The 57,671-nt window shown below is 29.3% G+C and carries 57 protein-coding genes and 1 pseudogene (1 of these 58 running past the window's edge); 35 read left to right on the forward strand and 23 right to left on the reverse strand.

What is annotated here, in order from left to right; all coding sequences use genetic code 11:
- The 5 genes and pseudogenes from L8U04_RS02635 to L8U04_RS02655 all read left to right on the forward strand — a co-directional run.
- Positions 1-486 (forward strand): annotated as a pseudogene (locus L8U04_RS02635) (ketol-acid reductoisomerase); the annotation flags it as partial.
- Between the two features lie 28 nt (positions 487-514).
- Positions 515-1,552, forward strand: a complete 1,038-nt coding sequence (locus L8U04_RS02640) for a divergent polysaccharide deacetylase family protein (RefSeq protein WP_412175291.1) — start codon at positions 515-517, stop codon at positions 1,550-1,552.
- Entirely contained in the window at positions 1,539-2,306 is a 768-nt protein-coding gene (locus L8U04_RS02645) for a DNA-protecting protein DprA (RefSeq protein WP_263709343.1), read from the forward strand. Before L8U04_RS02640 ends, L8U04_RS02645 begins: the two co-directional genes overlap by 14 nt.
- On the forward strand, positions 2,303-2,689 hold the full coding sequence (ruvX, locus tag L8U04_RS02650) for a Holliday junction resolvase RuvX (RefSeq protein WP_220567240.1): 387 nt from the start codon (positions 2,303-2,305) through the stop codon (positions 2,687-2,689). Before L8U04_RS02645 ends, ruvX begins: the two co-directional genes overlap by 4 nt.
- Positions 2,676-3,569 carry an RsmB/NOP family class I SAM-dependent RNA methyltransferase gene (locus tag L8U04_RS02655; protein WP_263709344.1) on the forward strand — a complete coding sequence of 298 codons (894 nt, stop codon included), beginning with the start codon at positions 2,676-2,678 and terminating at the stop codon, positions 3,567-3,569. Before ruvX ends, L8U04_RS02655 begins: the two co-directional genes overlap by 14 nt.
- 187 nt (positions 3,570-3,756) lie before the next feature.
- On the opposite strand, the gene rpsO is transcribed toward L8U04_RS02655, so the two are convergent.
- The gene (rpsO, locus tag L8U04_RS02660; protein ID WP_012661650.1) at positions 3,757-4,029 is read right to left on the reverse strand and encodes a 30S ribosomal protein S15; all 273 of its coding nucleotides are present in this window, start codon (positions 4,027-4,029) and stop codon (positions 3,757-3,759) included.
- 184 nt (positions 4,030-4,213) lie between these two features.
- Here rpsO and L8U04_RS02665 point away from each other — a divergent pair, with 184 nt between their 5' ends.
- The 5 genes from L8U04_RS02665 to L8U04_RS02685 are packed head-to-tail and all read left to right on the forward strand — an operon-like array spanning position 4,214 to position 8,678.
- Positions 4,214-4,618: an Rrf2 family transcriptional regulator gene (locus L8U04_RS02665; protein ID WP_220567238.1), complete on the forward strand. Its 405-nt coding sequence runs from the start codon at positions 4,214-4,216 to the stop codon at positions 4,616-4,618.
- On the forward strand, positions 4,611-6,770 hold the full coding sequence (flhA, locus tag L8U04_RS02670; RefSeq protein ID WP_258107537.1) for a flagellar biosynthesis protein FlhA: 2,160 nt from the start codon (positions 4,611-4,613) through the stop codon (positions 6,768-6,770). The genes L8U04_RS02665 and flhA overlap by 8 nt, the downstream gene beginning before the upstream one ends.
- A gap of 9 nt (positions 6,771-6,779) precedes the next feature.
- Positions 6,780-7,832, forward strand: a complete 1,053-nt coding sequence (locus L8U04_RS02675) for a DHH family phosphoesterase (protein WP_263709345.1) — start codon at positions 6,780-6,782, stop codon at positions 7,830-7,832.
- Positions 7,816-8,052: a hypothetical protein gene (locus L8U04_RS02680; protein ID WP_220567236.1), complete on the forward strand. Its 237-nt coding sequence runs from the start codon at positions 7,816-7,818 to the stop codon at positions 8,050-8,052. The genes L8U04_RS02675 and L8U04_RS02680 overlap by 17 nt, the downstream gene beginning before the upstream one ends.
- Positions 8,049-8,678 carry a hypothetical protein gene (locus L8U04_RS02685; protein WP_263659095.1) on the forward strand — a complete coding sequence of 210 codons (630 nt, stop codon included), beginning with the start codon at positions 8,049-8,051 and terminating at the stop codon, positions 8,676-8,678. The genes L8U04_RS02680 and L8U04_RS02685 overlap by 4 nt, the downstream gene beginning before the upstream one ends.
- Here the strand turns inward: L8U04_RS02685 and L8U04_RS02690 are convergent.
- Positions 8,667-8,798 carry a hypothetical protein gene (locus L8U04_RS02690; RefSeq protein ID WP_256374638.1) on the reverse strand — a complete coding sequence of 44 codons (132 nt, stop codon included), beginning with the start codon at positions 8,796-8,798 and terminating at the stop codon, positions 8,667-8,669. The genes L8U04_RS02685 and L8U04_RS02690 overlap by 12 nt on opposite strands.
- A 240-nt stretch (positions 8,799-9,038) precedes the next feature.
- Here L8U04_RS02690 and L8U04_RS02695 point away from each other — a divergent pair, with 240 nt between their 5' ends.
- From L8U04_RS02695 to dnaK, 3 genes are read left to right on the forward strand one after another with little or no spacing between them, the layout of a single operon-like run.
- The gene (locus L8U04_RS02695; RefSeq protein ID WP_258107533.1) at positions 9,039-9,821 is read left to right on the forward strand and encodes an HrcA family transcriptional regulator; all 783 of its coding nucleotides are present in this window, start codon (positions 9,039-9,041) and stop codon (positions 9,819-9,821) included.
- Positions 9,818-10,327, forward strand: coding sequence for a nucleotide exchange factor GrpE (gene grpE, locus L8U04_RS02700; protein ID WP_263659096.1), 510 nt, complete (start codon positions 9,818-9,820; stop codon positions 10,325-10,327). The genes L8U04_RS02695 and grpE overlap by 4 nt, the downstream gene beginning before the upstream one ends.
- 22 nt (positions 10,328-10,349) lie before the next feature.
- Positions 10,350-12,212 carry a molecular chaperone DnaK gene (gene dnaK, locus L8U04_RS02705; RefSeq protein WP_263659097.1) on the forward strand — a complete coding sequence of 621 codons (1,863 nt, stop codon included), beginning with the start codon at positions 10,350-10,352 and terminating at the stop codon, positions 12,210-12,212.
- Between the two features lie 31 nt (positions 12,213-12,243).
- Here the strand turns inward: dnaK and L8U04_RS02710 are convergent, their stop codons facing one another.
- Genes L8U04_RS02710 through L8U04_RS02720 form a run of 3 tightly spaced genes read right to left on the reverse strand, consistent with a single transcriptional unit; the run spans position 12,244 to position 14,307 of the window.
- On the reverse strand, positions 12,244-12,897 hold the full coding sequence (locus L8U04_RS02710) for a DNA/RNA non-specific endonuclease (RefSeq protein ID WP_263659098.1): 654 nt from the start codon (positions 12,895-12,897) through the stop codon (positions 12,244-12,246).
- Complete coding sequence (locus L8U04_RS02715; RefSeq protein ID WP_263659099.1) at positions 12,894-13,337, reverse strand: GatB/YqeY domain-containing protein; 444 nt, start codon at positions 13,335-13,337, stop codon at positions 12,894-12,896. The genes L8U04_RS02710 and L8U04_RS02715 overlap by 4 nt, the downstream gene beginning before the upstream one ends.
- Positions 13,338-13,347: 10 nt before the next feature.
- Positions 13,348-14,307, reverse strand: a complete 960-nt coding sequence (locus tag L8U04_RS02720) for a Ppx/GppA family phosphatase (RefSeq protein WP_263659100.1) — start codon at positions 14,305-14,307, stop codon at positions 13,348-13,350.
- 55 nt (positions 14,308-14,362) lie between these two features.
- On the opposite strand from L8U04_RS02720, the gene L8U04_RS02725 reads away from it, so the two are divergent.
- Genes L8U04_RS02725 through L8U04_RS02735 form a run of 3 tightly spaced genes read left to right on the forward strand, consistent with a single transcriptional unit; the run spans position 14,363 to position 17,791 of the window.
- Positions 14,363-15,130: a pyridoxine 5'-phosphate synthase gene (locus tag L8U04_RS02725; protein WP_263709347.1), complete on the forward strand. Its 768-nt coding sequence runs from the start codon at positions 14,363-14,365 to the stop codon at positions 15,128-15,130.
- Positions 15,127-16,227: a 4-hydroxythreonine-4-phosphate dehydrogenase gene (gene pdxA / locus L8U04_RS02730; protein ID WP_263709348.1), complete on the forward strand. Its 1,101-nt coding sequence runs from the start codon at positions 15,127-15,129 to the stop codon at positions 16,225-16,227. Before L8U04_RS02725 ends, pdxA begins: the two co-directional genes overlap by 4 nt.
- Before the next feature lie 43 nt (positions 16,228-16,270).
- Positions 16,271-17,791, forward strand: a complete 1,521-nt coding sequence (locus L8U04_RS02735) for an inorganic phosphate transporter (RefSeq protein WP_133318806.1) — start codon at positions 16,271-16,273, stop codon at positions 17,789-17,791.
- Here L8U04_RS02735 and mnmH read toward each other — a convergent pair.
- From mnmH to L8U04_RS02770, 7 genes are read right to left on the reverse strand one after another with little or no spacing between them, the layout of a single operon-like run.
- Complete coding sequence (gene mnmH / locus L8U04_RS02740; RefSeq protein WP_263709412.1) at positions 17,786-18,769, reverse strand: tRNA 2-selenouridine(34) synthase MnmH; 984 nt, start codon at positions 18,767-18,769, stop codon at positions 17,786-17,788. The genes L8U04_RS02735 and mnmH overlap by 6 nt on opposite strands.
- Complete coding sequence (locus tag L8U04_RS02745) at positions 18,762-19,250, reverse strand: HIT family protein (RefSeq protein WP_220567120.1); 489 nt, start codon at positions 19,248-19,250, stop codon at positions 18,762-18,764. Before L8U04_RS02745 ends, mnmH begins: the two co-directional genes overlap by 8 nt.
- Complete coding sequence (locus L8U04_RS02750) at positions 19,250-19,852, reverse strand: indole-3-glycerol-phosphate synthase TrpC (RefSeq protein WP_133318809.1); 603 nt, start codon at positions 19,850-19,852, stop codon at positions 19,250-19,252. Before L8U04_RS02750 ends, L8U04_RS02745 begins: the two co-directional genes overlap by 1 nt.
- Positions 19,837-21,072: a tetratricopeptide repeat protein gene (locus L8U04_RS02755; protein WP_263709349.1), complete on the reverse strand. Its 1,236-nt coding sequence runs from the start codon at positions 21,070-21,072 to the stop codon at positions 19,837-19,839. Before L8U04_RS02755 ends, L8U04_RS02750 begins: the two co-directional genes overlap by 16 nt.
- Positions 21,048-21,419: a YkgJ family cysteine cluster protein gene (locus L8U04_RS02760; protein WP_263659104.1), complete on the reverse strand. Its 372-nt coding sequence runs from the start codon at positions 21,417-21,419 to the stop codon at positions 21,048-21,050. The genes L8U04_RS02755 and L8U04_RS02760 overlap by 25 nt, the downstream gene beginning before the upstream one ends.
- Complete coding sequence (locus L8U04_RS02765) at positions 21,409-22,101, reverse strand: tRNA1(Val) (adenine(37)-N6)-methyltransferase (RefSeq protein ID WP_263659105.1); 693 nt, start codon at positions 22,099-22,101, stop codon at positions 21,409-21,411. The genes L8U04_RS02760 and L8U04_RS02765 overlap by 11 nt, the downstream gene beginning before the upstream one ends.
- On the reverse strand, positions 22,095-23,039 hold the full coding sequence (locus L8U04_RS02770) for an NAD(P)-binding domain-containing protein (protein ID WP_263673113.1): 945 nt from the start codon (positions 23,037-23,039) through the stop codon (positions 22,095-22,097). The genes L8U04_RS02765 and L8U04_RS02770 overlap by 7 nt, the downstream gene beginning before the upstream one ends.
- Before the next feature lie 251 nt (positions 23,040-23,290).
- Between L8U04_RS02770 and L8U04_RS02775 the strand changes: the two genes are divergently transcribed.
- A complete protein-coding gene (locus L8U04_RS02775; protein WP_263709350.1) occupies positions 23,291-24,541 on the forward strand; it encodes an MFS transporter in 1,251 nt (416 codons plus the stop codon).
- Complete coding sequence (locus L8U04_RS02780) at positions 24,538-26,547, forward strand: CocE/NonD family hydrolase (RefSeq protein ID WP_263664429.1); 2,010 nt, start codon at positions 24,538-24,540, stop codon at positions 26,545-26,547. Before L8U04_RS02775 ends, L8U04_RS02780 begins: the two co-directional genes overlap by 4 nt.
- Before the next feature lie 30 nt (positions 26,548-26,577).
- Here L8U04_RS02780 and L8U04_RS02785 read toward each other — a convergent pair whose 3' ends face one another.
- Together L8U04_RS02785 and L8U04_RS02790 are read right to left on the reverse strand one after the other, a co-directional pair.
- Positions 26,578-30,090 carry an acyl-[ACP]--phospholipid O-acyltransferase gene (locus L8U04_RS02785; protein ID WP_263660938.1) on the reverse strand — a complete coding sequence of 1,171 codons (3,513 nt, stop codon included), beginning with the start codon at positions 30,088-30,090 and terminating at the stop codon, positions 26,578-26,580.
- Positions 30,091-30,159: 69 nt separating this feature from the next.
- Entirely contained in the window at positions 30,160-30,768 is a 609-nt protein-coding gene (locus L8U04_RS02790) for an NAD(P)H-dependent oxidoreductase (RefSeq protein ID WP_263664430.1), read from the reverse strand.
- A 133-nt stretch (positions 30,769-30,901) separates the two neighbouring features.
- Between L8U04_RS02790 and L8U04_RS02795 the strand changes: the two genes are divergently transcribed.
- From L8U04_RS02795 to gltS, 4 genes are all read left to right on the forward strand, one after another.
- Entirely contained in the window at positions 30,902-32,035 is a 1,134-nt protein-coding gene (locus L8U04_RS02795; protein WP_263709352.1) for an efflux RND transporter periplasmic adaptor subunit, read from the forward strand.
- Positions 32,032-33,963, forward strand: coding sequence for an ABC transporter permease (locus L8U04_RS02800; protein ID WP_263709353.1), 1,932 nt, complete (start codon positions 32,032-32,034; stop codon positions 33,961-33,963). Before L8U04_RS02795 ends, L8U04_RS02800 begins: the two co-directional genes overlap by 4 nt.
- A 1-nt stretch (position 33,964) precedes the next feature.
- Positions 33,965-35,305, forward strand: coding sequence for a TolC family protein (locus L8U04_RS02805; RefSeq protein WP_263709354.1), 1,341 nt, complete (start codon positions 33,965-33,967; stop codon positions 35,303-35,305).
- A gap of 114 nt (positions 35,306-35,419) precedes the next feature.
- Positions 35,420-36,628, forward strand: a complete 1,209-nt coding sequence (gene gltS / locus L8U04_RS02810; RefSeq protein ID WP_133318821.1) for a sodium/glutamate symporter — start codon at positions 35,420-35,422, stop codon at positions 36,626-36,628.
- Between the two features lie 28 nt (positions 36,629-36,656).
- Here gltS and nth read toward each other — a convergent pair whose 3' ends face one another.
- Positions 36,657-37,280 (reverse strand): endonuclease III, encoded by a 624-nt coding sequence (gene nth, locus L8U04_RS02815; protein WP_133318822.1) that lies wholly within the window; start codon positions 37,278-37,280, stop codon positions 36,657-36,659.
- Positions 37,281-37,358: 78 nt separating this feature from the next.
- Here nth and L8U04_RS02820 point away from each other — a divergent pair, with 78 nt between their 5' ends.
- The 5 genes from L8U04_RS02820 to L8U04_RS02840 all read left to right on the forward strand — a co-directional run bounded on the left by L8U04_RS02820 (position 37,359) and on the right by L8U04_RS02840 (position 42,453).
- Positions 37,359-38,174 (forward strand): peptidylprolyl isomerase, encoded by an 816-nt coding sequence (locus L8U04_RS02820; protein ID WP_133318823.1) that lies wholly within the window; start codon positions 37,359-37,361, stop codon positions 38,172-38,174.
- On the forward strand, positions 38,174-39,238 hold the full coding sequence (gene fbaA / locus L8U04_RS02825) for a class II fructose-bisphosphate aldolase (RefSeq protein WP_263664432.1): 1,065 nt from the start codon (positions 38,174-38,176) through the stop codon (positions 39,236-39,238). The genes L8U04_RS02820 and fbaA overlap by 1 nt, the downstream gene beginning before the upstream one ends.
- 75 nt (positions 39,239-39,313) lie before the next feature.
- Positions 39,314-40,645, forward strand: coding sequence for a MotA/TolQ/ExbB proton channel family protein (locus tag L8U04_RS02830; protein WP_039626332.1), 1,332 nt, complete (start codon positions 39,314-39,316; stop codon positions 40,643-40,645).
- Entirely contained in the window at positions 40,632-41,582 is a 951-nt protein-coding gene (locus L8U04_RS02835) for an OmpA family protein (protein WP_261544824.1), read from the forward strand. Before L8U04_RS02830 ends, L8U04_RS02835 begins: the two co-directional genes overlap by 14 nt.
- Positions 41,569-42,453, forward strand: a complete 885-nt coding sequence (locus L8U04_RS02840) for a 1-aminocyclopropane-1-carboxylate deaminase/D-cysteine desulfhydrase (protein ID WP_263661790.1) — start codon at positions 41,569-41,571, stop codon at positions 42,451-42,453. The genes L8U04_RS02835 and L8U04_RS02840 overlap by 14 nt, the downstream gene beginning before the upstream one ends.
- Here the strand turns inward: L8U04_RS02840 and L8U04_RS02845 are convergent.
- Positions 42,424-43,788: a sodium-dependent transporter gene (locus L8U04_RS02845; protein WP_263709355.1), complete on the reverse strand. Its 1,365-nt coding sequence runs from the start codon at positions 43,786-43,788 to the stop codon at positions 42,424-42,426. The two genes, L8U04_RS02840 and L8U04_RS02845, sit on opposite strands and share 30 nt — an antisense overlap.
- A gap of 102 nt (positions 43,789-43,890) precedes the next feature.
- Between L8U04_RS02845 and L8U04_RS02850 the strand changes: the two genes are divergently transcribed.
- Positions 43,891-45,066, forward strand: a complete 1,176-nt coding sequence (locus tag L8U04_RS02850; RefSeq protein WP_263709356.1) for an NAD(P)/FAD-dependent oxidoreductase — start codon at positions 43,891-43,893, stop codon at positions 45,064-45,066.
- Positions 45,067-45,087: 21 nt separating this feature from the next.
- Here L8U04_RS02850 and dsbD read toward each other — a convergent pair whose 3' ends face one another.
- Positions 45,088-46,779, reverse strand: a complete 1,692-nt coding sequence (gene dsbD / locus L8U04_RS02855) for a protein-disulfide reductase DsbD (RefSeq protein ID WP_263709357.1) — start codon at positions 46,777-46,779, stop codon at positions 45,088-45,090.
- A gap of 77 nt (positions 46,780-46,856) precedes the next feature.
- Here dsbD and ppk2 point away from each other — a divergent pair, with 77 nt between their 5' ends.
- Together ppk2 and L8U04_RS02865 are read left to right on the forward strand one after the other, a co-directional pair.
- Positions 46,857-47,699, forward strand: coding sequence for a polyphosphate kinase 2 (gene ppk2, locus L8U04_RS02860; RefSeq protein WP_220567128.1), 843 nt, complete (start codon positions 46,857-46,859; stop codon positions 47,697-47,699).
- Between the two features lie 9 nt (positions 47,700-47,708).
- On the forward strand, positions 47,709-48,491 hold the full coding sequence (locus L8U04_RS02865) for an amino acid ABC transporter permease (RefSeq protein WP_263709358.1): 783 nt from the start codon (positions 47,709-47,711) through the stop codon (positions 48,489-48,491).
- Here L8U04_RS02865 and L8U04_RS02870 read toward each other — a convergent pair.
- The 5 genes from L8U04_RS02870 to L8U04_RS02890 are packed head-to-tail and all read right to left on the reverse strand — an operon-like array spanning position 48,488 to position 53,020.
- The gene (locus L8U04_RS02870) at positions 48,488-49,252 is read right to left on the reverse strand and encodes a transporter substrate-binding domain-containing protein (protein ID WP_220567099.1); all 765 of its coding nucleotides are present in this window, start codon (positions 49,250-49,252) and stop codon (positions 48,488-48,490) included. The genes L8U04_RS02865 and L8U04_RS02870 overlap by 4 nt on opposite strands.
- Positions 49,249-49,974 carry a 3-deoxy-manno-octulosonate cytidylyltransferase gene (gene kdsB, locus L8U04_RS02875; RefSeq protein WP_263709359.1) on the reverse strand — a complete coding sequence of 242 codons (726 nt, stop codon included), beginning with the start codon at positions 49,972-49,974 and terminating at the stop codon, positions 49,249-49,251. The genes L8U04_RS02870 and kdsB overlap by 4 nt, the downstream gene beginning before the upstream one ends.
- Entirely contained in the window at positions 49,971-51,380 is a 1,410-nt protein-coding gene (gene thrC / locus L8U04_RS02880; protein ID WP_263676049.1) for a threonine synthase, read from the reverse strand. Before thrC ends, kdsB begins: the two co-directional genes overlap by 4 nt.
- A complete protein-coding gene (locus L8U04_RS02885; protein WP_263676048.1) occupies positions 51,355-52,293 on the reverse strand; it encodes a tetraacyldisaccharide 4'-kinase in 939 nt (312 codons plus the stop codon). The genes thrC and L8U04_RS02885 overlap by 26 nt, the downstream gene beginning before the upstream one ends.
- A complete protein-coding gene (locus L8U04_RS02890; RefSeq protein ID WP_263673088.1) occupies positions 52,280-53,020 on the reverse strand; it encodes an NAD+ synthase in 741 nt (246 codons plus the stop codon). The genes L8U04_RS02885 and L8U04_RS02890 overlap by 14 nt, the downstream gene beginning before the upstream one ends.
- A gap of 61 nt (positions 53,021-53,081) precedes the next feature.
- Between L8U04_RS02890 and L8U04_RS02895 the strand changes: the two genes are divergently transcribed.
- Together L8U04_RS02895 and L8U04_RS02900 are read left to right on the forward strand one after the other, a co-directional pair.
- Positions 53,082-53,681: an MBL fold metallo-hydrolase gene (locus L8U04_RS02895; protein ID WP_263676046.1), complete on the forward strand. Its 600-nt coding sequence runs from the start codon at positions 53,082-53,084 to the stop codon at positions 53,679-53,681.
- Positions 53,681-53,962, forward strand: a complete 282-nt coding sequence (locus L8U04_RS02900) for a hypothetical protein (protein WP_133318838.1) — start codon at positions 53,681-53,683, stop codon at positions 53,960-53,962. The genes L8U04_RS02895 and L8U04_RS02900 overlap by 1 nt, the downstream gene beginning before the upstream one ends.
- A gap of 23 nt (positions 53,963-53,985) precedes the next feature.
- Here L8U04_RS02900 and L8U04_RS02905 read toward each other — a convergent pair whose 3' ends face one another.
- Complete coding sequence (locus tag L8U04_RS02905; protein ID WP_263676044.1) at positions 53,986-54,981, reverse strand: c-type cytochrome; 996 nt, start codon at positions 54,979-54,981, stop codon at positions 53,986-53,988.
- Between the two features lie 190 nt (positions 54,982-55,171).
- Between L8U04_RS02905 and L8U04_RS02910 the strand changes: the two genes are divergently transcribed.
- The 3 genes in view from L8U04_RS02910 to L8U04_RS02920 are tightly spaced (each overlapping or abutting the next) and all read left to right on the forward strand, a layout consistent with a single transcriptional unit that may run on beyond the window.
- Positions 55,172-56,149, forward strand: coding sequence for an agmatine deiminase family protein (locus tag L8U04_RS02910; RefSeq protein ID WP_263676042.1), 978 nt, complete (start codon positions 55,172-55,174; stop codon positions 56,147-56,149).
- Positions 56,146-57,060: a cation diffusion facilitator family transporter gene (locus L8U04_RS02915; RefSeq protein ID WP_012661604.1), complete on the forward strand. Its 915-nt coding sequence runs from the start codon at positions 56,146-56,148 to the stop codon at positions 57,058-57,060. Before L8U04_RS02910 ends, L8U04_RS02915 begins: the two co-directional genes overlap by 4 nt.
- On the forward strand, positions 57,029-57,671 hold the 5' portion of the coding sequence (locus L8U04_RS02920; protein WP_263709360.1) for an N-carbamoylputrescine amidohydrolase. The gene runs 230 nt beyond the window's last position; the window shows 643 of its 873 coding nt (coding positions 1-643); its start codon is at positions 57,029-57,031; the stop codon falls past the right edge of the window. The genes L8U04_RS02915 and L8U04_RS02920 overlap by 32 nt, the downstream gene beginning before the upstream one ends.

Here is a 57,671-nt window from a genome sequence, read left to right on the forward strand (position 1 = left end):
ATTATAGAAACGACTTTTAAAGCTGAAACTGAAACAGATTTATTTGGCGAACAAGCGGTGCTTTGTGGAGGACTTAGTGCTTTAATCCAAGCTGGTTTTGAAACCTTAGTTGAAGCAGGGTATGAACCTGAAATGGCGTATTTTGAGTGTTTGCATGAAATGAAATTAATTGTAGATTTGATTTATCAAGGTGGTATTGCTGATATGAGATATTCTGTTTCTAATACTGCTGAATATGGAGATTATATCACAGGACCTAAGATTATTACCAAAGAAACTAAAGAAGCTATGAAAGGTGTTTTAAAAGATATACAAAATGGAAGTTTTGCCAAAGATTTTATCTTAGAAAGAAGAGCGAATTTTGCAAGAATGCATGTAGAGCGTAAATTAATGAATGATTCTTTGATAGAAAAAACAGGACGCGAACTTCGCGCTATGATGCCTTGGATTAGTGCTAAAAAATTAGTTGATAAAGATAAAAACTAATTTGAAAACTATAAATAAAAAATACAAAGTGCTTTTAGCGCTTTGTCTTGTTGTAATTGGAATTTTTCTTTTTGCATTTGGAGCTTTGTTTTTAAAAAAAGAAGAAAATAAAGGTTTAGATTACAATCAAACAATAAACAAAAAAGAACCATTACCTATAATAGAACAAGAAAATAATTTTAGTTTTAATGATATAAATTTGACTTTAGAAAATGAAAATTTAGAATTTTTAGATAAAAATATTAGTGAAATTTTAAATTTAAACCCTGTAAATACAGAGTTAAATCAAACTAAAGAAGATAATCAAACTTCAATTTTAGAAGTAATAGATCAAAATACAAGCAAAGAATCAAAAAATGTAGAGCAAAATATATCAGATAAAAGCGAGGATAATAAAACTCAAATTCTAGTACAAAAAAATACCAAGCCTCGTCTAGCAATTATCATAGATGATATGGCAAGTCACACTCATGTAGATATGCTTAAAAAAACAAATTTAAAATTAATCCCATCTTTTTTTCCACCTGATAAACGCCATCCTTATACAGCTGAGTTTGCAAAGGATTTTGACTTTTTTATGGTGCATTTGCCTCTTGCTGCTATAAAATATGACAAGGCAGAATTAAACACTTTACACCCTAGTGATGATATGGAAAAAATAAGCAAGCGCATTGCTTTTGTAAAAGAACAATTTCCAAAAGTAAAATTTATTAACAACCATACAGGAAGTTTATTTACTGCAAATAAGCAGGCTATGGAAAAATTATTTAATGCTTTTAAACAAAATGATTTTATTTTTGTAGATTCAAGAACCATAGGAAATTCTAAAGCTAAAAAATTAGTAAGTCAATTTAATCAGCCTTATATAGCTAGAGATGTTTTTTTGGATAATGAAGATGATATAGCATATATTAAAAATCAACTCAAACAAGCAGTAGAAGAGGCAAGAAAGAAAGGTTTTGCTATAGCTATTGGTCATCCAAGAGAAAAGACTTTTAAAGCTTTGGTGCAAAGTAAAGATTTGTTAAATTCAGTTGAACTTGTATATTTAAATGAAATTTATTGAGAATATTGAAGATTTTAAAAATCTTTTAAATCCACCTTCAAAGATTTATTATAAAGGCAATTTAGAACTTTTAAATGCTAGAAAAGCAGCTATTATAGGTTCTAGAAAAATGAGCGTTTATACTAAAAATTGTCTCATTGAGTTAGTATCTTTGTTAAAAAAGACTAAGGTTTGTGTAGTAAGTGGTGGGGCTTTGGGTGTGGATATCCAAGCAGCTAAAATAGCTTATCCTCAAACTATAGCCATATTTGCTAATGGACTTGATGAGATTTATCCAAAAGCTAATACAAATGAAATTTTAAATATTTATGAAAATGCATTAGCTTTAAGTGAAAATGAAGCAAAATATAAAGCAAAGCCATATGATTTTTTATTAAGAAACAGGCTTATTATTGCTTTAAGTGAGGTTGTTATAATAGCTCAAGCTGATTTAAAAAGTGGTTCTATGCAAAGTGCAAGGCTTGCTTTGAGTATGAATAAACCTATATATGTATTACCTCATAGGAAAGATGAAAGTGAAGGAACAAATTTACTTTTAGCCACAAAAAAAGCAAATTTAATTCATAATTTTGAGGAATTTGCAAAAATGTTTGGAGAGCTTTATCAAGAGCAAAGCGAGGATGATTTGTTAAGCTTTTTAAAGCATGAAAATGATTTAGAAAAAGTTTTGAAAAAATTTGGTGATAGAGTTTATGAATATGAGCTTGAGGGTCTGGTGGAAATTTCTGGAGTGAAAATAAGAGCTTACATATGAATACTTTAGCGTTAGATATAGGTTTAAAGCGTATTGGTGTTGCTTTGTGTATTAATAAAAGCATGGCCATGCCGCTTGAAGCTATCATTAGAAAAAACCGCAATCAAGCAGCAAATGAGGTAAAAAAATACATTAAAGACTATGATGTAAATACTTTGGTGGTAGGAATTCCTTTGGGCGGATCTAGTGAAGATGAAATGCGAAAAAGAATAGAGCATTTCATATCTTTACTTGATTTTGATAAAGAAGTTTTTTTTGTTGATGAGAGTTTTAGCTCTAAAAACGCACAAGAGCTTGGTGTAGTGAATTTAAAGAAAAAAGATGGCAAACTTGATTCTTTAGCTGCATATTTATTTTTAAAGGATTTTTATGGCCTTGCTTGATTTAAATACAGCTTTAGATGAAATTTATACAAAAGAGCAAAAAGAACAAATCCTTCAAAGTTTTAATCAAGAAAAATATGTCAATATTTTTAGAAATTCTTTGCTTATTGACAATGAAAAACTAGAAGAAATTCTAAATGAAAAAAATATAAAATTTGAAAAAATTGATTTGTATTGTTATAAAATACCTAGTATTTTTAAAAGCAAATTAAGCTCAATGAATGCTTTTAATGAGGGTAAGTTTTATATACAAAATTATTCTTCGTATTTATGTGCTAAAACTTTGGGCGTTAAAGCTGGTGAGAGTGTATTAGATATGTGTGCAGCTCCTGGTGGAAAAAGTTTAAATTTGGCCAATTTTATGCAAAATGAAGGTTATTTAGCAAGTTGTGAATTATCTAAAACACGCTTTTTTACCTTAAAAACAACTATGGAAAATTATCAAGTTAAAATTGCAAAATGCTTCTTAAAAGACGCACGCACTATAGGTAAAGCTTGTCCTTTGAAATTTGATAAAATTTTGCTTGATGCGCCTTGTTCAACTTTTGCAAAAATGGGTTTTGAAATACAAAAAAACACAAAAGAAATTAAGAAAATAGCAAATTTACAAAAAAAACTTTTACATTCAGCATTACTAGCCTTAAAACATGGTGGGGAATTGGTGTATAGTACTTGTACATTTTTAAGAGAAGAAAATGAAGCTGTTTTAGAAAATGCGTTAAGAAATGAAAATTTTAAATTAGAATTACTAGATTTTGATTTATTAAATGTTAATTTCATTAATGCGAAAAGTGATGATTTTGACTTGTCATTTGCCAAAAGAGTTTTACCAGATAATTATGCAGATGGGTTTTTTATAGCAAAAGTGAAAAAACATTAAAAATCAATAAAATTAAATGTGAAAAATATTTTTACTCATAAAACTTAAAGTGCTATTTTTAGATACTTAGAAGCTAAAATCACATCGTGAAACTCTTGTGAATAAAATATTGAAATTTTGAAAACTTAAATTAAAGAAGTGGTAAATAACTAAAATAAAATATATTAAAGATAAATAAGCACTAGGCTTATTTATCTCTTAAATTTAATTCGCTGATTAATTTAGAATAAGCTTGATAATCTTTTCTTTTTAGATAAGATAAAAGTCTTTTTCTTTGACCAACAAGCTTTAAAAGACCTAAACGAGAAGAAAAATCTTTTTTGTAGATTTTTAAATGTTCTGTTAAATCTGAAATTCTTGCACTTAAAAGTGCGATTTGAACTTCTGGAGAACCCGTATCTCCTTCTTTTCTAGCAAATTTTGCAACTATTTCTGCTTTTTTAGCCGAATCTAAAGCCATAATAGACCTCCTGAGCGGTATTTAAAATAAAAAGTGCAATTATAACTAAAAAAACAAAAAAAATGCTGAAATTTGAAAAATAAGAAATTTAATATTTAACAACACATATTTTTGATATAATTAAAATTTTTATTTAAAGTTAAAAATAGATATTGTTTATTAATATTTCAATGAAAGGAAAAAAGTGTTATTTACCAAAGCTAGCGAATATGCTTTATTGTCTTTAATTCATATAGCAAAATCCCAAGAACCACAAGATGTAGATACCATGTCAAGTGTTTTAGATATACCAAAAAGTTTTTTGGCGAAAATTTTACAAGCACTTGCTAAAGACGCACTTTTGAAATCTTATAAGGGTGCTAAAGGTGGATTTATGCTTGTTAAAAAGCCAAGTGAATACACTTTAAAAGAAATTATTAATAGTGTAGAGAAAAAATCTATCAATGTATTTGAGTGTAGTAATGGAATTTGTCCTTCGCAAAAAGAAGAAAATTGTAAAATTATGCCTGTGTTGGTGAAGCTTCAAAATAAGATAGATGATTTTTTAGTTTCTATTACTCTAGAGGATATTATTCAAAATAATGGCTAAAAGGGATATTTTTAGCTTAGTATTGCCTTGGATTGCTCCACTTGTTGCACCTATTTTAAAGGCAAAGAGTCTAACTATAGTAGCTGTAATTATTGCAATTTTAGCTATTATTATAGTACCTTTACCAAGTATAGTTTTAGATTTTTTTCTTGCTTTAAGTATAGCAATTTCAGTTTTAATTATTTTAATTTCTTTATATATACCAAAACCTACAGATTTAACAACTTTTCCAACTATGATTTTAATTATTACGCTTTTTAGACTTTCACTTAACATAGCTACAACGCGTATGATTTTAAGCGAGGGTCATCAAGGTCCAGCTGCTGTTAGTGATATAGTGGCAAGTTTTGGTGAATTTGTTGTTGGTGGAAATTATGTTATAGGTATGGTTGTTTTTTGTATTTTAGTTTTAATTAATTTTATGGTTGTAACCAAAGGTAGCACAAGGGTTTCTGAAGTTCAAGCAAGATTTACTCTTGATGCAATGCCAGGTAAGCAAATGGCTATTGATGCGGATTTAAATGCAGGTTTGATTGATGAAAAAACTGCACGTGCAAGACGTCAAGAAATCATAGCTGAGGCAAATTTTTATGGAGCGATGGATGGTTCTTCTAAATTTATAAAAGGGGACGCTGTTGCTGGGATTATCATTACTATTGTAAATTTAATTGGTGGTTTTATGATAGGTTATTTTCAGCATGATATGGAGCTTGGAGAATGTGCCTCAACTTATACTATATTAACAATAGGTGATGGACTTGTTTCTCAAATTCCTGGACTTATAACTTCAACAGCAACTGCTATCATTATCACGCGTGCTAGTAAAGATGAGGATAATTTTGCTGAAGGTTCTATTAATCAGCTTTTGGGAGAATATAAAACACTACTAATTGTAGGTTTTGTTTTATTTATTTTTGCTTTAGTACCTGGTTTACCGCATTTTTCTTTGGGCTTTATGGCTTTGGTATTTTTGGGTCTTGGTTATATGATAAAGCAAGTGCAAGAGGGTAAAATTCAAATTAACGCAATTTCAGCTAAAAAATCTCAAGAAGCTGATGAGCAAGAGCAAGCTAAACCTCAAAAACGCAGCGAAGAAGAAATTTTAAGAGAAGAAGAAAATAAAATCACAGATATTTTAAAATTAGAAATTTTAGAATTAGAATTAGGCTATGGACTTATTAAGTTAGCAGAAAGTGAATTAACAGAGCGTATTAGATCAACAAGACGCAATATAGCTCAAAGTTTAGGCTTTTTAATGCCAAAAATTAGAATTAGAGATAATTTGCAATTAAAACCAAATGAATATACTTTTAAACTCAAAGGTGTAGGTATAGCTAGTGCTGAAATTTATCCTGATAAATATCTAGCTATGGATAGTGGTTTTATCACTGAACCTATCGAAGGTATAGCTACTAAAGAACCTGCTTTTAATTCTGATGCTTTGTGGATAGAATCATCCTTAAAAGATGAGGCAACGCTAAATGGTTATATTGTAATTGATCCAGCAAGTGTGATTTCAACCCATATGAGTGAGCTTATAAAAGCTAATGCTTCAGAGCTTTTAACTAAACAAGAAGTGCAAAATTTATTAGATAAAATCAAAAATGATTATCCTATCGTGGTAGATGATTGTTTAAGGGTTGCTAGCATAGGTTTAATTCAAAAAGTTTTAAAAGCTTTACTTAAAGAGCATATTCCTATTAAAGATATGCTTACAATTTTAGAATCAATTAGTGATATAGCTGAAGTAAGCAAGAGTTTGGATATGATTATTGAGCATGTAAGGGCTTCTTTAGCAAGAGCGATTACAAATTTATATGTGGATGAAAAAGGGCAAATTAGCTTTTATATTTTTGATGCAGCTGCAGCTGCAAAATTAATGGAGCATGTGCAGTTTAAAGATGGTTCGTATCATTTAATGATAAATGTAGCTCAAACTGGTGCTTTGGTAGAAGCTTTAAAAGCTGAACTTGCAAGTGTGGCAAATACAAGAATTAAACCTTTCTTGCTTTGTGTTGAGCCGCAACTTAGAAAATTTATCGCTGATATTTGTTCTAATTTTGGTATTAATATTACGGTCTTAAGTTTTGCTGAGATTGCAGAAAATACTAAATTTGAAACAGAAGGTATTATAAAAGTTGATAATTTATAAAGGAAAAATATGAAAATTTATCATCTTTCACATACGGATTTAGATGGTTATGCTTGTCAGTATGTGCTAGATTTTTATTTTAAGAATTGTTATTTTTATAATTCTAATTATGGTAAAGAGATTAATGAAAATTTTAATGTGATTTTTAAAAATATAGAAGAAGATTTAAAGCAAAATCCTAATGAAGAATTTGTGATTTTAATCACGGATTTAAATTTAACATTAAGTCAATGTGAAGATTTTCAAAAAGCCATAGAAGGCAAAAAAATCAAACTTTTACTTTTAGATCATCATCAAAGTGGCTTAGAATGTATGCAAAAATATCCTTGGTATTTTTTAGATGATAAAAGATGTGCTACTAAGATTGTTTATGATTTTTTTAGTAAATGTTATGGTGAAAATAAGGCTTTGTCAGAATTTGTAGATGTGGTAAATGCAGTAGATATTTGGTTGAGTGAAGATGAGAATTTTGAACTTGGAAAAGTACTACTTGGTATGGTTTCTGGAGCAAAAGAAATCAATAGAGTAATGTTTGCACAAGAAAATATCAAATATCTTTTTTATCTTTTTGATGTTTGTAGAAAATACATTCATCAAAAAAATGCTCATATTAATTTAGATGATGATTTACATGGCTTAAAAAAATCTTTTTTTAAAAAAGAAAATGATGATACTTTAAGCAATTTAATTTCTAAATTTATAGTAGAAAGACTAAGTGTAAATAAAGAAAAATTTAGTATATTTTATAAAGGAAGTAAAGGTTTATTAACTTCAAATATAGGCAATACTTCCGTAATTGGAAATGATTTTTTAATGCAAAATCCTGATTTTGATTTTTTTGTTGATCTTAGTTCGAGAAAAACCTTAAGTTTTAGAGCAAATAATAAAATCGATGTGAGTTTGATGGCTAAAAGTTTGGTCAATGGGGGAGGGCATAAAAATGCTAGCGGTGGATTGTTTGCTGCGTATAAAGATAGCTCTAATTATGATTTTATAAAAGCACAATTTGTAGATTTGATTAAAAGCAAAGAATTAAAGGAAAATAATGAAAACAAATCATGATCTCAAAGAAGAAATAGAAAATTTACAATATGAATTAAGCATAGTTTTAGAGGCAATGCTTTTGTTTGCCGGGGTAAAAAGAGCAAAATTAGAAAAAGCAATTGGACTTTATATTGATTGTATTGATGAGGTTTGTCAAAATACTCAAAAAGAAGGAGTTGATGAGATCTTAGAAGTAGTAGAGTACTTAAAAATTCATCATAAAGATTTATTTGAATGAAAAATTTATTATTGCTTTTTATAGGAATTTTTTCTTATGCAAATATCTATGAAGATTTAAGTGATTTTGCTTATAATAAACAAAACACGCTAAATTTAAGCTCTAGTCAAGCTTTATTTTTAGAATACAAACAAAACAAACAAGCTTGTGTAGATATAGTACTTGCTAAAGATAAGGCTTTTGTGGTTAAAATTTATCCATTGTGTGAAAATTTAAACGAAAAAAGTCTAAATGAATACTTAAATACGCAATTTATAAGTTTATACACTAAAGATTTATCAAAACTAAAAAAAGAAATTGCTGATATTAAAAATATTATGCGCGATTTTATGATTTATTATACCTTGCATCAATCTTTTGCAAATGAAATTAAGAGAATGAATAAAAATGATAAATTACAAGCGTATGAACTAGATGAGAAAAAAGGTGGAAAAATTCTCTACAAGGTCAATAATCAAGCTTGTGTAATTTTTGATTTATATTTAGATGAAAATTTGCAAGCTAGTATGCAAGTAAGTGGAATGGAAAATTTGGATAAAACTTGTATGGAGTTAATCTCATCCCCTGATTTTAAAGACTTATCTTTCACAAAAGAGGGTATGAGAAAATATAAATTAAAAAACTAGTCTAAAAAATCTTAAATAATATAACTTTAAAATTCTACTTAAAGCCATTTTTTTTCTTTCTATATTGGAAAACACATAAGCTTCAAGATCTTGCTTTTCTCTTAAAGTAAGATTTTTCATTATTATAAACCTTTTAAAAAATATTGCTAGACGCAATTATATTATCTTTTCTTTTAAAAAAACTGAAAAATAAGTTTTTATATATTATATATAAATGGCTAAATAAACTTTAGTTATATAGACTAAATAATTTTAAATATTTTTATTTAAAAATAACTTGACATTATTATACTAAAGTTGTATAATTATTTTGTCACTTAAAAACATTGAGTGCTAAAATAAAAAATTTAAGGTTTTATAGTGAAGTCTTATAGTAAAAAAGATTTAATTTTAAAAACTATCATTGAAACCTATCTAGAGGGTAATAACCCTGTGGGTTCTAATGAGTTAAATCATAAAGTTAGCATACCTGCTTCTACTATAAGAGTTTATTTTAAAAAATTAAGCGATGAGGGTGTATTAACGCAACTTCATATTAGCAGTGGTCGCATACCAACTTTTAGTGCTATGAAGGCTTATTGGTATGAGCAACTTTGCGAAGATGAGATTGTGATTAACGATCTTGCATTATTAGAGTTTTTGCTTGATAAGTTTGAAATTTATACCTTAGTTTATGGTGGCGATGAGCTTATTTTACAAGATATTACCAAGGTTAATGATAAATTTATCATACTTGATTTTGGACAAAATGAGTTGGTTTTAAGATTTAGCCAAGATAGTCTGGTTTTCTTACAAAGACTTATAGGACTTGATTTAAAAAGTATTGAAAATTTAGCTTTTAGAGTTGAGTTTAAAGAGTTATTGGAAAAAATAACTATGCTAAAAGAAGCTATGGTTTATTATAGATATAATGAGAGTAAAGCTTATCAAATTTATCAAAATGATGAATTTGCTAAGCTTTTATCTCCTCAAATTGGATTTTATTTTAACGATAAATTGCAATTTGATCCTTTATTTGAAGAGGGTTTTATGGGATTAAAGCTTAAGAGTACATTTTTAGGCAAAGAATCTAATGTGGTTTTTGCTGGTAGTGTGTATTCTGATTTTAAAACAATGTTAAATATTATAAAGGAGGCTGCGTGAGCGAAGAAAAGCAAAATGAGCAAATGCAAGAAGAAGTAGTGGAAAATTCAGAAAATCAAAACAATGAATTAGAAAAACTTCAAGCAGAGTATAATGAGTTAAAAGATACTTATTTAAGAGCAAATGCTGAATTTGAAAATATCAAAAAAAGAATGGAAAAAGAAAAAATTTCAGCAACAATTTATGCAAATGAAAGTTTTGCTAAAGATTTGCTTGATGTAGTTGATGCATTAGAGGCGGCTATTAATGTAGAAGCTAATGATGAATTAAGTTTGAAAATAAAAGAAGGGGTTCAAAACACTTTAGACTTGCTTTTGAAAAAACTTGAAAAACATATGGTTAAAGCAATAGAAGCAAATGGTGAGTTTGATCCAAATTTACATGAAGCGATGTTTCATGTTGAAAGCGCCGATCATGAAAGTAATCATATTGTCCAACTTTTACAAAAGGGCTATATGATGAATGATAGAGTAATTAGATCAGCAAAAGTTAGTGTTGCAAAATAAAATTTAATAAAAAGGATAAAAAATGGCAAAAGTTATAGGTATAGATTTAGGTACAACAAATTCTTGTGTGAGTGTATATGAAAGAGGCGAGAGTAAAGTTATCCCAAATAAAGAAGGTAAAAACACTACTCCTTCAGTAGTTGCTTTTACAGATAAGGGAGAAGTTTTAGTTGGAGATAGCGCTAAGCGTCAAGCTGTGACTAATCCTGAAAAAACTATTTATTCTATAAAAAGAATTATGGGTTTGATGATCAACGAAGAAGCAGCAAAAGAAGCTAAAAATCGCTTACCTTATCATATCACAGAGAGAAATGGGGCTTGTGCGATTGAAATAGCAGGTAAAATTTATACTCCACAAGAAATTTCAGCAAAAGTTTTAATGAAATTAAAAGAAGATGCAGAAGCTTTCTTGGGCGAGAAAGTAGAAGATGCGGTTATTACTGTTCCAGCGTATTTTAATGATGCACAAAGAAAAGCTACAAAAGAAGCAGGACAAATTGCAGGATTGAATGTATTAAGAATTATCAACGAACCAACTGCAGCAGCTTTGGCTTACGGACTTGATAAAAAAGAAAGTGAAAAAATTGTAGTTTATGATTTAGGCGGTGGTACATTTGATGTTACTGTGCTTGAAACAGGTGATAATGTTGTAGAAGTTTTAGCAACAGGCGGTAATGCATTTTTAGGCGGTGATGATTTTGATAATAAATTAATCGATTTTTTAGCAAATGAGTTTAAAGATGAAACAGGTATTGATCTTAAAAACGATGTAATGGCTTTACAAAGATTAAAAGAAGCAGCTGAAAATGCTAAAAAAGAATTGAGTTCAGCTAATGAAACTAATATTAATTTACCATTTATCACAGCTGATGCAAGTGGTCCAAAACACTTAACTAAAACTCTAACAAGAGCTAAATTTGAAAGTATGATTGATGGTTTAGTTGCTGAAACTATTAGTAAAATTAATGAAGTAGTAAAAGATGCAGGGCTTGATAAAAGTGAAGTAAAAGAAATCGTTATGGTGGGTGGTTCTACCCGTGTTCCACTAGTGCAAGAAGAAGTTAAAAAAGCCTTTGGAAAAGAGCTTAATAAATCAGTAAATCCTGATGAAGTTGTTGCAATTGGAGCGGCGATTCAAGGTGCGGTTATTAAAGGTGATGTTAAAGATGTATTATTGCTTGATGTTACTCCGCTTTCTTTAGGTATTGAAACTTTAGGTGGTGTGATGACTAAAATCATCGAAAAAGGTACAACTATACCAACTAAAAAAGAGCAAGTTTTCTCAACTGCTGAAGATAATCAAAGCGCAGTTACTATCAATGTTTTACAAGGTGAGAGAGAATTTAGCCGTGATAATAAATCTTTAGGAAATTTCAATCTTGAAGGAATTCCACCAGCACCTCGCGGTATGCCACAAATTGAAGTAACTTTTGATATTGATGCAAATGGTATTTTAACAGTTAGTGCAAAAGATAAAGCTACAGGTAAGGCTCAAGAGATTAAAATCACAGGTTCAAGCGGACTAAGTGAAGAAGAAATCAACAACATGGTAAAAGATGCAGAGCTTCACAAAGAAGAAGATAGAAAACGCAAGGAGGCAGTAGAAGCTAGAAATGCTGCTGATAGCTTAGTACATCAAGTAGAAAAATCTTTAAGTGAGCTTGGAGATAAAGTAAGCGATGATGATAAAGCAAATATTCAAAAAGCCTTAGATGAGTTAAAAGAGACATTGAAAAATGCTAATGCTTCTAAAGAAGAAATCGAAGGTAAAATGAAAGCTTTAAGTGAAGTTTCTCATAAATTAGCAGAAAATATGTATAAAAAAGAAGAACCAAACGCTCAAAAGAAAAAAGACGATGATGTAATCGATGCTGAAGTTGAGTAAAAACTAAACTAGAAGCCTTGTTGCTTCTAGTTTAATCAATATATTTTTTACAATCTTCCTTAAAATAATTTCTATCAAATCTTGCAAAATTATCATTATTTGGCACTTTATAACATTCAGTGAAATTTTTAGCCTTAAGAATTTTGATATAAAAACTAGGAATGGCTATGTTGTTTTTAATGCGTTTTGGCTTATCATCATAAAGTACTAAATTTAAGACTTCCAATTCTTTATTTTTCTTTGCTAAATATCTTTCTCTTTGTTCGATTTCATTCCAAATTTCTGCATTAATATCTTTTTTTTGCGGAGTGATATTGCTCATTAAAAAAGTGCTAAGTTGGGCTTGTGAGGTTGCATTCATGGATTGATTTGGCACGACATGCCCTCTTGTATAACCACTTCTTAGATAATCCTCCCAATAAGTTCTATACTTTTTAGGAATATTAGTATCATCTTTAAATTTTGGGCGTTTTTTGATGTGTCCTTGATTTAAAATTTTAGCTTCTAGTTTATAAGCAATTGCCTTAGTACCTTTATAATTATAATCATAACAATTAATATAATAATATTTATCCATCAATAAAGAGCAGTCTTTAAAATAAGCTTTAAAGCTAGGATGTAATTCATATTGAGTATAAGCAAAAGAGCTTAAAGCTAAGGCGCAAAGTGTTAAAACTTTTTTCATGCTAAAAGCTTTCTTACCGTTTCATTAAGTCTTTTACCATCAACGCTTGCACCAAAAGCTGTTTTAGCTTCTTTCATCAAAATACCTTGTTCTTTTAAAGAGCTAATTTGTAGTTTTTCTATAAGTTTTTTTAGCTCACTTTCTAATTCCTCATCGCTAAGTTGTTTTGGTAAATAAGCACTTAAAATAGCTACTTCTTGGAGTTCCTTTTGTGCTAAATCTTCTCTAGAACCTTTGCTAAAAGCAAGTGCGGCTTCATTTCGTTTTTTAATCTCACTCGCAATGATTTTATATATTCTTTCATCATTAAGTGTGATTCTCTCATCAACTTCTATTTGTTTAAAGCTAGCATTAAGCGTTCTTAAAGTGTTTCTTTTAAAATCATCTTTATTACGCATAGCTTCTTTGATATCTTCTAAAATTTGATCTTTTAAACTCATTTTTTCTCCTTTAAAATTTGATATTTTTAAAATGTGCTATACACACACCTTCTCTAACACCATCATCAATCACAATGAGCTTTTGCTTATTAAATAAAGCAAAAAGTATCATTGAGCCTGCTATGAGGTATTTTTTTCTATTTTCTCCAAGATAAATTTTAGCTTTTTCTTGTTCTAAATTCCAAATTTTTAATGCAAAATCAAAAAAATCTTTGCGTTTGAGTATTTTACCATTTACACTTTCTTCTAGGTAGTCTTTGTATTTTATGTTTTGTTTATAAGCACAAAGTGTGGTAGGTACTCCTGAATTTAGTATGAAAAAATTTCCTTTTAATTTTATATCTTTACTAAGATTAAAAGCTTTTAAGGCAAGTTGCTTTAAATGCGCAGGGTAGGGGCTTAGATGAATTTTTAATTTTTCATCTTTAATACGCACAAGATTTTGTGGATATTTTTTAAAAAATCTTACATAAACACTTGGTTTTATGGCTTTAAAATGCATTCTTTCATAAAAACTAATGATTCCAAAATCATAACTTTTGCTAAATTTATCATTTGAAATTTCACAAGAAGCACCGCCCAAATCACAATAACTTAAGTCTTTTCTAAAAAGTTTAAGAGCTTTAAGACGCTCTTGCATACCTAAAACGCTTAGTTTTGCTTCTGTTTTTGCATCGATTAATTTTATATCAAGTTTAAATTCTTTTTGAATTTTTTCAAAAATAAGCTTAGTATTTTTTGCTTTTCTAAAAGCAGCTGTGGCGACTGCTTTAGCTTGACTTAAGTTATAATTTTTTTCTTTTAAGATTTTCAAAGCGCTAAAAATTTTTTCTATAGCTTCATCACTAATGGTGTCATTTTGCATATTTTTAGCTGCTCCTATGATAAATTCTTCGCTTTTTAATTTATTAAAATTCTCATCCATCAAAACAGCTCTTAATGTATTTGAACCCATATCAATACCTAGCACTAGCTCTCCTTAAAAAATTTAAAGTATAATAGCAAAAAACTTATAAGGAAAACTTATGCTTTTAGGGGTTAATATCGATCATATAGCAGTTTTAAGAGAAGCTAGAAAAGTAAATGATCCTGATTTACTTGAAGCTGCTATTTTGAGTGCAAATTTAGCTGATCAAATCACTATCCATGTAAGAGAAGATCGTCGTCATGCTAATGAGTTTGATTTAGAAAATATCTTAAAATATTGCAAGTGTGTAGTGAATTTAGAATGCTCTATTGATATGATAGAATATGCTTTAAAATACAAACCCTCGCGCGTTACTTTAGTACCTGAAAAAAGACAAGAGCTTACAACAGAAGGTGGTTTAAATTTAGACAATAAAAAACTACAAGAAGCCATTAATGCTTTAAAACAAGAGCAAATTGAAGTTTCTTTATTTATTGATCCAAATTTAGAAGATATTAATAAATCATCTTCTTTAAATGCTGATTTTATAGAGCTTCATACAGGATTGTATGCTAATATTTATAATGCATTATATACCAATATCAATCAAACTTCCTATGCATTGCCTGAATTAATTTTAAGTAAAAATGAACTCAAAAAGCTTTTAGAAAATGAACTCCAAAGATTAAAACAAAGTGCGAGTTTGGCTAAGGGTTTAAATTTAAGAGTGGCAGCTGGTCATGGGCTTAATTATAAAAATGTAAAAAATATTGTGGATATTTTAGAAATAGAAGAGTTAAATATAGGTCAAAGCATAGTAGCAAGATCGGTTTTTGTAGGCTTAGAAAAAGCTATATTGCAAATGAAAGCTTTGATTAAAAGATGAAAAAAATTGCTATTAGTATAGGAGATTTAAATGGTATAGGTATGCAAATTTTATTAGCTTGTCATGATGAGCTAGTAAAAATTTGTGAGCCATATTATTTTGTGCATTATGAATTATTTCAAAAAGCAAATAAACTTTTAAAAATAAATCCTAAATCTAAAATCAATTTAGTTGAAATTTCTAATGCTTTAAAACCACATTTTGCCTTTAAAGAAGAAAAAGAAAATTTTTTAATTTATGAGTTTTCATATCAAGCTAGTAAAATTATTGATTTTGATTTTGAGTTAAATCCTGCAAATTTAGACGCTAAAAGTGGAGCTTATTCTTTTTTAAGTTTTGAAGGAGCTAGTTATTGCACACATTTATTTTTAGATGCTTTAGTAACTTTACCGATTAATAAAAAAACTTGGCAAATGGCAGGAGTGAGCTATAAAGGTCATACTGAAGCACTAAGAGATTTTTTCAAACAAGATGCTATTATGATGTTAGGGTGTGATGAGCTTTTTGTGGCTTTATATACTGAACATATGCCTTTAAGAGATGTTTATAAAGAAATTAAGGCTTTTGAGCTTGCGCAATTTTTAATTAATTTTTATCAATGCACTTTATTTGAAAAAATTGGAGTTTTGGGTTTTAATCCTCATGCAAGCGATAATGGCGTAATAGGTGGAGAGGAAGAGCAAGAAATAAAAAAGGCCATAAGAATGGCAAATGTATTTTTAAAAGATCATGCATTAAATTTACAAAATTTAGAAAATGAATATTTTTTAAGTCAAAAAGAAAAAGAGTTTTCTTATAAGGAAAATATTTTTTTAAGTGAGCCTTTAGTGGCCGATAGTGCTTTTACTCCTTTTGCATTAAGTAAATGCAAGTATTTAGTCAGTATGTATCATGATTTAGCTTTAGCACCTTTAAAAGCTTTGTATTTTGATAAAAGTATTAATGCGAGTTTAAATTTACCCATAATTCGAACTAGTGTTGATCATGGAACAGCTTATGATAGGGCTTATAAAAATGAAAAAATAAACTTACAAAGTTATATGCAAGCAGTAAAATCTGCTTTACAATTTTTACAAATCAAAGAAAAAAATAAGTAAAAGTTACTAAAATATTCTTAAAATAATTTCTTAAGGAGAATGCTTGAGTAAAGACAATACCATTGCATTTTTTATTTTTATTGTAAGCGTTTTGTGTTTTTTTGTTTGGGGTTATAATTACATTCCTAATAATTCCATGATATTATTTATTCTTGCTAGTGTATTTGGAATTTTTATGGCCTTTAATGTTGGCGGTAATGATGTTGCAAATTCATTTGGCACTAGCGTGGGAGCTAAGACAGTTACTATCAAGCAAGCTTTAATTATTGCAGCAGTATTTGAATTAAGTGGGGCTGTGTTTGCAGGTGGGGAAGTAACTAATACTATAAGAAGTGGTATAGTGGTTTTACCAGATAGTGTTGATCCTATGGTGTTTGTATGTGTTATGCTTTCAGCTTTGCTAAGTTCAGGTATTTGGTTATTTATAGCAACAAAAAAAGGACTTCCAGTTTCTACTACTCATAGCATTATAGGTGGTATTGTAGGTTCAAGTATAGCTATGGGGTTTGTATTTTTTGATCAAGACCAAGCTTTTTCTATGGTAAATTGGAATGGTATTTATAAAATAGCTATGAGTTGGGTTATTTCTCCTTTACTTGGTGGACTTGTGGCGTATTTAATTTATGCTTATATTTATAAAAAAATACTTCAACCTTCGGCTTTGATTAATATGCAAATAAAAGAAATTAAAAAAGAAAAAAAAGAGTTTAAAGAAAATTTTTTTATCAATTTAAAAAACAAAAGTCAAGAAGAGCAAATTAAAGAATTAAGTGCCATTGTTTTAGATGATGATGAAAAAAGAAGTGAATATAAGTTAAAAATTAAAGAATTAAAAGAAAAAGAAAAAAATATAGATGTTTTTTCTAAAATGAAATTCCATGTTCCTTTGGTTGCAGGGATAGCTGCTTTAATAATAGCGTCAATGTTTTTATTTAAAGGTTTAAATAAAGTTTCTACTTTAGATATGGTGCAGAATTTATGGATAGTTTCTATTATTTCTATTTTTGCTTATATAGTTACTTTGGCTGTTGTAAGATTGATGAAAAAAACTGAAGTAAATAAAACTATAGAAAAGATTTTTTCGTGGTTTCAAATTTTTACTGCTTCTAGTTTTGCTTTTTCGCATGGAGCTAATGATATAGCTAATGCTCTTGGGCCATTTGCTGCGATTTTAGATGTGCTTAAAAACAACACCATTAATCCAAGTTCGCCAGTGCCATTTGCTGTAATGCTTATGTTTGGTATAGCTTTGGTTATTGGACTTTGGTTTTTAGGTAAAGAAGTTATTCAAACTGTTGGTTCAAAACTAGCAGAAATTAAGCCAACAACAGGCTTTAGTGCTGAACTTGGTGCAAGTATTGTTATACTTTTAGCAACTCAACTTGGAATTCCAGTTAGCTCAACCCATATTTTAATTGGTGCTATTTTAGGTATAGGGGTGTTTAATAAAGATGCTAAATGGGGTATGATGAAACCTATTGGCTTAGCTTGGGTTATTACTTTACCAGTTGCTGGAATTCTTTCAAGTATTATTTTTGTAATTTTTGTAAATATAATCTTATGAGTTTAAACTCATAAGATATTTTTTAGCTTCATTTAAATTAGAGCTATTTATAAAATAATCAATTTTTGCAGGTTTTTTATATACTTTATCATAATATTCAAAAAGCATTTTTACACAAAGTTCTAAATTATCCTCTTCATAATTTTTACAAAGTTTTATCTTGAAGTCTTTACTGATATAGGGTGAGATTTTCTCAACACATTGATAAAACACTTTTTTATCCATTGGAGTATAGTTTTTTAAAGCTCTTTGAATGCGTAAATTTATATCACACTCGCACCAAATTTTCTTAGCTTTTTGCATACTATTATATAAATTTAGCGGGATAGTTAAATTTCCAATTTGTCTGCTTTCAGCTTCTATAAAACAAGTTTTGTGAGTATAATCTTTTAAAAAATAAAACAACTTATCTTCAAAGGCTTTTTGGCTTGGTTGTTCTCCATAAATTTTACCAAAACTTGATCCTTGATGGTTGGCTAGTTTTTCTAAATCTAAAGCATTATCTAAAATTTGGATTAAATCACTTTTGCCACTTGCTGTATTACCACAAAGACATAAAAACTCAATATTTAAATCTTTAGTAAAAAACTCACTCACATAACTTCTATAAGCTTTATATCCACCTTCTAATCTTACAACCCTATAACCAAGTTCAGCTAAGATTAAAGCAATAGCTTTTGATCTTTTACCGCCTCTTGCGCAATAAATTCCCACCAAAGAACCTATTTTATAATTTTGATAAAGTTTATTAATATGTTCACTCATATTTTTACAAATATAACTTGCGCCTTTTGCTTTAGCTAAGCCTTTATTTTTCTTATAAAGTGTGCCTATTTCTTCAAATTCATTATCATTTAGTGCGTAGTAATTTTGCGCAGATTTTATATGAGCAAGTTTGTATTCTTTGGGACTTCTTACATCAATTAAAAGATCAAAATTAAATTTTAAAAAATTTTCAAAATCAACTTCTTTATACATAATCTTTAAAAGCTTTGCATAAGGTGGTATAAACTTTTTCCAAATCACTCCCACAAACTCTAGTTTGTCCTATGGTAGTGATAAAATTTGTATCCCCTTGCCATCTTGGGATTAAATGATAATGACAATGCGGCGCTATGCCAGCTCCTGCTGCACTGCCTAAATTCATACCTATATTAACACCCTTAGCATGAAAGTTTTCTTTTAAAATTTTAACTCCAATACGCACAAAATGGCTAATTTCTAGCCATGTATCATTATTTAAATCTTCTATATTTTCTAAATGATCATAAGGGATAATCATGAAATGACCCGGACTATAAGGGTATTTATTCATAATGCCAAAACATTCTTTAGCTCTAAAAATTACCCCAAGTTTTTCATCTTCATTGAGTTCATACTTACAATGACAAAAAGGGCAAAAATTTTTATCTTTATTATTAAAATAAACATCCCTCCAAGGTGCGTATAAATACTCCATCAACTCTCCTTTATGCAAGCATGCAGATTTTTGATATTTTTACTTATAAGAGCTTTATTTTTTGGTATCAAAGGTAATAGCTTTTCATCTTCTAATAAAAAAATTCTAGCTCCTGCTAAAATAGCATTATTAAGATCGCTTTTGCTTTCAATATAAAAAATGGCTTCTAAGCCAAGATGTATTGCAAAATTATAAAGTTTTTTTAGTTGCATAGTTTTTAGCATTTTAGGAAATACAATAAACGCATCAGCCCCATATACTAAGCTTTCTAAAATTTGATATTCATCAAAAATAAAGTCAAATTGCACAATGGGTTTTTCATGATAGCGTCTAAAAAGACTTAAATTTTGTATGTCTTGATTAAGCAAAGGACTTGTTGGTAAAACGATAGCATCAAAATTTTCATGATTAAAATTTAAATCTTTGGAGTATAAAAAATGCGAAAGTTTTCTTTCAAGCAAAAGTGTGTAAATATCTTTAGGATAAAAAGCATTAGAAGCTAGGCTTCTGCCTAGCATATCATAAGGAAAAATTTCTTTTTTATTTTCTAGAATTTTTTGTGTTTTTGAAAAATGATCTTTTAAATCTATTGTTTTAAACATTTTTCAATGGCCTTTAAGTGATCTTTGCTTTCTTGGGAATTTGCAAATTCTTTATCGTGGAATGTTTTTTGTAAAATTTCATAAGCTTTTTTGCAATTTTTAAGTTTATAATAGCCCCAAGCTAAAGAGTCTAGGTAGTAAAGATTTTGTGGTTCTTGTTCAAGTGCCCAGCCTACTAATTCTATGCCTTTTGCAATATCAATATCATATTCGATTAAGACATAGCCATAGTAGTTTTGATATAAAGCATCGCTACGCACATCTACACTTTGTTCAAATTTTTTCATAATAGAAGCTAGAATTTTTGGATCCGTGATTTTTTTACTTTTAGAATCCATATAAATTTCAAATTCTAAAACCCCTGCCATAGAAAGGTATTTTTTATCTTTGCTAAGTTCATAATGTTTTAAAGCTATTTCATAAGCTTTTTTATAATTTTTTGTTTGTGTATATAAGAAAATTTTAGTATCAGGATCTATGTTGTATTGTTGGACTAAATTTAGAGCTTGTTTATAATTTTTTTCTTGCACTAGTAATTCTATTATAGCATATATATATTTAATATCATTGTTGAGTTTATATAGTTTTTCAAGGGTTTGAATGCTTGCCTTATTGTTTTTTTGCTCTTGATAAATTTTTAAAAGTAGGGTGCATGTTTTAAGAGTGCATTGTGAATTTTTTACAAATTCTTCTAAAGCTTTTTTAGCTTGATCAATATTTTTATTTTTAATATTAATTTCAACTATTTTAAGTAATAAATTTTCATGTTCAAAAAGCTTATAAGCAAGATTGTATTGCTCTAAAGCTTTGGTGTATAAAGCTTTTTTAGCAAAAATATCACCTAGTATTTCATAGTTTCTATAATCTTGCTCTTCTTTAATGAGTTTATAAAGTATAGTTTCGGCTTGTTTATAATCTCCTATTTCAAAAAAATGCAAAGCATTTAATCTTGCAATGGCTGTATGATTTAAAAATTCTTTAGAGGCTTTTAAAAGTTCATCTTTTTGTTTTAAGTTAGCACCCAAAGCTAAAAGCAATGCTTTTTGTAAATAGATACTTTCATTATTTTCATGAAATAAATTTGTATAAATATCACATGCTTTTTGAAACTGTCCATGTTCTTCATAAATGAGTGCTTGTAAGATTTTATCTTCGCTTTTAGCCAAAGCAAGGTTTGTTAGGATAAAAACGATAATTAGTGAAAGCAAACCCCTATACATTCTTCTTTCAACTCCTCTTTGTGTGTTTTAAAATACTCCCAAAATGGAAAAGTTTTACATTGTTTTGGTCTATGCTTGTAAATTAAACATTTTTTATACATTGTATCAAAAAAAATACAACGATAGCCATTTTCATGCTTTACTTCTTTAAAACTATATTTAAATCCAACTTTGATAAGGTATTGTTCTTTAAAGGCTTCAAAGTTTAAATTTAAAAAAGCAGCAATAGCTTCTAGCTCTTCTTTGCTAGCATAGATATATCCACTTTCTCCAGTGCAGCATTTTCCACCGCATATTTTACAAGCATTTTCATCAAAAGAATAATCAAAGTTTTTTTCACATATCATAGCTTATAGTTCCTGTATTTTCATAAATTTCGCTAATTTTTGGATTTAAAACATTATTTTCATACATAAAAAGCGTAGGCATTATCACACAAGGGCTTTTATTATTTTTTTTAATATGCATTAAAACAAGCCTTGCATTAGTTTGTGTATTGGTGTGAATGCATTGAAGAGAAACTAGCTTTAATTTAAATTGCTTTAAATAAGCACAAATTTCATCTAAAAAACTTGCCTCATAGCACATAAAAAAACTACCATTTGGCTTGATTAAAGTATTTATTTTAGCAAACATCTTCTCAAGTGGCATAAATTCTTGATATCTTGATATACATAAATGCAAATCTTGGCTTTTTTGTGTATTTTTTTTATAAAATGGAGGATTAGAGATCAAAAAATCAAATTTTATATCACTTTTATAGTTTAAAAAGTCTTCGCAAATGCTTTGAATTTCAAGTTTATTTTCTTTAGCATTTTTATAACTTAGTTTGATATTTTGCTCTTGAATATCTAGTAGATAAACTTTTGAATTTGGAAATTTTTGCTTTACTAAAAGTCCTAAAATTCCACATCCACATCCTATATCAAGGATATTTCCTTTTAAGTTATTTTTAGATAAAAAGTCAAAAAGTAAAAGGCTATCATTATTATAACGATAGCCTTTTGAATATTGAAAGAGTTTTAGCATTTATAAAGATGATCGCAGATTTTAAATGAATCATTTAAACCCACTACAATAGAAGCTCCGTTTTTACTCGCTATATCGCCTGCTACGAATAATCCTTTTACATTGCTTTCTTTATTTTCATCAAAGCTTGGCACACCTTTTTCATCAACTTCTATAGAGCATTTTTGTAAGAAATCAAGTGGGGTTGAACCACCAATAGCATAAATAATGCGATCATAAATTTCACTTGTATTGTTAGTGAAATTTACTTTAGCTTTACCATTTTCATCTTCAATACCAGTTATATCTATGCCGAGTTTTGCTTTTACACTGCCTTGCTCAAAAGCTTTTTGAATATCTTCAAGATTAATATCATTTAATCTTGAGAAAGTTTCTCTTCTATAGCAAAGTGTAACATCGTTATTTTTAGCTAAATCTATAGCGTATTCTGCTGCTGAATTTCCACCGCCTACAACTAAGATTTTTTCACCTTGGCTTGCTGAATTTGCATTAAAATTGATGATTTTTGTTAAAGTTATAGGTAAAGTATAGCTTGGTTTATTTGGCTTACCCATTCTACCTATAGCAATAACTGCATTTTTACAAATATAATTTTCATTTGCAGTGCTAACTATGAAATTTTCTCCATCTTTTTTAACACTTTCAACTTCACTAGAAAGCTTTACTTCAAGATTGTGCTCTTTAATGGCATTTTGGAAAGTTTCTATTGTGCTTTCTCTGGTTCCATCTTCAAAATTTATATGCCCGTGATTTGTGCTATCACAACCTTTATAAGCTTTGTCTACTCTTTTACCTTCTTTGTAAAATTTTACTAAGGTTTGACAAATCGCATCAGCTTTTTCTAAAACAATAACTTCTTTATTTTTTATTTTAGCTTCTACTCCCGCTGCAATACCTGCAGGGCCAGCACCAATAACTACCATATCAAAAATTTTCATTATTTCCCTTTTTTAATTTTTAGTTTATGTAAATGTATCAAAAAAACAATAATAAAAAATAAAAAACAGAAATTATTTTTATTTTGTAAATAAATTTTTTATGCTTATAAATTATTAAATTAATAAAATTTTATAATAAAGTAGATTAAAATGTGTAAAAAATATATTATTATAATATTTTTTGCATAAAATCACTTATATAAAAGCAAAAAAATATAAAAATTATATATAGTATGCAAAAGGAGTTTTTGATGGGACAAAATACAGGACAAAGTTTAAAAAATAATTTTTTAACATTATTGTTATTATCCTTTTGCGGATCTATTATTTATGGTTTGCCTTATTTTAGAAAGTATTATTATGATGATTATATGAGTCTTTATCATTTAAATAATTTTGAAATGGGGCTTTTAGGTAGTGCTTATGGATTGCTTGGTTTGTTTTCTTATGCTTTAGGAGGTTATTTAGCAGATCGTTTTGCACCAAAAAAGTTATTGATTTTTTCTTTAATTGCTACAGGACTTGGTGGTTTATTGCATTTATATTTTACTTCTTTAAATGCACTTTTGATTATTTATGGAATTTGGGGGATTACCTCATTATTAACTTTTTGGCCTTCTTTGATGAAAATAGTAAGGAGCTTAGCAAATTCTAAAGAACAAGCAAGGGCTTATGGAATTTTTGAAGGCGGTAGAGGAGTTGTTGGTGCTGCACATTTGGCTATAGCTACGAGTATTTTTGGATATTTTCAAACAAAAGCCTTAGCCGCACAAGGTATAGAAATGGTTATTGTGTTTTATTCTATAGCTCCTATTGTAAGTGCTATTTTATTGTTTTTTCTTTTGAAAGATGATATTAATGAGCAAAGTGAGAAGATTAAAATCAAAGACTTGGTTTTTCTTTTGAAAAATTCTGCTCTTTGGCTTGTGGTTGCTATTACTTTTTGTACATATTTTTTTAACATGAGTTTTTATTATTTTACTCCTTATGCAAGCAATGTTATAGGAACTTCTGCTGTTTTTGCAGCTATTTTAACGGTATTGGCTCAATATATTCGTCCGGTTTCTTCTGTAGTGGGTGGATTTATAGCAGATGGATATGGAAAAGCTAAAATAATGATGATAGGCTTTATTTTAATGGGAATTGGTGTTGTTTTTTTAATGCTTAGTTCAAAATTAAATGGATTTTTACAAATGAGTGTTTTAACTTCTGCTTGTGTCATAATTTATATAGCTATGTATTCTAATTTTGGAATTTATTATTCTTTACTTAGTGAGGGAAAAATTCCTATACATTTAGCGGGTATGGCTATAGGTATTGTATCTACTTTTGGGTATTTGCCTGAAGTTTTTGCACCATTACTTGCTGGAGATTTATTAGATAGATACCCAGGTGTAAAAGGTTTTCATATATATTTTACCATCATGATAGTTATGGCTATTTTGGGTGTAATGTTTTGTTTGATTTGGATTAAAAAATACAATAAAAAGGAGATGAAATGAAGGAAATTGTTTTTAACTTTAAAAACAAGGTTAGAGTAATAGAAAATGAATGGATAGTTTTAAAAGATGGCACTAAGCTTTCATCACGAATTTGGCTTCCTCAAGTAAAAGAAAAAGTTCCTGCTATATTAGAATACATTCCTTATAGAAAAAATGATGGAACAAGGGGTAGAGATGAGCCTATGCACGGATATTTTAGTGGTAATGGCTATGCGGTTGTTAGGGTTGATATTAGAGGAAGTGGGGAATCTGATGGTTTATTAGAAGATGAATATTTAAAACAAGAACAAGATGATGCCTTAGAAGTCATTGAGTGGATTGCAAAGCAAGAATGGTGTGATGGGAATATTGGTATGATGGGTAAATCTTGGGGTGGCTTTAATTCTTTACAAGTTGCAGCAAGAAGACCTAAAAATTTAAAAGCAATTATAGTAGTAGGTTTTACTGATGATAGGTTTAATGAGGATATTCATTATAAAGGCGGATGTTTGCTTAATGATAATTTTTGGTGGGGTAATATCATGCTTGCATATCAATCACGCTTTGTTGATCCAAAAATTGATCCAAATGGTAGAAAAAAATGGCTCAATAGGCTTGAGAATATGCCTTTATGGCCCACATTATGGCTTGAGCATACTTTAAAAGATGATTATTGGAAGCATGGATCTGTTGGGGAAAATTATGATGATATACAAGTCCCTGTTTTTGCATTAGATGGATGGGCTGATTCTTATACTAATCCTGTTTTTACTCTAATGAATGGTTTGAAAGTTCCAAAAAAAGCTATCGTTGGTCCTTGGGCTCATGTTTATCCTCATGATGGCTTACCTTTGCCTGCAATGGGTTTTTTACAAGAAGCACTTAAATGGTGGGATAAATGGCTTAAAAATGAAGAAAACGATGTGCTTGAAGCTCCTATGATACAAGCATATATTGAAAATAGCTCTAAGCCAAATTCAAAAACAGAGAAAGTAGAAGGTCGTTTTGTTGCTTTAAATGATTTTAAAAATGATATTAGCTATAAAAGATACTATTTAAATCCGCATAAATTAACATGTAAAAAATCAAGTGAATTTATCAAAATTAACACTCCATTAAATCATGGGCTTTTATCAGGAGAGTGGATGGGAGCTGGTGTTTTAGGAGAAAGTCCTAGCGATCAAAGGTTAGATGATGGGATGGCAGTTGTTTTTGAAAGTGATTTTTTAGAACAAGATTTAGATGTCTTAGGCTTTCCTATGTTAAATGTAAAAATTGCAAGCGATCAAGAAAAAGCTATGCTTTTTGCTCAACTTAGTGAAGTTAGAGCTGATGGTTTTGTAAAAAGAGTAAGTTATGGAGTAATCAATCTTGCATTAAGTGATAATAAAGAGCAATTTATACCTTTAAAAAAAGATGAATTTATCCAAAAGCAAATCAAACTTGATGCTTGTGGATATAGATTTGCCAAGGGTTCTAAGATAAGATTATCATTAGCAAATTCTTTTTGGCCTATGTTTTGGCCTATGCCAAAAATTTCAACCTTGACTTTAGATTTAAATGAGTGTGAATTTAATTTACCATGTTTTAATGGTCAAGATAGCGATAAAATCAATATGCAAGCACAAAGTGCTCCTTTAACCCCAATAACACTTTTAGAAGAAGGTAGGGTAGATAGAAGCATTTCTTATGATATTTTAAACGATACTTGGACTTGTATTACAGATGGTGTTGGCGGGGTTTTTGGAGAAGGTGTTTATAGATTTGATGAGGTTGATGTTTTAGTAAAGCATAATTTAAAAAGAGAATTAAAACTTCAAAATGAAAACCCATTAAGTGCAGAATATACCATTACTCAAACAATGCAAATAGGACGCGAGGGTTGTATGATGGAGGCGGATATAATCTTAACACAAACTAGCGATTTGGAGTATTTTTATATTAAGGGAAAATTAGTAGTTAAGGAAAATAATAAGCTTGTTTTTGATAAAAAATATGATTGTAAAACTAAAAGAAATAGTTTATAAAATTTCCCAAAGTAAAATTTACTTTGGGAATTAATTTTCTTGCAAGATTTTAGCTAAATCTTTAGCACCTTTTAGATCCACTTTGCCAGAGCCTAAAAGTGGGATTTGTTCTACCTTAAAATATCTACTTGGTTTAAAAATAGCAGGCATAGTAGAGTTTTTAATTGCTTCACAAATTCCTTCAAAATCTTGCTCTTGGCATTCTACTAATAAGCATACCATTTCACCTTTTTTATCATCATCTAGTGCAACTGCGCAAAATTTTACTACATCTGTATTGATAAATTTAGCAATTTCTTCTTCTAAAGCTCCTAAAGATATCATCTCACCACCAATTTTTGCAAAACGAGAATAACGATCTACTATATATAAAAAGCCATCCTCATCTACATGGCCTTTATCGCCGGTATTATACCAGCGTATGCCATCGATTTCTTTGATAACTTCATCGGTTTTTTCTTTATTGTTTAAATAACCCACCATAACCTGATGGCCACCAATGAGTATTAATCCATCTTCTCCATGATTTAAACTTTCATAAGTAGATGGATCTACTATGCGTATAGCACTTCCTGGTAAAGGCATACCTACACTACCTTCTTTATTTGCACGGTGTAAAATCCAATAGTCAGGATCAAATTTATTCGGTAAATTTACACTTGCAACTGGAGTGGTTTCAGTGGCTCCATAGCCTTCAAAAATAGGTTTTTTAAATTTAATTTCAAAGGCAGTTCTTACTTCGCTTTTGAGTTTTTCAGCACCTGAAACGATAATCCTTAGGCTTTCAAACATAATCGCATCAAGTTTTTTATTTCTTGCATAAATACCTAAAAAAGTTGAAGTAGCACACATAATGCTAACATTGTTTTTTACTATAGCTTTTGCTACACCTAGTGCATCTGTTGGATCAGCATGTGTTATGCTTTTAATCCCTTCTAATAAAGGCATAAAAGTAGTTACAGTTAATCCAAAAGCATGAAAAGGTGGCAAAGAAGATAAGACAACATCTTCATTTTTTGCACATAATACATCTGAAATTTGAGCTATATTGCTTAAAATATTGCGATTATTTAGCATTACCCCCTTAGGTGTTCCCTCGCTACCACTACTAAATAATATAGCAGCTATGGCAAGGTTTTGTTTATTAGATGCAAATAATGCTTTTATTAAACAAGTAGGTAAGATACTTACTAAAGCAAGCATAGAAAAGATTTTGAGTTTTTGTCTTTTAAAGTTTGCGATAATATCTTCCATAAAAATAATTCTAACATGCTCTTCAAATTCTAGTTTTATGCCTTTATTTTCTAATTTTTCCATAAATTTTCTAGAAGTATAAATTTGTTGAATTTGAGAGCTTTGAATGGCTTGATTTATTGCTTTTACACCTGCTGTGAAATTTAAATTTACCACGATTTTATTTGCAAGTAATACAGCTAGATTACAAAGAGAGCTAGCCATGGAAGCAGGGAGCAAAATTCCTATACATTCTTCTTTTGGAGCATAGCTTCCTTGGGTAGGTTGTATATTTAACTCATGTGATCTATTTTTTATAAAAGAGCTAAAAACTAGACTTAAAGCAAGCATTTTTCTATAAGTAATACCACCTATTAAAGGATCAACAATAGCTATTTGACTTAAATTTCTTTTAGCGCTATCTATCCAAGCTCTAGCTATAGTATGCATACTTTCACATTGAGATTTCCAAGCAATAAATGAAAGTTCAAAAACCTTTGCTTTAACCACTTCTTTTTTAGTGTGTATTGGCAAGCTTTTTCCAAAAGCAATAGCGATTTTTCTTTTGCTTATTTTGCGGTTTCTTGCTGAAAATTCTTCATCACTTCTTGAAAAAGCACTTCCCCAAAGTCCTCTAATATAAAAAGGTAAAATCACTCCATCTTGCTCTTCTAATTTTGAGCAAACTAACTCAAATCCACCTTTAAATTCATTAAGCTGTCCATGGCGTGAAAGCACTCCTTCTGGGAAAAGGCAAACTAAATTTCCATTTTTAATATGCATAGCAATAAGCTCTAAGCTTGATTTGCTAGAAGCACTTGAAACAGGAATAACTCCAAATTTATCAAGAAAAATTCTAATATACCACTTAGAATAAATGCTTTTTTCCATAACAAAATAAATTTTTCTTGGTATAGCCATTTGCACAATAGCCCAATCTATAAAAGATATATGATTACCAAGCAATAACGCTCCACCTTTTTCAGGAATATTCTCAAAACCTTCTACCAATAAACGGTAGCGTTGAAAAAACGCTATACTCATTAATAAACGCACTAAAGAAAAAGGCAATTTACTTAGCACATAAATGCTTCCAAAAAATGCCACAGCGATGATAAAATAAAACAAATTTATCACTTCAATTTTAACATAAGCAGCAAAAGTAGCTAGTGCTAAAAAGCCTAACATAAAAATATTTTGTATGAAATTATTTCCTGCTAAGACTTTTCCTAGTTCATTTTCTTTTGCATGAAATTGTATTAGAGAGTTTAAAGGTATGATAAAAAATGCTCCGCTTAAACCAAAAATAAAAAACACTACACTATAACTTAGTAAGTTTTCTAAAAATGGCATTAAAATGCTCATTAGAAAAACCCCTAAAGCACCTAGTGGTATAAGACCTAATTCGATGTAATTTTTAGAAAACTTACCACTAACAAGCGATCCTATAATCACTCCTATACCAGAAAAAGCTAAAGAGCATTGTACATAAAAGGTATTTTCTATAAAAAGATCATTTTTTGCATATACAGGAAAACTCACTAAATAAAGTTGTGATATGGCCCAAAAAAGTGAAATTCCTATAATGCAAAGCCAAATAATTTTATGAGAAAATATTGTTTTTAAATTAGAGGTTAAAAGCTTTCCTTGTAAATATTGTTTTTTATCAAAACTTAAATTTTTATCTTCTTCTTTTAAGCTAGGAAGTTTATAAGCTAAAAAAAGTTCTAATAAAGCAAAAGCTATTAATACAAAACCCAAAGGTGCAATTTGTGTTAAAATATCCGAAGGAGTGTTAAAATTTGACTCAAAAAGCATTTCAAAGCTTAGAGAAAATACTGCCATACCGGCTAAAATAGCCACAATACTTACTGCATTGACAGCTCCATTTCCCATAGCTAAAAGCTCTTTTCCTACTAATTCTTTTATAAAGCCATATTTTGCAGGAGAGTATAAGGCAGATTGCACTCCCATGATAAAAGTCATTGTAAATGCAAGCCAAAATGCTCCAAGATAATAACACAAACAAATAATACAAGTTAATATTACTGAAAATAATGCAGATATTTTCATGATTTTATTTTTAGGAAATTTATCCGCTAAAAATCCAGATGGTGAAAGCATAAGAATAAAAGGCAAAAGCATTAAAGCATTGACAATAGCAGTTAGAAAAAGTTGGGTGCTATCTTCATAAAATTTATAAATGGTATTTTGTATGATGATTTTGTGTCCTAAATCCACAAAAGCATTAATAAAAGCTACTGCTAAAAATGGCAATACGCCAAAAATCTTTAAAAAATTTCCTTGCATTTAAAACTCCATTTTATTTTAAAAATATTATTTTATTATATAAAATTTAAATGGAGTTTTGATATTTGATTAATCTTTAAATTCTACCACTTCATTAAATGCAAAACGAGCTTTTTCTGTACCAGAATTTTTTTGGGCATGTCCTAGAGCAATGAGCATAGATACTCTTTGTTTAGCGGTGTCTAAATTTAAATATTGATTGATTTTATCTTTATCAAAACCACCGATAATACACGAACCCAAATTTAAACTATAAGCAGCATTGATAATATTTGCAATAGCAAGATGACTTTGCTCTTTTGCATAAATAAAACTTTGTTCTAAATCCATTGCGTCTAAAAATGGCTTATAGGTTTGCAAGCGTTTATTTAACTCTTCTTGGCTTAAACCACGCTTTTTTAGTTTTTCTTCAAAATAATCTTTAAAATCAGCTCTTGAGATCACAACAATAATAGCAGCACAATTTGCTACATGATTTTGATTGTTAGCTATTTTGGCAATTTCTTTTTTATGTTCATCTTTTTGAAAAACTAAGAATTTCCAAGGTTCAAGTCCTAAAGAACTAGGAGATAATCTAGCACATTCTAAGATATATTCTAAGTTCTCTCTAGAAATTTTTTCTTGAGTATATGCTCTAATAGAAGAGCGATTTTGCATTAAATTTAAATAATCTTGCATATAATTTCCTTATTTTTAGTTTAATTTATCTTATATCTTATAAGCTTTAAAATTGTTAAAATTATATTTTATTGCTACAATTTTATTTTTACTTCATACAAATATTTTATTATACGGTTTTTAAAGGATTAAAATGAAAAAAATAATTTATTTGAGCATATTTTTGATTATACTTATTATAGGGATGTATTTTTTCTTTTTTGCAAATAAGGAAGAATATAATTATCTAACTTATGAGGTTAAAAAACAAGACATTACTCAAAGCATAGAAGCAATAGGTGAAGTTTATGCAAAAACCCAAGTTGATGTTGGTGCACAAGTTAGTGGGCAAATTACTAAACTATATGTAAAATTGGGCGATCGTGTTAATGAGGGTGATTTAATCGCACAAATTGATAAAGATAAACAACAAAATGATTTAGATATTACCAAAGCTAGACTTGAAAGTGCAAAGGCAAATTTAGAAAGTAAAAAAATTGCTCTTGATATAGCTACTAAACAATACCAAAGAGAGCAAAAGCTTTATGCTAAAAAGGCTACCTCTTTAGAAAATCTTGAAAATCTTAAAAATACTTTTTATGCCTTAAGAGCAAATGTGGCTGATTTAAAAGCTCAAACTACTCAACTTGAAATTTCTTTAAAAAATGCTCAAAAAGATTTAGCTTATACTACTATAACTGCACCTAGTAAGGGTGAGATTATCAATGTAGCAGTTGAAGAGGGGCAAACTGTAAATGCAAACCAAAATACACCAAGTATAGTGCGTTTGGCTGATTTAAGTGAAATGGAAATTCGTATGCAAATAGCTGAAGCTGATATTAATAAAATTAGTGTTGGAAAAAAGGTTAAATTTAGTATTTTAAATGAGCCTGATAAAAAATATGAAGCAACTATTTCAAGTATAGATCCAGCAAATACTACCATAAGTGATGCAACAAGCAATACAAATTTAAACTCAAACTCAAGTACTAGCACTAGCGCTGTGTATTATTATGCAAGGGTTTTTGTAAAAAATGATAATAATTTTTTACGCATAGGTATGAGTACAGAAAATGAAATTGCTATTAAAACAGAAAATAATACTTTAGTTATACCAACTTTAGCTATAAAAAGCGATACAAGTGGTTATTATGTAGAAATTTTAAAAGCCAATAATATAAGTGTAAAAACACCTGTTAAATTAGGCATCAAAGATAGTTTAAATACTCAAATTTTAGATGGTATTAATGAGGGCGATTTAGTTATCATAGGTAAAAATAAAAAATGATACGCTTAGAAAATATACAAAAAAAGATTAATAATACAACTATTTTAGAAAATATTAATCTTTATATTCAAAAGGGAGAATTTGTAGCCATTATAGGACAATCAGGAAGTGGTAAAACCTCTCTTTTAAATATTATAGGCACACTTGATGAGCCAAGTAGTGGAAAATACTTTTTAGATCAATATGAAGTTACAAATTTAAGCAAAGATGAAAAAGCAAGAATTAGACGCGAAAAAATTGGTTTTATTTTCCAAAGATATAATTTGCTTAGTCTTTTAAATGCTAAAGATAATGTAGCCTTACCTGCTGTTTATGCAGGAAAAAACAAACAAGAAAGATCGCAAAAGGCTAAAGAATTACTTTCTTTTTTAGAGCTTGATCATAAAGAATTATCAAAGCCAAATGAACTAAGTGGTGGGCAACAGCAAAGAGTTTCTATAGCAAGAGCTTTGATGAATGGTGGTGAGCTTATTTTAGCAGATGAGCCAACGGGTGCGCTTGATTCTAAAAGCGGTAAGATAGTTTTAGAAATTTTAAATAAACTAAATGAGCAAGGACACACCGTAGTTTTAGTCACTCATGATAGGGAAATAGCTGCTAGAGCAAAAAGAGTTATAGAAATTAAAGATGGTAAGATTATAAGCGATAATGGTGTAAAAAAAGCAGATGAAATAAAAACTAAGTTAATGCCAAAAGAGAAAAAAAGCTTTAATTTGCTTAAAAATCAGCTTTTTGAAAGTTTGAAAATGTCTATAACTTCCATTGTAGCACACAAGCTACGCTCTTTGCTTACTATGCTTGGTATTATCATAGGCATAGCTTCAGTAGTTTGCGTGGTTGCTTTAGGACTTGGAGCCCAACAAAATATACTTGCTTCTATTAGCTCTATTGGGACTAATACCATAGAAGTTGTTTCAGGGCGTGGTTTGGGAGATATTCGATCAGGTAGAACAAGGCTTAATTTAAGTGATTTAAAAACCTTAAGCTCTTTGCCTTATTTAGAAGCAGTAGAAGCAGATGTGGGTAAAATAGGGGTGGTAACTTATAAGAATAATTCTTTACAAGCTAGAATTTATGGAGTAGGACCAAATCATCTAAGACTTAGAGGTTTTGTGATGGTAGATGGTAGGTTTATTAATAATGAAGATATAAAAGATAATACTAATATTTGCATTATAGATGAAAATGCTTTGAGAATTTTATTTGATAATATCAGCGTTAAAGATGTTTTAGGTAAAAGCGTGATTTTTAACAAGCAACCTTTAACTATAGTTGGTGTTTTAAAAAAAGAAAGAGATAATAAAGGCTTTAGAGCTGATGAAAATACCATTAAAATTTATACTCCTTATTCTACTTTGATGAATAAAATCACAGGAGATAAACAAATAAGAGCCATAGTAACTAAGGTAAAAGATGAGGTAAATCCTGCTTTAGCTGAAGAGGCTATGGTAAAAATTTTAGAGATTAAACGCGGAAAAAAAGATTTTTTCACTATAAATTCTGACGCAATTAAAAATGCCATTGAGGAAAATACTGCTACTTTGACTTTACTTATTTCTTCTATTGCAGTGGTATCTTTGATAGTAGGTGGTATTGGTGTGATGAATATCATGCTTGTTTCAGTAAGTGAGCGCACAAGAGAAATTGGAGTTAGAATGGCTATTGGAGCTAGAAAAGAAGATATTTTAATGCAGTTTTTAATCGAAGCTGTGTTGATTTGTTCTTTAGGAGCTATTTTTGGAGTAATGCTTTCTTTTATCATCATTGAAGTATTTAATTCTTTAAATTTTGGTTTTACGATGATACTTTCATTAAATTCAGTATTTTTAGGGCTTTTAAGTTCGGTTTTAATCGGAGTGGTTTTTGGATTTTTCCCAGCAAAAAATGCAGCAAATTTAAATCCTATTAGTGCTTTATCAAAGGAATGAGATGAGAATATTTTTATTATTTTTTATAGCCTTTTTTTTAAATGCCTGCATAGGTGTAAAATTAGAGCAAGTATCTCAAGAACAAATAAAAAAAGAATATTTTGAAGATTTTAACGCAAGCAAGGCTTGGTGGGAAAAATATAACAATCAAGACTTAAATAATATCTTAAAAGCTATTATTGATAATAATAAAGACTTAAATATAGCAAGGGTTAATTTTTTAAGTACTTTAGCTAGATATAAGCTTTTAAATTTAGATCTTTATCCTACTTTGAGTGGAAATTTTGGTGCAAATATAAGAAAAAATTTAAACAATGGCACAAAAACGCATAGTTTTTCAAATGGCATTATGTTAAATTATGAGCTTGATATATATGGCAAAATTTCAGATCAAGTTGCTAGTTCTGAATTTTTAGCAAAAGTAAGTGAGTATGAGTTACGCTCTTTAGAGCTTGATACGATTAATTTAGCGATAAATAGTATTTTTGAATTTATTTATTTCAATGATGTAGATCATTTATTAAACAAATATTTAAAAAATCTAGAGCAAATGCTAGAAATTTATACTACTAAACTTAATTATGGAAAAGTTGAATATATAGATCTTTTAAATATTAAAAAATCTTTATTAAACACTAAACAAAATATCATTACAAATTTGCAAAATAAAGACTTAACTCTTAAAAATATAAAAGACTTACTGGGTAAAGATGATGAGCATTTGATTAATAAAATGCTAAATTATACTCTTGAAGATTTTTCTTTGCAAAAAATTAATTTTGATATAGAATTAAAAATGCTTGCTTATAGACCACAAGTTCAAGCAAAACTAAATCAACTTATGGCTTCTTACAAGGATTATACAAGTGTGCAAAAAAGTATTTTACCTAGCATAAAAATATTGGGAAATTTAGATGGGAATGATAAGAATATTGATGAGAGTTTTAAATTTTTAATTTTAGGAGGCAATGTCGCCATTGACTTACCATTTTTGGACTTTTATAGAGTAAAACAAAATGTAAAAATTTCTGAATTAACATACCAAGCTCGTTTGGTTGAATATAAAGATGTATTACAAAGAACTATCCATGAATTTAATTTTTGTTATGAAAATGACAAGTATTATAATGATTTGTTAAAATTAGTAAAAGACATTAATGTTAATCAAGAAAAAATTACACAGCTATATTTAGAAAAATATGAATTAGGTCGCAGTGAATTAAAAGATTATCTTGATGCGGACGCTTTGTTTATAAATTCACTCCAAGAGCTTAGCAGAGCAAAGCTATCTTTGCTTAAAAATATTAATTTATATCATAATATTGTTTTAATTTCAGAGTAAAAAAGACTAAAAGTGTTTCATTTTGTAATATTATAAGAAAAGAGTGTTGTTTATTTGCGTTGTTTTAAAGTCATTTAGAATACAATTGATAAATAAATCAAACAAAGGAGAATTATGAAATTTGATTTTTATGCAACGCTAGTTACTATGGTTATAGTATTGCTTTTAGGCGTATTTGTCATTAAAAGGGTAAAATTTCTTCGTGATTATAATATCCCTGAGCCAGTTGTTGGTGGTGGGATTGCTGCGATTATTCTTTTGATCTTACATAGTTTCTTCTCATTGGATATTAAATTTGATGAATCTATGAAAGATCCTTTAATGCTTGCATTTTTTTCAAGTATTGGTTTGTTAGCTGATTTTGCTTCTTTAAAAAAGGGTGGAAGAAAATTAGCAATTTTTTTAGTTGTTGTTGTTGGCTTGCTTTTTGCGCAAAATATAGTTGGCATAGGTGTGGCAAGTGCTATGGGGCAAAATCCACTAATGGGACTTATAGCAGGTTCTGTTACAATGAGTGGTGGTCATGGAACAGGTGCAGCATGGGCAGCTGAATTTATTAAAGAACCTTATTTTTACTCTAGTGCAACTACTGTTGCTATTGCTTGTGCTACTTTTGGGCTTATTTCAGGTGGTATCATAGGTGGGCCTGTCGCAAGATATTTAGTCAATAAATATAAGTTAGTAGTTCCAAAGCAAAATGATGATAAAGATGCGATTTTAAATTTCCAGTCTCCAGAAAAAGAAAGACTAATCACACCTTCTTCTTTTATAGAATCTTTGGCATTAATTGCTTTATGTTTATTAATAGGTAGTGCTTTGTCTACTTATATTAAAACAAATACAGGTTTTACTTTACCAACTTTTGTGTATTGTCTTTTTGTAGGTGTGGTTTTAAGAAATGTTTTATCAGCTACAAAAATTCATCATGTATTTGATAGAGAAGTATCAGTTTTAGGTAATGTAAGCTTGTCTTTATTTTTAGCTTTAGCTCTAATGACTATTAATCTTTGGGATTTAGTAACTCTTGCACTACCGATGTTGGTAATTTTAGCTGTTCAGGTTGCTATGATGGCTGCTTATGCTATATTTATCACTTTTAGAGTATGTGGAAAAGATTATGACGCAGCAGTTTTAGCAGCAGGGCATTGTGGTTTTGGTTTGGGCGCTACTCCAACAGCTATGGTAAATATGCAAACTGTAACAAATCACTATGGTATGAGCCATATGGCATTTATTATTGTACCTTTAGTGGGTGCGTTTTTCATAGATATAGTAAATGCTTTAGTGATCAATGCTTTTTTGTATCTACCATTCTTTCATTAAAATCATCTAGCACTAAATTGGTGCTAGATTAAATTTTCTTATCTTTACTTTTGCATAAATGATTTAAAAAACACTCTTTGCATAAAGGATTTTTAGCTTTACATGTATAACGCCCAAAAAGCACCATAGCTTGATGAAGATAGTTTAGATTATCTTTAAAAATTTTAGTTAAGTCTTTTTCGGTTTCTTCAGGAGTTTTGGCTTTGCTAAGATTAAGTCTGTGTGAAACTCTAAATACATGGGTATCTACAGCCATGCAATTAGCCCCGCACCATTCTATCATCACTACATGTGCAGTTTTTTGTCCTACACCTGCTAGAGTTTTCAAATCTTGCTCGTCCATTGGAATTTCACCATTAAATTGCTCGCAAACTGCTTGAGCCATTTTGATTAAATTTTGTGCTTTATTATTATAAAATGAGCAAGAATTAATCAAAAGTTTTAAAGAAGATAAATTTGCCTTAGCTAAATCTTGCACACTAGGGTAAGCTTTAAATAAAGCAGGTGTGATGAGATTAACCCTTTTATCAGTACATTGAGCTGAAAGCATAACACAAACTATAAGTTCATAAGCATTACTAAAAACTAATTCTGTTTTTGCTTGTCCAAAATGTTTTAAAAATAATTCTTTAATCTCTAAATTTCTTTTCATAAACTTATTGTATGTTAATCGGCTTTAAATAAAGTTTAGATATAATAAAATCAACAAAACTATTTCAAAGGAAAAACAATGAAAAAAATTTCTTTAGTTGCTGCGGCTTTATTAACAGGTTTGAGTTTAAATGCTGCGGTGGTTGCAACCCTTGATGGAAACAATATTAGCGATACAGAAGTAAATGAGTTTTTTGCTCCTATGTTAAGAGGTGCTAAAATCACTGACTTACCAGCTGAACAAAAAAAAGCAATCATTGATCAATATATCATCCAACAACTTGTATTAAAAGACGCTAAAGCTCAAAAAATAGAAAATGATCCTTCATATAAAGAAGAATTAGAGCGTGCTAAAGAAGCTATCATGGTAAATATCTATCAAAAGAAAATTTTTGATTCTATCAAAAATGATGATGCTAAGGCTAAAAAATACTATGAAGCAAATAAAGATAAATTTACTAAACCAGCTCAAGTAAAAGCTAAGCATATTTTGGTAACTAGTGAAAAAGAAGCTAAAGATATTATTGCCGAGCTTAGTAAGTTAAGTGGAAAAGCTTTAAATGATAAATTTGCTCAACTTGCAAAAGAAAAATCAATCGACAAAGGTTCTTCGGCTCAAGGTGGTGATCTTGGATGGTTTGCTGAATCAACTATGGTAAAACCATTTGCTGATGCAGCTTTTTCTATGAAAAAAGGTACTATTTCTAAAACACCAGTAAAAAGTGATTTTGGATATCATATTATTTTAAAAGAAGATGCTAGAGCGAAAAGTACTATGAGTTATAATGAAGTAAAAGCAGGTATTGAAAGCAATATCAAAATGGAAGAATTTAAAGAACTTATGAATAAAAAAGCTCAAGAGCTTCGTCAAAAAGCAAAAGTGGAATATAAATAATGGGTGTATTAGATCTTGTCAAACCAGGTGTTTTAAGTGGCGATGATCTAAATACCGTATATAATTATGCAAAAAAAGAAGGATTTGCTATCCCTGCGGTAAATGTCGTGGGGACAAATTCTATTAATGCGGTTTTAGAAAGTGCTAAAAAAGTTAATTCACCTGTGATTATTCAATTTTCAAATGGTGGAGCTAAATTTGTAGCAGGAAAAGCTTGTCCAAAAGCTGATGTGCTTGGTGCTATAAGTGGTGCAAGACATGTGCATTTAATGGCAAAAGCTTATGGAGTTCCAGTAATTTTACACACAGATCATGCTGCTAGAAAATTACTTCCTTGGATTGATGCTTTGATTGAAGCAAATATTGAGTTTAAAAAAGAAACAGGTAAGCCTTTGTTTAGCTCTCATATGATTGATTTAAGTGAAGAGGATTTAGAAAGTAATCTAGGCACTTGTGAGAATTATTTAAAACAAATGTCTGAGCTTGGAATTTCTTTAGAGCTTGAGCTAGGATGTACGGGTGGTGAAGAAGATGGAGTGGATAATACTAATATTGATAATGCAAAATTATACACTCAGCCTGAAGATGTAGCATTAGCTTATGAGAGACTTTCTAAAATTAGTGATAGATTTTCAATTGCAGCTAGTTTTGGTAATGTACATGGAGTATATAAACCAGGAAATGTGATTTTAAGACCTGAAATTCTTAAAAACTCTCAAAATTATGTAAAAGAAAAATTCAATCTTGGTGATGATAAACCAATCAATTTTGTTTTCCATGGTGGCAGTGGTAGCGATATAGAGGATATCAAAGCAGCACTTAGCTATGGTGTAATTAAGATGAATATTGATACAGATACACAATGGGCTTTTTGGGATGGTGTTAGAGAATATGAGCTTAAAAATAAAGCTTATTTGCAAGGCCAAATTGGTAATCCAGATGGAGAAGATAAGCCAAATAAAAAATATTATGATCCAAGAGTATGGCTTAGAGCGGGCGAAGAGAGTATGATCAAACGCTTAGAATGTGCTTTTAGCGATTTAAATTGTATTGATAGAAACTAAGAGTTTTATAACTCTTAGTTGATTTTCCTGTGAAGATTTTAAATTTTTAGAGTAAAATTAACAAAGGTTTATAAAATGGAAGTTAAAACAACTGATGATTTTTCTGATCTTGTATTACCTGAAGGAAAAGGTAGTACAGGAATTGTTGCTTATTTAAAGATTATTTTTATCCCTGCTATATTGTATATTTTAGTGCTTTTAGGGTATTTTGGAAAGATTGATTTTAAAGTAGAATTACATAGTGTTGTAATGATAGGGATTATCTTTTTAGTGGCTTTGATCTTTGCTAGACATAGCGCTGATTATGCTTCAAGTATTTTTGAGCAACAAAAAGATGAATTTAAGCTGATATTAAAACGCTATATTATGAAGCATTTTTTAGTTATAGGTAAAGAAACAAAGTCAAATGCTAGTTTTGATGATTTTGCATATGCTTATGTGAAAGATTTGAGAAATGAAAATTTTGCTTCTGTGGGTGCAGCTATTTTTCCTATGCTTGGTATTTTAGGAACTTTTATAAGTATAGCCATGTCTATGCCAAATTTTAATTCAAGCGACACAGCAGGCTTAGAACAAGAGATTTCAGTTTTATTAAATGGAGTAGGAACAGCCTTTTATGTATCAATTTATGGAATTTTCTTAGCACTTTGGTGGATATTTTTTGAAAAATACGGTAGTAGTAAATTCCAAAAACTTCTAAATCGTCAAAAAAACGCAACAAGCGATTTTTTCTGGTCTAAAGAAGAAATTGATAGAAAATATCTTCAAGAAAGTTTGCAACATTTTGAAAAAATAGGCACGATTTTTGAACATGTAAGCAATGAGGAATTTTTTAAAGAACTAGATAATACAATAGATAGAAAATTCAAAGTTTTTCAAGAACTTGTAAATGCTGAAGAAAAAGCTGTAAGATTAAGCAGTGAGCATGTAAAACAAACTATGAGTGATTTATCTAAAACCCAAAGAGAGCAAAAAGATATAGTTAAAACTTATAGCGAGATTGCAAATGCGGTAAATATGTTAAATTCAAACATAAAAGATCTAACTTTAAGAATTTCAGAGCAATATAATAGACTTTTAGATGTGAGTTCAGATAAGATTGTGCATTTAGATAAAAGTGTGAGTGCTTTAGATGAAAAGGTAAATAATTTTTCAAATAATATTGAAAAATATCAAAATCTTATGCTTGATAATCAAACTAAGCTTTTTGAAGGCTTTAGGGCAAGTATTATAGAGGGTATGCATACTTTTAAAGAAGCTTATGAAGATGAAAAAAATATTGACGAAAAAATTTCACTAATGCAAGAATTTAAAGAAGAAAGCAAAGAATTAGATGAGCAAACCACACAAGTTATTGCAAAGCTTGAAAATCAAAAAGAAGATGAAAAAATAGATGATAAAAAATAATTCTAGCAATGAAGAAAATAATTTTTGGATAGCTTATGCAGATTTAATGGCAGGCTTGCTTTTTATATTTATTTTGCTTATTGGAGCTATAGTTGTTAAGTATGTTTTAACTCAAAGTGATTTACAAATCATAAAAGAAAATTTGCAAAAACAAGAAGAACGCTTAAGAGAGAATAAAGAAGAATTAAATCAAAAAGAAGATATTTTAAAAAGTCTTAGCCAAAAATTAAGTAATACCTCAAGTACACTTGATAATATCAACAAACAAAAACAAGCTTTAGAAGCTAATATTACTAAACTTAATCAAGATTTAAATTCAAGTTTAGATGAAAAAGATCAGCAAATTTTTGCTTTACTTGAAAGATTAAATAAAAAAGATGAGGAAATCAAAGAATTAGAGCGTAATTTTGATGAGGCGAAAAGCAAAATCAAAGAACTAGGATTAATCAAAGAAAATACTATCAAAAATCTTCAAGCAAAATTTGATACTAATATTACCTTAGATTCTAATACGGGCGCGATAGTTTTACCTTCTGAAGTGCTTTTTGATACAAATTCTTTTACTCTAAAAGCTCAAGCAAAAGAGAATTTAAAGGCAATTTTAACACAGTATTTTGACAATATCTTAAAAGATGAAAATATCTTAAATAGTATAGAAAATATAGTCATAGAAGGTCACACAGATAGTGCAGGCTCTTATATATATAATCTTGATTTATCACAAAAAAGAGCTTATGCTGTGATGAGTTTTATACACTCATTTTACAAAGATCCAAGATTGCAAAAACTTTTAATGGCAAGTGGTAGATCTTATTCTGATGTGATTATGAAAGATGGTAAAGAAGACAAAGAGGCAAGTCGTAGAATAGAGATTAAGTTTAATATCAATACAAATAATGCTTTAGAAAAGGTTGAAAAATACCTTGATAGCAAGTAGAATTGATGTTTTAAAATACAAAGATTTTGAATTTTTACTCAAAAGAGATGATTTACTAGGTTATATTAATGGAAATAAGGCTAGAAAACTAGCCTTTTTTGAAAAAAATAAACATTTATTTAAAAAAGGACAAAGATTTATTTCTTTTGGCTCCTCTCAAAGTAATGCTTTAGTTGCTTTAGCTAAGTTTTGTTACGAAAATGATTTTTTGCTCATTTTTGTTTGTGAAAAAATGAGTTCTTTTTTAAAAGAAAATCCCCATGGAAATTTAGAATTTGCATTAAAACACAATGTGAAGTTGATAGAAAATATAAACTATCCCACAAGAAGACTGCAAGCTTTAGCCTTGAAAAAAGATGATGATATTTTTATAGAAGAGGGTGTGGCTATAAAAGAAGCTGAATTTGGATACCAGCAACTAGCCTTAGAGCTTAGTGAGCAGTTAAATGAAAATGTAAGTATTTTTTTACCTTCAGGTACAGGAACTTCTGCGGCTTTTTTGGCTAAACATAGTAAATTTAAAGTTTTTACATGTGCTTGTGTGGGCGATAGTGCATATTTAAAAGAGCAAATTTTAAGCTTAGAGCCAAATTATGATTTTGGTAATTTAACCATATTAAATTCACCTAAAAAATATCATTTTGCTAAGCCTTATTTAGAATTTTATGAGCTTTATAAGGATTTAAAAAAAGAATGTGGAGTGGAGTTTGATTTGCTTTATGATATGGTGGGTTTTAAAACTTTATTAGCTCATAAAGAGCAATTTGGTAGAAAAATCTTATATATCCATCAAGGAGGCCTTGAAGGAAATATAAGCATGTTAAAGCGTTATGAGTATAAATTAAAAAATTCCAAAATAAAAAATCACTAAAATAATCAAAGGTATAATAAATTTAACATAATAATACCATAGTTTAAAAATACTTCCTTTTAGGATATTTTGATTGGAAAGTTCATAAATAGCATCTTTTTTAAGCACCCAACCTACATAAATACAACAAAAAAATGCGGTTAAAACAAAGAATATATTTCCACTAATAAAATCAAAGCTATCAAAAATATTTTTTCCCTTGATGATAGTAATATCTCTTAAAGGACCATAGGTAAGTATACATGGTAAATTCCCTAAAACAAAAATACTTCCAAGTGTTAGATTAATAGCGGTATTTTTAGCTAGTTTAAATTTTTCCTCTAAAACACTAATGATTACTTGATAAATTGGTAAGCTTGTAGTAAGTGCAGCGATGATTAAAAGCAAAAAGAAAAACACGCAAATTATACTTCCAAAAGGTATATGTGAAAATGCAACGGGCAAGGTTTTAAAAACCAAAGATGGCCCACTATCAGGGGTTAAACCTACGCTAAATAAAGCAGGGAAAATCATAAATCCAGCAAGCACTGCTATGAGGGTGTTTAAAATTCCTGTATAAACAGAAGTTTTGATTAAATTCTCATTTTTCTTAAGGTGAGATGATAAGGTTATCATTACACCAAAGCCTAAAGATAGGGCAAAAAATACTTGTCCTAAAACATCTATAAACAATTTGGGAGTGATTTTAGAAAGATCAGGAGTAAGGTAAAATTTCACACCCTCGCTTGCTCCTTCAAGAGTTAAATTGCGTGCAACAACGACCAAAAGGCAGATAAACAAAAATGGCATAAGGTATTTTACTGATTTTTCTATGCCATCAATTACACCTTTTTTTAAGATAATCCAATTAATTATCACAAATATAGTAGTAAAAATTCCTATTAATAAAGGATTATTTTCTATAGTAGAGCTATAAAATTCGCTTGTATATTGAGCGTTAATGGGACTTGAAAGATTAAAATCGCCTATGATAATTTTAAAAATATAAGCTAAAACCCATCCGCCTATTACCATATAATAAGCCATGATTCCAAAACTACCTAAAAGTCCCATATAGCCAACACTTTGCCAAGAATTAGATATTTTAACTCCATCGTTTGTTTTTCCGCCAAAAGCATCGACTGAATTTAGCATTCTGCGTCTTCCTATGACATTTTCGACCAAAATCACAGGAATTCCTATAAAAATCATAGCTATACAAAAGGCCAAAACATAAGCACCACCTCCATTTTCACCCACTAAATATGGAAAACGCCAAGTGGCTCCAAAACCAATAGTCGCTCCTGCTACTGTAAGGATATAAGTTAGCGTATTGCTCCAAGTTTGTCTTTGCATGCTTTTTCCTTGCTAAATTTAAATAAAAAATATTTTAAGATAAAAAATAATACCATTATGCCAAATTTTTATTTATTTTTTTATCAAATTAAAGGAAAATCCATGCAAAAAAAGAAAATTTTGTTTTTAGGTGCAGGATATGCTACTTTATCGGCTATAAAAGCCTTACCTGATGAGTTTTTTGAAAAAGCACAAGTGAGTTTGATTAATAACAATTCTTATCATTATCATACTATTTTACTACACAAAGTAGCTTCCAATGAAGATATTTATAGTTCAAAATATGATCTTTTGCCTTTATTAAATCCAAAAATCAACTTTATCCAAGATGAAGTTTTAAAAATTTCTAAAGACAAAGTTTTTACTAAAAATAATGAATTTGACTTTGATATTTTAGTATGTGGGCTTGGTTTTGCGAAGGAAACTTTTGGTATTAAAGGTATGCAAGAATATGCTTTGAGTATAGATAATTATGAAAATGCTTTAAAAATTAATGAAATAATATATGAGAAAATAAAAAATTATAAAACCACCCAAAATGAAGATGATTTAAAAATCGCAGTTTGTGGTGGGGGTTTAAGTGGGGTTGAATTTGTAGCTTCTTTAGCTAAAGAGCTTAAATTCTTTTGCCAAAAAGAGCAAATTGCTTATGAGAAATTAGAACTTTCTATTATTGAAGCTATGGATCAAATTTTACCTATGTTTGATAAAAGTTTGGCTTTAAAAGCAAGGCAAAGGCTAAAGACACTTGGTGTGAAAGTATATGAAAAATCTAAAATCATAGAATGTGAAAAAAATGGTATAAGACTTGATGGGGGAGAATTTGTTAAAGCTAATACTATCATTTGGACTGCAGGAGTTAGGGGTAATAGCGTTATAGAAAATAGCTCAGATTTTCCAAGTGTAAGATCGCGTATAGAAGTAGATGCTTTTATCCATCCTTTAAATGTTGAAAATGCGTCAAGATACTTTTTTATAGGTGATAATAGTTTATTTAAAAATCCTAAAACTAACACCCCCTATCCTCCAACAGCTCAGCTTGCATTAAGAGAAGGAGTTTATGTTGCTAAAGCTTTAATGGCTATGATTGATGAGAAAGAATTTAAGCAAGAATTTTCTTTTATAAGCGGAAATACTGTTTGTTCTATCGGAAAGGATTATGCAGTTGGCACGGTTTTACATAAACCAATTAGTGGTTTTTTAGCAATAAAACTTAAAATTTTTATAGAAAAACTATGGCAGTATCAGCTTGAAGGATTGAAAGGTTTTTTGAAATAAAATTAATTTTAAATAGAGTTTTTAAGGAACTCTATTTAAAAACTCATTCGCATCTACATAGCCTATAATGCGTCCTTTTTCCTCGCCTTTGTTAAAAAATATCATCACAGGAGGCCCAAAAACTCCAAATTCTTTCATAAGAGCTAAATCTTCTTGGCTATTGTGTGTTACATCTGCTTTTAAAAGTGTGTAATTAGCAAGCAAATTTTGTACTTTTATATCTGTAAAAGTATATTCTTCTAAGAGTTTGCAGTTTTCACACCAAGCGGCTGTAAATTCAAGCATAACAGGTTTGGTAGAATTTTGTAATTCTTGCTTAAGTTCTTTTAAATTTTTAATGGTTTTAAAACTTAAACTAGGGCTATTTTCTTTTGAAGTAAGGTTAAACTCAAGAGGTTTTAGTAAGCTTTTTGAGCCCATTGATCCGCCTAAAATTAGGCTTAAACTATAAGCTAAAATTAAAATCATACTCGCTTTTTTAAATTTATCAAAATTAGTTTTAGCTTCATCAAATAAACCCATAAAACTAGCAAAAAATACTCCTATAGCCCCATAAAGCATTAAAATGATATTTGCACTAAGTATTCTTTCTAGCATCCAAACTGCCATAATGAGCATGATAAAACCAAAGAAAATCTTTATCTTAAGCATCCAAGCCCCACTTTTTAAAAGATTTCCTCCAAGACCTATTAAGAGTAAAGGCATGCCCATACCAAAACTCATCACAAATAAAGAAAGTCCTCCCAAAAATACATCACCACTATTAGTAATATAAAGCAAAGCTCCTGCTAAAGGTGCAGCCACGCAAGGACCTACAATAAGAGCTGATAAAAAGCCCATGATAGCTATACCAAAAACTCCATTTTTGCCTTCTATTTTTTTATTGATAAAATTTTGAAATTTAAGCGGTAATTGTAATTCATAAAGTCCAAACATAGAAAGTGAAAGTAATACAAAAATGCCTGCAAAAGTAATGATAATCCAAGGTTGTTGTAATAAACCTTGCACATTAGCCCCTGCAAGGCCTACTAAAGCACCTGCTATAGCATAAGCTAAAGACATAAAAAAGACATAGATAAAAGATAAATAAAAGCTATGTTTTTTAGATGGTTTGTCTTTGAGCTTCATTGCAATTAATGAAGAAAGAATAGGTATCATTGGTAAAATGCAAGGAGTAAATGCTAGTAATAAGCCATAACCAAAGAAAGTCAAAAGTGTGACAAATATATTTTGCGTACTTAAATCATTAGCAATTTGTTCATCTTCATTTTGCTTTTTAAATTGATCTTTAGTGGATTTTATAGCATAAATTCCATTTTGTTTATTAAGCTCATAATTTACATATACAGGACGATAGCATAAACCTTCTTCTGAACAACCTTGATAAGCTAGGGAAAGTTTTGCTTTGTTGTTTTTAATAAAATCATCTAATAATAATTGAGGTATGAAAAGTTCAAGTTGGCTAAAAATTACTTCTTTGTTTTCTCTAGTTTGAGTTTGTGGGAAATTTAATAAAGAAGTAATATCATTAGAGTCTAATTCTACTTTGATTTGATCTTTATAAAGATAAATTCTATCTGCAAGATTGATTTTTAAAAAAATTCCTTGATTATTGCTGTGAGTATTGAGTTTAAAGGCTTCATTAAGTGATAATACTCCATTGTTAGCAAAAGCTAAATTTAAAAAAATAAAAAATACCGCTAAAAAACGCATTTTTCTCCTTGAAATTGAAAATTAAATTTGTTTTATTTTACTTATTTGTGGTAAATTTAAGTTAATAATTATCCTAAATTAAGGAGTTTGTTGTGGATAAGGATAAATTTACTCTTATTAAAGTGAAAAAATCAACACTTGAGTATGAAAGCGAGCTTAGAAGATTACAAATCGAGCTTTTAAAATTTCAAAATCATGTCAAAGATAAAGGATTAAAAGTTTTGATTTTAATTGAAGGGCGTGATGCAGCAGGAAAAGGTGGTGCTATTAAAAGATTAATTGAACATTTAAATCCTAGAGGTTGTCGTGTGGTAGCACTTGAAAAACCAAGTGATGTGGAAAGAACTCAGTGGTATTTTCAGCGTTATGTGACACATTTGCCTGCAGCAGGAGAGATAGTGATTTTTGATAGATCTTGGTATAATAGAGCAGGGGTGGAACCTGTGATGGGCTTTTGTACTCCAAATGAGCATAAAAAATTCTTGCGTGAGGTGTCTTCTTTTGAAGAAATGCTACTTGATAGTGGAATTTTATTTTTTAAATTTTATTTTTCAGTTTCCAAACAAGAGCAAAAAAGGCGTTTTGAGCAAAGGAGAACAGATCCGCTAAAACAATACAAACTTTCTGTTGTTGATGAAAAATCACAAGAATTATGGGATAAATACACTCTAGCAAAATATTCTATGCTTTTAGCTTCTAATACACCAAAATGTCCTTGGGTGATCATTAATTCAGATAGTAAAAAGAAAGCAAGGATAAATTTATTTAAATATCTACTTAATTCTTTAGAATATCCAAATAAAATTAAAAATAAGTATTTTAAATATGATAAAAAATTAGTCCGTAGCGGTGAGGAAGAAATTCGTAAGATGGAACTTAGTTTAAATGATGAAAAACTTAAAAAATTTGATAAAAAATAAAGGCTAGAATTGAATCATCTTTTTATAGTGCGTAATAAATTTAATGAGCATAAAAAAATCAGTCCAAAGGTGTTTGCTATTAATGCCTTTTTGCTAGCATTTTTATTGTTTTTATTTTTTTATTTATCTTTTTTAAGTGCTAGTTATAATTTTGATTTTATGGTAATTTATGAGTATAAAGACAAAATGATACAAGGTTTTTTTACGAGTTTTTTTATTAGTGTTTTGTCTTTGATTGTAGGTGTGATTTTTGCTTTGATTTTGTGTTATATGAGTCTTTGTAAAATCGTGCTTTTTAATATGTTTGCAAGAGTTTTTATAGAGCTTATTAGAGGCACACCTTTGCTAGTGCAAATTTTATTGATTTATTATATTTTTGCAGATAATTTGGGGCTTGATAATCGCTATGTTTGTGGAGTTTTGATTTTAGCTTTATTTGCTAGTGCTTATATTTGTGAAATATTTAGAGCAGGGATTTTAAGTGTTGATAAAATGCAATATGAAAGTGCTAAGGCTTTAGGTTTGAGTGAGTTTGAAATTTATAAAAGTGTGATTTTTCCTCAAGCTTTAAAAAATATCTTAGCACCACTAAGTGGACAACTTAGTAATTTGATCAAAGATAGCTCTCTTTTAAGCGTTATAGCTATTTCAGAATTAACTCAAAATGCTCAAGAAATTAATGCTTTTACCTTTTCTACTTTAGAAATTTATATTCCCTTAGCGCTTTGTTATTTGGTTTTAACTTTACCTATTTCTATGTTTTCAAGAAAGCTTGAAAAGAGTTTTTCTTAAAAGAAAAACTCAAGCTTTTGTTCTTTAAAAACTTCTTGCATATCTTTGAGATATTTTTGACTTAGCTTATCAAAAAGACCATTTTCTTTAGATTTTAAAATAAACTCATTGAGCTCTTCTTTTAATTTGGTATTGTTTTTATTTAAAGCTATGGCCCATTGCTCAGGTGTTTTTTCAAAAGGGGTAAAAATAGCTTTTGTTTGCTCAGGATGTTTTTTCCATGCTTTATAAATACTCATTTGATCATAAATAAAAGCATCAGCTTTTGCTTGAATGACTTCTAAAATGGCTGCATTTTCTTTATCAAATACTAAGATTTTTGCGTTTTTAAGATTTTTTTGAGCATATAAATGTGCACTTGAACCTCTTTTTAAAGCAAGGATTTTTCCTTTTTGATTTAAATCTTCTATGGAATTAATATTTGATTTTTTAGCGCTTAATATCGCTAAATTTGCCTTAGCATAAGGCAAGGTAAAATCTATTACTTTTTTTCTTTGCTCGCTTATACTCATAGAAGACATGATGAGATCTATTTTTTGAGTCCTTAAAGCAGGTATAAGTCCATCCCAAGCTATGTTTTGAATTTTTAAATCATAGTTTTTTTCCTTAGCAAAGGCTTGTAAAAACTCTACACTAATACCACTTGGATTGCCTTTAGTATCACTCATTTCAAAAGGAGGGTAGGCCAGTTCCATACCTACGATTAATTCTTTTGCATGAAGTGTAAAAAATAAGCTTAGTAAAAAAAGTATTTTTTTCATTTTTTAACTCCAAATTTAGCCAAAGCCCTCTCGTAATCTTCTTTTGTATCTATACCTATGCTTTGACTTTGTATTTTTAACATTTTGATTTTTTTGCCATTTTCTAAGGCTCTTAATTGTTCTAATTTTTCACATTCTTCCAAAGCTGAGTTTTTCAAAGTACAAAATTCTTGTAAATTTTTAACCCTATATGCATAAATTCCAAGGTGGGCTTTAAAATTTTGTTTATAATTTGCCCTTTCATAAGGAATTTTAGATCTTGAAAAATATAAAGCATAATCATTACTATCAGTAACTACTTTAACCAAATTTGGATCATCACAAGCTTTCGCATCTACTTCTTTGTAGCAACTACTCATAAAACAAAGCTCATCTTCAAAAGCTTTTTGGCTAAATTCTTTAAAATCTTTAATATTTTGCGTTTCTATAAAAGGCTCATCAGCTTGGACATTAATGATTAACTCATTTTCATTTAGTTTTAAAATTTGACAAGCTTCGTTGATCCTATCAGTGCCACTTTCATGATTTTTGCTTGTTAAAACTGCTTTTATATTGTGTTTTTGTGCTATTTTTAAAACCTCTTCATCATCAATTGCCACGCACACTTCATCAACTTCTTGCATTTTTTTAGCTGTATAAATAAACATAGGTAAATTATCAATCTCGCATAAAATTTTATTTTCAAAACGACTTGATTTTAATCTTGCTGGTATGATTATCATTGTTTTATCCATTCTATAATAGTTTGTTTTAGATTTTTGAGTTTGCAAACTTGATTTTGCTTTTGTGTGCTTGTAAATAAGCTTGCGATATTTGGATGAATTTCTTGCTTAAATTCTTTTACAAGTTCTTGCATACAAGCTTGTTCATCTTGACATTCTTTGTTATAAATTGCTTGATACATACTTGGGGTAAATTTACTCCATTGTGCTGTAGAAGTAATAAGCGTAGTAGTGTTAGAATCAAGCATTTTAAAGCAAGTGCAAGTATGAGGATCTAAAAGTCCTAAGTGGCTGTATTGTTTGATATATTGCATGCACTCATCATCATTGCAAAAATCAGCTTCAAAGTCTTCTTGCAAAAGCTCTAGTTCTTTTTGACTAAGCTCATAATATTTTTCATTCTTTAAAGCTTGCATAAGTTCTTTGGTGCGTTCATCTTTAAATTTATCAAAAAGCAATCTTTCTATATTTGATGATATGAGTATATCCATAGCAGGAGAAATAGTCTTTTGCAAGCTTTTATTTCTTAAATCATATTTGCCTGTATTAAAAAACTCACTTAAGATATTGTTTGAATTGGAAGCAATTTTAATTTTACCTATATTTGCTCCCATTTTTTTAGCATAATAAGCCCCCAAAGCATCGCCAAAATTTCCACTTGGCACAATAATGTCTATTGTTTTATCGATTTTTAAGCTAGCATAATAATGATAGATGATTTGAAAAAGTATTCTTCCAAAATTAACTGAATTTGCAGCACTTAGACTTAACTTTTCTTCTTTTAAGGTGTTTTTAAAATCTTCATCATTTAAAAGTGTTTTTAAGGTATTTTGTGCATCATCAAAATTACCTTCAATGGCTATGGATTTTAAATTGCTTGCATTTGAGTGTGTCATTTGTAAAGCTTGAGTTTTACTTGTGCCTTCATTTGGGTAAATGCAAACTACTTTTATGCCTTTTTTATTTTCAAAGCTTTTTAGCGTAGCAGGTCCTGTATCGCCACTTGTAGCACACATGATTAAAAAATCATCATCTTTTTTTAAGTATTCCAAAAGCACGCCAAAAGGCTGCAATGCCATGTCTTTAAAAGCTCTTGTTGGCCCATGAAATAATTCATTAATATAAAGCTTATCATTAATTTTTCTTAAATGAACAGGGCAGGTTTTATCATCAAAACTCTCATAAGTTTTCAAAGCTTTTTCAAAAACTTCAGGCTCTAAATCAAAATCAAAAGCTGCGATAATTTTTAAAGCTAATTCTTTGTAGTTTAAATTTTTTAAAGCTTCATTATCAAGCTTTGGTAGATTAAGTGGTGCATATAAAGCATTATTAGGTGCACTAGGGCTAAGTAAGGCCTTTGAAAAGCTTACTTGGTGATTTTTATCTTGGGTTGAGTGTAGTAACATTTTTTTCCTTATTGTTAAATTTATCAATATAATCTTGCAAAATTTGCTTAAAGCCGTCTTTTAAAATAATATCAAGATGAATTAATTCTGTTTTAAAGCCAAAATCTTTTACCTTGACATAGTCTTTAAAGGTTAGCATTAAGGTGTCACAATTGTGTTTTTTTAAAAGTTTTTCTAATTCTTCTTTTTGAAAAGTGTAATGATCAGCAAAAAAATAACAAGCCCTAGCTTTAATAAAATGCTCATATAATCTAAAAGGCTTTGCAATAGAGCTTATTAAAATAGCTTTTTGATTTTCTTTTACATGAGAATAACGCACAAAATCTTCATTTTCTTTAGCTATAAAATCAGCCCTTTTAGCAAAAGATTTTGGCAAACGATAAGCCCCGCTAGGTAGGGTAAAATCAAAAAAAGGCTCATCTTTGCTTTGTAATAAAATACTAAGTTTTTTAATATGAAATTTAGAAAAAGCATCGTCTAAAAGTATGATCTTTGCTCCAAGTTCGATAGCTTTTTGTATGCCTTTAACTCTATCTTCACTTACTATCACTCCACTAATGTGCTTTGTAAGTGCATACTCCATAGCTTCATCGCCACTTTCTTTAATGCTGCATAAAATTTTATCTTTGTGTTTAACGATGATTAAGCCTTCACTTTGTCTTTTATAGCCTCTTAAGATGATAAAACAATTTTCAAACTCAGCAGCTATGGCTTTACAAATGGGAGTTTTTCCATTGCCTCCTAGGGTTAGATTACCTATGCTTATAATGGGTAAATTAAAATCAAGTTCTTTTTTAAATTTAGTATTTAAAATAGCTATAATCATATATAAAAAGCTAAAAGGTAAAAGCAAAAAGGCTAGAATTTTTTGCAAAAAATTAGGTTTAAAAAAATACCGATCAAGCCAAGTCATATGTATTCTTTAATGTTGTTGGAAGTTTTCTTTTAAAGGCATTATTTTGCACACGCTCTAAGACTAAATTTTTTAAATTCTCATCAAAATTTTCTAAGCTTTGATTATTTTCTAAAGCTTTTAAAACTTCATCTAAAACTTCATATTTATAGCCAAGATCTTTTTCATCGCTTTGATTTGGCCAAAGATCAGCACTAGGGGCTTTTTGTATGAAATTTTCATGTACACCTATAAATTTAGCAAGCTCGAAAACTTCACTTTTATAAAGTGTAGCTAAAGGATTAAAAGCGCAAGCTAAATCTCCATAAATAGTTCCATAACCAAGCATAAGTTCGCTTTTATTAGAAGTGCCTACCACTAAAGCATTATGCAAGGCTGAATAATCATAAAGCAAGCTCATACGCACTCTTGCAGCTAAATTCCCAAAGCGTAAATGGCTTAAATCTTGACAAATTTTTTCATAAGCACAAAGCACTTCATCAATATAAATGATCTTATGATGAATTTGCAAATCTTTACAAAGCATTAATGCATCATCTAAATTTTCTTTTTTAGAATATTTTGTAGGCATTAAAAGCACAAAAAGTTTTTCACCTACTGCTTTTTTGCAAAGATGAGCTACTAAAGCTGAATCTATCCCACCGCTTAAACCTAAGATGAGATTTTTATCTCTTGCTTGTTCTTTTATAAAATTGATCAATAATTCTTGTAATTTTGTATAATTCATAAAAAATCTTTAAATATTAATTTTTTAAAATTATATTTGATTTAGTTAAAAGGAAGTTTATATGCGTATTTTAAAACAACCATGTGGAATGTATGAAACAAATTGTTATATTATAGATCATAATAACAAGCAAATTATCATCGATCCAGGAGAAAATGCTTATAAGTTTATCAAAGAAAATACAAGCAAACCTTTAGCTATTTTAAATACCCATGGTCATTATGATCATGTTTATGATAATGCTAAAGTTAAAATGGCTTATGAAATTCCAATTTTTATCCATAAAGATGATGCTTTTATGCTAAAAGATCCTTTTAATTATGGTTTTGAGCATTCAAGTGCTGATGTATTGATAGAAAATGAAAATGAATTTAGTATAGATGAGTTTAAGTTTAAATTTCATCATTTCCCAGGGCATACTCCAGGGTGTTGTATGATAGAACTTGTGGGCAAAGATGTGCTTTTTAGTGGGGATTTTTTATTTTATCGTAGTATTGGTAGGTGGGATTTTCCTTACTCAGATGCAACTAAGATGAAAGAGAGTTTGCTTAAAATTTTAGCTTATGAAAAAGATTTTAAGCTTTTTCCAGGGCATGGAGAAGAAAGTTCTTTAAGAGAAGAGCAAAGTGCAATTCCTGCTTGGTTAAGGTATTTTCATTAATGGATAAGGTTTTATATTTTTTAAGTTTTTTGCTGATTTTAAGTGCGATTTTGAGTTTTTTTAAACCCAAAGAAACAAAAAAGAAATTTTTTCACAAATGTCCATGTTTTAGAGCAGTAGAAAATGGTTTAATGAGTAGAATTTGCATTTATGCAGGAAGTTTTGGTTTTATGTATTCTGTGCTTTATATTGGTTTTGGAGTGTATGATAAAAAGCTTTTTATGATTTTGCTTTTATCTTTTGCGATATGGTATTTTGCTTGGGTTTTAAAAAAAGAATAGCTAGAATTAGCTATTCTTAAAAATTATTTTGTATTAATATATAAAGGTTCAAAAGGACCATAACGATGTTGCTCTATACTAAATTTATCATGTTTAGCATAAGGTTTTACATCCATATCTGCAGGTTTTACATCACGATCTGGAAAGTCTTTATTTCTATTCTTTTTAATAGGTCTTGGTTGAGAATTAATATAAGCTGCCACATCATAAGCTTGTTCTAGAGTTAAGGTTGCATCATCTTTTGGCATATTTGCTTTGATATAACTTGCAGCTTTGATAAGTCTATACATGCCAGCACCTGTGTTGTAACTATCATTTCCCCATAAAGCAGGATATATGTAATAACTCATACTAGGATCATTACTTTTTATCCCCTCTCCATTTTCTCCATGGCAGGCTACGCACTTATTTTGATAAATTTCTTTACCTTTTTTAGGATCTGCTGCTCTTTTTAAAAAGGATATTTTAGGTAATCCTTGTCCTTGTGTTTTTGCTCCTACTTCTATACCTTGAGAAATATAATGCATATAAGCAAGTATGGCTTTCATTTGAGGAGAGTTGTTTGGAAGCCTTTTGCCATTCATGGATCTTTCCATACAGCCATTAATTCTATCTTCTAGAGTGATTATTTTATCCGCTCTTGCATTATATTGTGGAAAGCGTGCATAAATTCCTACAAAACCTGATTGATTTTTTATAGTTCCAGCATTAGCATGACAGCTTGAGCAAGAAAGATTATTACCTGCATAACGATTTTTAGGATTTTTTGCTTGAGGTCCTATATAGTTTGTGGTGTAATTTAAAATTTTATTACCCAAAATGACTGCTTGAGTATAAGGTGAATTTGGAAGTTTATCTTCAATGATAATGCCATTTTCTATAGTATTTGGGACTTTCCATTGCGCACTTTGTAAATGGATACCTGTTTGCTTTTTTGCTTGAAGTTTTGCTTGATCAATGGCAAAAGCAGAACTCATTAAAAAAGATAAAGATAAGACAGAATATACAATTTTTTTCATTTTACCTCCTTGAACTTGTCTCATTTTCATCTTATAACTTGAAATTTAAAAAAATATTAAATGTTTTTAATGTAAAAGTATCTTTAAATACTACTATGCCGTTTTTAAAGATAAAAATGATATTATTAATATTTTTTAGAATATGTAATTAATGTTACCTTTTTATACATTTTATCAAAGGAAATTATCAATGAGAAAAAGCATAGCAGAATGGGAAAAACAGGAACTACTTTTACTTTCATTACCCCATAAAAATAGCGATTGGAGTCCTTATTTAGAAGAAATTATGCAAAGCTATGAGGAATTTATTAAAGCTGTGGCAAATTTTCAAAAAGTTTTACTTATTGCTCCAAGTGAAAAAGATTTTCAAAGATTTAAACATATAAAAAATCTAGATTTTTTTAAGTGTGATACTAATGATACTTGGATTAGAGATTTTGGTGCAATTGATGCGCGTGAAGATGATAAAATTATAGGGCTTGATTTTACTTTTAATGCTTGGGGCGATAAATTTCAAAGCACTTTAGATAATGCGGTAAATTCAAAGCTTTTTGCACAAAAATTATCTGGAAAATTAGAAAAAATTGATCTTATTTTAGAAGGTGGGAGTATTGATTTTAACGGGCAAGGAGTAATGCTTACAACGAGTGCTTGTTTGTTAAATGAAAATAGAAATTCACATTTAAATAAAGAGCAAATTGAAGCTAAGTTAAAAGAAATTTTTGGCTTAAAACAAATTATATGGTTAAATCATGGTTATATAAAAGGCGATGATACTGATCATCATATAGATACTCTAGCAAGATTTATCAATGAAAAAACCATTGCTTATTGTGTGTGTAAAGATGAAAATGATGAGCATTACGCACCTTTAAAGGCTATGGAAGATGAGCTGAAAAAAACAGGATTTGATTTATTAGAGCTTCCTTTACCTAAGCCTTTGTATTTTGAAGGTAAAAGGCTTGGTGCTACTTATGTAAATTTTGTTTTTGTTAATGGTGGTTTGATAGTGCCAACTTATAATGATGAAAATGATGCTTTGGTATTAGAAAATTTACAAAAAGCATGCAAAGATAGAAAAGTAGTAGGGGTTGATGCAAGGGTGTTTTTAAGACAAAATGGTTCTTTGCATTGTTCTTGTCAAAACCGCTATGAAGGTCAAAGATGAATTTACAAAAAAGTGCGACTATCATTGCAAGTGTATGTGCTATTTTTTTAGCTATTATAAAATTTGCAGTAGGTTTAGCTTCAGGTTCTGTTGCAGTACTTTCTAGTGCGATTGATTCTTTGCTTGATTGTGTGATTTCGGGTTTAAATTTTTTAGCTTTGAAAAAAAGCTCTCAAGGCTCTAGCAAGGAATATAATTTTGGCCTTAGTAAAATTGAAGCTTTAATGGGGCTTTTTGAAGGTCTTGTTATTAGTGGGATTGGGGTTTATATTTTTTATGAGAGTGTTTTGAAAATTCACAATCAAGAAAGTGTAGAAAAACTTGATCTTGGAATTTTTGTCATGGCTTTTGCTATGGCTGTGACTTTGTGTTTGGTGGTTTTTTTAAATTATGTTGCTAAAAAAACAAAAAGCTTGATTATAAAAGCTGATAGCTTACACTATAAAATAGATTTCTTGACTAATGCTTTAACGCTTTTAGCACTTGTGATTATAGCTTTTACAAATTATCATTTTATTGATGGATTATTTGGCATAGCTATAAGTTTATATACGATTTTTTCAGCTTTTAAAATCATTAAGGAAAGTTCTAAAATTTTATTAGATGTAGCTATTGATAAAGAACAAGTTGAAGTGATTAAACAAATCATAAGTGCAAATAAAGAAGTCAAAAGTTTTCATCATTTAAAAACTAGAAAAAGTCCTGATATGCTTTATGTTAGTGTGCATTTAGTTTTTGAACCTACAATATCACTTTTAAAAGCTCATGAGATTGGTGATGAGATTGAAGATAGCATAAGAGAACATTTTAAAGATGATTTTTGGAATATCCATATACATTTAGATCCTTATGATGATTCAGAAGAAGAAAGGAGTAAAAATGAAATTAGCGCTCATTCAGCAAGAATTTAAACAAAATAAAGAAAAAACTATAGAAAAAACATGCGAACTTATTAAACAAGCAGCAAAAGAAAAGGCTGAGCTTGTGTGTTTGCAAGAGCTTCATCAAACGCAGTATTTTTGTCAAAGTGAAAATACAAACTTTTTTGATTTGGCAAATGACTATGAAGAGGATGTTAAATTTTGGTCTAATGTAGCTAGGGAAAATAAAGTTGTTTTGGTAACTTCTTTATTTGAAAAAAGAAGTGCAGGGCTTTATCATAATACTAGTGTGGTATTTGATAAAGATGGCTCCATAGCAGGCAAATACCGCAAAATGCATATTCCTGATGATCCTTGTTTTTATGAAAAATTTTATTTTACTCCAGGTGATTTGGGTTTTGAGCCTATACAAACAAGTGTTGGAAAGCTTGGGGTTTTAATATGCTGGGATCAATGGTATCCTGAAGCTGCTAGGTTAATGGCTTTAAAGGGAGCTCAAATTTTAATTTATCCTACCGCTATAGGTTGGTTTGATAAGGATGAAAAAGAAGAAAAACAAAGACAGCTTGAAGCTTGGATAGGTGTGCAAAGAGGTCATGCTATAGCTAATGGCTTACCTGTAGTAGCTATTAATAGAGTGG

The sequence above is a fragment of the Campylobacter sp. IFREMER_LSEM_CL908 genome (assembly GCF_025771545.1).
Classification (GTDB): Bacteria; Campylobacterota; Campylobacteria; order Campylobacterales; family Campylobacteraceae; genus Campylobacter_D; species Campylobacter_D lari_D.

Excerpts from the sequence above, each read along its gene's own strand:
- L8U04_RS02655 (WP_263709344.1), top strand. The coding sequence starts at position 2,676 with ATGGCCTTGCTTGATTTAAATACAGCTTTAGATGAAATTTATACAAAA.
- mnmH (WP_263709412.1), bottom strand. The coding sequence starts at position 18,769 with ATGTATAAAGAAGTTGATTTTGAAAATTTTTTAAAATTTAATTTTGAT.
- L8U04_RS02745 (WP_220567120.1), bottom strand. The coding sequence starts at position 19,250 with ATGGAGTATTTATACGCACCTTGGAGGGATGTTTATTTTAATAATAAA.
- L8U04_RS02645 (WP_263709343.1), top strand. The coding sequence starts at position 1,539 with ATGAAATTTATTGAGAATATTGAAGATTTTAAAAATCTTTTAAATCCA.
- L8U04_RS02775 (WP_263709350.1), top strand. The coding sequence starts at position 23,291 with ATGGGACAAAATACAGGACAAAGTTTAAAAAATAATTTTTTAACATTA.
- L8U04_RS02790 (WP_263664430.1), bottom strand. The coding sequence starts at position 30,768 with ATGCAAGATTATTTAAATTTAATGCAAAATCGCTCTTCTATTAGAGCA.
- flhA (WP_258107537.1), top strand. The coding sequence starts at position 4,611 with ATGGCTAAAAGGGATATTTTTAGCTTAGTATTGCCTTGGATTGCTCCA.
- dnaK (WP_263659097.1), top strand. The coding sequence starts at position 10,350 with ATGGCAAAAGTTATAGGTATAGATTTAGGTACAACAAATTCTTGTGTG.
- L8U04_RS02900 (WP_133318838.1), top strand. The coding sequence starts at position 53,681 with ATGGATAAGGTTTTATATTTTTTAAGTTTTTTGCTGATTTTAAGTGCG.
- L8U04_RS02750 (WP_133318809.1), bottom strand. The coding sequence starts at position 19,852 with ATGTTTAAAACAATAGATTTAAAAGATCATTTTTCAAAAACACAAAAA.
- L8U04_RS02780 (WP_263664429.1), top strand. The coding sequence starts at position 24,538 with ATGAAGGAAATTGTTTTTAACTTTAAAAACAAGGTTAGAGTAATAGAA.
- L8U04_RS02830 (WP_039626332.1), top strand. The coding sequence starts at position 39,314 with ATGGAAGTTAAAACAACTGATGATTTTTCTGATCTTGTATTACCTGAA.
- thrC (WP_263676049.1), bottom strand. The coding sequence starts at position 51,380 with ATGTTACTACACTCAACCCAAGATAAAAATCACCAAGTAAGCTTTTCA.
- L8U04_RS02845 (WP_263709355.1), bottom strand. The coding sequence starts at position 43,788 with ATGCAAAGACAAACTTGGAGCAATACGCTAACTTATATCCTTACAGTA.
- L8U04_RS02755 (WP_263709349.1), bottom strand. The coding sequence starts at position 21,072 with ATGTATAGGGGTTTGCTTTCACTAATTATCGTTTTTATCCTAACAAAC.
- fbaA (WP_263664432.1), top strand. The coding sequence starts at position 38,174 with ATGGGTGTATTAGATCTTGTCAAACCAGGTGTTTTAAGTGGCGATGAT.
- rpsO (WP_012661650.1), bottom strand. The coding sequence starts at position 4,029 with ATGGCTTTAGATTCGGCTAAAAAAGCAGAAATAGTTGCAAAATTTGCT.
- L8U04_RS02785 (WP_263660938.1), bottom strand. The coding sequence starts at position 30,090 with ATGCAAGGAAATTTTTTAAAGATTTTTGGCGTATTGCCATTTTTAGCA.
- L8U04_RS02835 (WP_261544824.1), top strand. The coding sequence starts at position 40,632 with ATGATAAAAAATAATTCTAGCAATGAAGAAAATAATTTTTGGATAGCT.
- kdsB (WP_263709359.1), bottom strand. The coding sequence starts at position 49,974 with ATGATAATCATACCAGCAAGATTAAAATCAAGTCGTTTTGAAAATAAA.
- L8U04_RS02905 (WP_263676044.1), bottom strand. The coding sequence starts at position 54,981 with ATGAAAAAAATTGTATATTCTGTCTTATCTTTATCTTTTTTAATGAGT.
- L8U04_RS02915 (WP_012661604.1), top strand. The coding sequence starts at position 56,146 with ATGAATTTACAAAAAAGTGCGACTATCATTGCAAGTGTATGTGCTATT.
- L8U04_RS02760 (WP_263659104.1), bottom strand. The coding sequence starts at position 21,419 with ATGATATGTGAAAAAAACTTTGATTATTCTTTTGATGAAAATGCTTGT.
- L8U04_RS02795 (WP_263709352.1), top strand. The coding sequence starts at position 30,902 with ATGAAAAAAATAATTTATTTGAGCATATTTTTGATTATACTTATTATA.
- L8U04_RS02870 (WP_220567099.1), bottom strand. The coding sequence starts at position 49,252 with ATGAAAAAAATACTTTTTTTACTAAGCTTATTTTTTACACTTCATGCA.
- L8U04_RS02685 (WP_263659095.1), top strand. The coding sequence starts at position 8,049 with ATGAAAAATTTATTATTGCTTTTTATAGGAATTTTTTCTTATGCAAAT.
- L8U04_RS02910 (WP_263676042.1), top strand. The coding sequence starts at position 55,172 with ATGAGAAAAAGCATAGCAGAATGGGAAAAACAGGAACTACTTTTACTT.
- L8U04_RS02895 (WP_263676046.1), top strand. The coding sequence starts at position 53,082 with ATGCGTATTTTAAAACAACCATGTGGAATGTATGAAACAAATTGTTAT.
- gltS (WP_133318821.1), top strand. The coding sequence starts at position 35,420 with ATGAAATTTGATTTTTATGCAACGCTAGTTACTATGGTTATAGTATTG.
- L8U04_RS02890 (WP_263673088.1), bottom strand. The coding sequence starts at position 53,020 with ATGAATTATACAAAATTACAAGAATTATTGATCAATTTTATAAAAGAA.
- L8U04_RS02885 (WP_263676048.1), bottom strand. The coding sequence starts at position 52,293 with ATGACTTGGCTTGATCGGTATTTTTTTAAACCTAATTTTTTGCAAAAA.
- L8U04_RS02850 (WP_263709356.1), top strand. The coding sequence starts at position 43,891 with ATGCAAAAAAAGAAAATTTTGTTTTTAGGTGCAGGATATGCTACTTTA.
- L8U04_RS02805 (WP_263709354.1), top strand. The coding sequence starts at position 33,965 with ATGAGAATATTTTTATTATTTTTTATAGCCTTTTTTTTAAATGCCTGC.
- L8U04_RS02800 (WP_263709353.1), top strand. The coding sequence starts at position 32,032 with ATGATACGCTTAGAAAATATACAAAAAAAGATTAATAATACAACTATT.
- L8U04_RS02680 (WP_220567236.1), top strand. The coding sequence starts at position 7,816 with ATGAAAACAAATCATGATCTCAAAGAAGAAATAGAAAATTTACAATAT.
- L8U04_RS02715 (WP_263659099.1), bottom strand. The coding sequence starts at position 13,337 with ATGAGTTTAAAAGATCAAATTTTAGAAGATATCAAAGAAGCTATGCGT.
- L8U04_RS02765 (WP_263659105.1), bottom strand. The coding sequence starts at position 22,101 with ATGCTAAAACTCTTTCAATATTCAAAAGGCTATCGTTATAATAATGAT.
- L8U04_RS02675 (WP_263709345.1), top strand. The coding sequence starts at position 6,780 with ATGAAAATTTATCATCTTTCACATACGGATTTAGATGGTTATGCTTGT.
- pdxA (WP_263709348.1), top strand. The coding sequence starts at position 15,127 with ATGAAAAAAATTGCTATTAGTATAGGAGATTTAAATGGTATAGGTATG.
- L8U04_RS02770 (WP_263673113.1), bottom strand. The coding sequence starts at position 23,039 with ATGAAAATTTTTGATATGGTAGTTATTGGTGCTGGCCCTGCAGGTATT.
- L8U04_RS02725 (WP_263709347.1), top strand. The coding sequence starts at position 14,363 with ATGCTTTTAGGGGTTAATATCGATCATATAGCAGTTTTAAGAGAAGCT.
- nth (WP_133318822.1), bottom strand. The coding sequence starts at position 37,280 with ATGAAAAGAAATTTAGAGATTAAAGAATTATTTTTAAAACATTTTGGA.
- L8U04_RS02710 (WP_263659098.1), bottom strand. The coding sequence starts at position 12,897 with ATGAAAAAAGTTTTAACACTTTGCGCCTTAGCTTTAAGCTCTTTTGCT.
- L8U04_RS02690 (WP_256374638.1), bottom strand. The coding sequence starts at position 8,798 with ATGAAAAATCTTACTTTAAGAGAAAAGCAAGATCTTGAAGCTTATGTG.
- dsbD (WP_263709357.1), bottom strand. The coding sequence starts at position 46,779 with ATGCGTTTTTTAGCGGTATTTTTTATTTTTTTAAATTTAGCTTTTGCT.
- L8U04_RS02820 (WP_133318823.1), top strand. The coding sequence starts at position 37,359 with ATGAAAAAAATTTCTTTAGTTGCTGCGGCTTTATTAACAGGTTTGAGT.
- ruvX (WP_220567240.1), top strand. The coding sequence starts at position 2,303 with ATGAATACTTTAGCGTTAGATATAGGTTTAAAGCGTATTGGTGTTGCT.